We start from the raw sequence: 55,291 nt of genomic DNA on the forward strand, positions 1-55,291 counted from the left end.
GGCCGCCGCGGACACGAAGCACGCTTGGAACGCGAGGCTGCGCAGCACCAGGTCGCGGCCAAGGGCGAGCTGCGCGCGCATCACGCCGAAGTCCGGCCGCAGCGGCACGCGTTCGCGCACCAGCGCCACGAGGAACATCGACGCGGAGACGATCTGCGCCACCACGTTCGCGATCGCCGAGCCCTCCAGCCCGAGATCCGCGACATAGACCAGGAGTGGGCACAGCACGGCCGAGATCCCGTTGCCCGCCAGCACATAACGCAACGGCCGGGCCGCGTCCTGCACGCCGCGCATCCAGCCGTTGCCGGCCATGGTGACGAGGATCAGCGGCGCCCCGAACAACGCGATCCGCAGCCAGGACACGGCGGCCGCGGCGATCTCGTCACTGCCCGACAGCGCCCGGGCGATGGGCTCGGCGAGCAGCTGCCCGGCCACCAGCAAAACGAGCCCGACGAGGATCGCCAGCCAGGTCGCCTGCACCCCCTCGCTGACCGCCTCGGACCGCCGCCCGGCGCCGTGCAGCCGAGCGGTGCGCGAAGTGGTGCCGTACGACAGGAAGGTCAGCTGCGTGGAAATCTGCGACAGCACCACCCCGCCGAGCGCGAGCCCGGCCAGCGGCAACGCGCCGAGGTGCCCGACCACCGCGGTGTCGACCAGGACGTACAGCGGTTCGGCGGCCAGCACACCCAGCGCGGGCAGGGCGAGGCCGAGCACGCGCCGGGCCGGGATGCGGTCACCGGGGCTGGAGCCGGAGCCGGTCCTCGGCTCCGGGGCTTCTGACAACGGGGCTTTTTCGGGCACCTCCGGAGGGTAACCACCAGCACCGACAGTTTCGGGCTGGTCGCCGGGGATCACAGTTCCTGGTTGACCGGCGGCGGGGTTCGGGCCGCGCTTGGCCACGAGTTCCGGCTGTGTGCGGCCACGATTTCCGGCTGGGCGGCAGCAAGATCCGGACCATGGCCACGGGCCCTGGCGGCCCGCGGTCACGGGTTCGCGCCCGCCTGACAGCGCCGGTCTCAGCCGCCGGGGATCAGGCGCCGAGGAGGACTGGCAAGGTGGCCGTTCCCGCCGAGGCCGGCCTTGACGTCGGCGTAGCGCGTGACCAGCCAGATCGACGCGCCATCCGGCGAGTTCGCGCGGTGCACCGGGCCTGCCTCGCGCAGCCGTGCGTACGCGCGCACCGGGTCGTTCAGGAAGCCGCCATCGAACTGGACAGCGTCAGATCGGACAGCATCGGATCGGGCAGGGCCCGGACCAGCGTCAGGCACTCCGAGACCCCAGCAACGGCGCCCGCCCCAACGCCCCGCGGAGCCCCGCCAGCACCTCGTCCGAAGTGCCCTCCACCGTGCAACCCGCGGCCATCCGGTGCCCGCCCCCGCCGAACTCCGCGGCGGCCACCGACACGTCGACCGCGCCCGCCGAGCGCAGCGACACCGTCCACAGCCCGGGCCCGGCCTCCTTCAGCACCGCCGCCACCCCCGCCTCCCGCGTCGCACGCACGACGTCGATGACGGACTCGACCTCTTCACTGCGCACGGTCGCAGCGGCCTCCGCGCGGACCACCGCGTGCACGAAGCCGAAGCCCTGCGCGGCATCCGGCTCCAGCCGCGCCTCCGCCAGCACCGCGGACAGCATCGGCAGCCAGGCGAACGGGTGGTCGTCGACGATCCGCCGGGCCACCGCGCCCGGGTCGACGCCCGCTTCCAGCAGCCGCGCGGCGATCCGGTGCGTCTCGGGGCTGGCGCGCCGGAAGCCGCTGGTGTCGGTGACGATCCCGGCGTACAGGCAGCGCGCGATGGGCTCGTCGATCGGCGCGCCCATCGCCTCGATGATCCGCGTGACCAGCACCGCGGTCGCCTCCGCGCTCTCGTCCACCACGTGATGGGTACCGTAGAGGGCGTTGGTCGCGTGATGGTCCACGACCAGCACGTCACCGCCCGCCGCGCGGACGGCGTCGACCCGCGCCGCGAGACGGCCCAGGCGCTTGGGCGTCGGGGTGTCCAGCGCGACCAGCAGCCGCTCCGACGCCGGGAGCGCGTCGACCCGGGTCAGCAGGCCGCCCTCGTCGAGCCAGCGCAGCGTCTCCGGCGCCTCGTCCGGCTCGCCGAACGACACCCGCACGCTCGCCCCGCGTTGCTGCAACACCCGGCCGAGGGCCAGCGCGCTGCCCAGCGCGTCGGCGTCCGGGCGCACGTGCCCGAGCAAGGTCACGTCGGTGGCCCCGGCCAGCAGTGCGACCGCGGCCTCGATGTCCTGCGCCAAAGTAGCTGTCACAGTGCGTCACGCTACGCTCTGCGGGATGCCTGAGTACGTGATCCTCGTGCACCCGTCCGCCAATCGGGTCTACGCCGCCTCCTCCCCCGCGCTGTTGCGCGCCGAGCTGGCGGTGTTCGGCGCGGCCGGGCTGGCCGCCGGGCTCTCGTCGGTCGAGGAGGTGGAGCTGGGCGGCGTCGGGTACGTCAAGTTCACCAGCCCCGCCCCGCTGACCGGGGACGACCTGGCGCTGCTGTCCAACCTCTCCTCGCTGTACGCGCTGTTCGAGCTCGGCGACGGCGTCTTGCGCCCGGTCACCGTGAAGCCGCTGGCGAAGACGGACTCGGACCTGCTCACGATCCAGAAGTACCCGGGCAAGACCAACGAGCAGTTCACCAAGCTGCTGCTCAACATCACCCTGCTGGCCACCGACGCGCCGGCCGCGTGGCCGAGCCGCCCGCTGCGCCTGCTCGACCCGCTGTGCGGCCGCGGCACCACGCTCAACCAGGCCGTGATGTACGGCTTCGACGCCACCGGCCTCGACGTGGACGGCAAGGACTTCGAGGCCTACGAAGCGTTCCTCAAGACCTGGCTGCGCACCAAGCGCGTGAAGCACACCGCCGACTCAGGACCGTTGCGGCGCAACAAAGTCCGGCTCGGGCGGCGGCTCGACGTCGAGTACGCCTTCGACAAGGACGCCTACCGCTCCGGCGACACGCGCCACCTCACCTTCTTCAACGCCGACACCCTCACCTCCGACGAGCTGCTGCGCCCGAACTCCGTGGACCTCGTCGTCACGGACGCCCCGTACGGCGTCCAGCACGGCAGCCACCGCGAAGCCGGCCTCGCGCGCAGCCCGCGCGACCTGCTGGCCGCCGCCGTTCCCGTGTGGACGCGGGTGCTGCGCCCGGGCGGCGCGCTCGGGATCTCCTGGAACACCAACGTCTTGCCCCGCGAAGAACTCGTCACGGTGCTCAAGCGGGCCGGGCTGGAGGTCCGCGAGGGCGGGCCGTACGAGGAGTTCGCGCACCGCGTGGACCAGGCCATCGTGCGCGACCTCGTGGTGGCGGCCAAAAGCTCGTGAGTGTTCATGACGGTTCTAACCGTCATAAACACTCACGAGTCCTTCAGCAGAGCCGCTTGACCGCGTCGCCGATGGCTTCGTCGAGAATGGACAGACCGAGGGACAGCTCGTCCTCGGTGGCGGTCAGCGGCGGGGCGATCCGGAACACCCCGCCCATGCCCGGCAGCTGCACGATGTTCATGTGCAGCCCCAATTCCAGGCAGCGGCGGGTGACCAGCGCGCCGAGTTCGTCGGAGCCCTCCTTCGTCTCCCGGTCGACGACCAGCTCCAGCCCGGCGAGCAGGCCGCGGCCGCGGATGTCCCCGACCACGCCGTGGCGCTCGCCGATCCGCTCCAGGCCCGCGCGCAGGAACGCGCCGAGGGTCGCGGCGCGCTCGTCGAGGCGATCGCGGGTGAGCACGTCCAGCACCGTGTTGCCGACGGCGGCGACCAACGGGTCCGCGACGTGGGTGGTGAAGAACAGGAACCCGCGTTCGTGGGCCGTCTCCTCGATCTCGGCGCTGGTCAGCACGGCCGCGAGCGGCAGCCCGGCGCCGAGCGTCTTAGACAGCGTGAGGATGTCCGGCACCACGCCGTCGCGCTCGAACGCGTACCAGGAACCGGTGCGGCACAAGCCGGTCTGGGCCTCGTCGAGGATCAGCAGCATGCCGCGCTCACGGCACTTGTCCCGCAGCGCCGCGAAATACCCGGGCGGCGGCTCGATCACCCCGCCCGAGCTGAGGATCGGCTCGACGATGCAGGCGGCCAGGCTGCCGGTCGACTGCGCGTCGACGAGGTCGAAACCGAAGTCGAGCTGACGGCGCCAGTCGAGGCTCCCGTCCGGCGTGGTGAAGTCCGGCCGGTAGGCGTGCGGCGCGGGGATGGCGAGGTTGCCCGGCGCGGCGGGGCCGTAGCCCTTGCGGCTCGCACTGTAGGTCGCGCCGGCCGCGCCCTGCGTCATCCCGTGCCAGGAGCGGGCGAACGAGACGATCTCGTGCCCGCCGGTGACGAGCTTGGCCATCCGGATCGCGGCCTCGTTCGATTCGGCGCCGGTGGTCACCAGCAGCGCCTTCTCCAGCGGCGCAGGCAAAGTACCGGCCAGCCGCCGGGCGAGGTCGACGACCGGGCGGCTCAGCATGCCGCTGAACAGGTGGTCGAGCTCCCCGACCTGACGCCGGACGGTCTCGACGATCTCCGGGTGCGAGTGCCCGAGGATCGCGCTCATCTGGCCGGAGGTGAAGTCCAGGATCCGGCGGCCGTCCTCGGTGTGCAGGAAGCTTCCTTCGGCGCGGCTGATGATCTCGCGGGTGAAGTCGCCGGCGCCGGCGTAACGGACCAGGTGCCGGTCGGCGTCGGCCCAGAAACTCTCGGTGGACAACGGGGCGGAGGTGGGGGCAGCCATGGCTCCGACGGTAAGGCCGCCGCGAGCGTCACGTCCATCTCACGATTCCGGCTGTGCTGTTCGGCTTTACTGCACAACAATGACTGGATGCTGAACCCCTGGCGGCTGTCGCTGCTCAGCCGGCTCGACTCGCTCGGCACCATCCGGGCCGTCGCCTCGGCGTCGAACCTGAGCCCTTCGAGCGTGTCCCAGCAGCTCGCGGTGCTGGAGGCGGAAACCCACACCCAGCTGCTGGAACGCACCGGCCGGCGCGTCCGGCTGACCCCGGCCGGGCTGGTGCTGGCCCGGCGCGCGCGGGCGGTGCTCGACCACATGGAGACCGTCGAGGCGGAGCTGCGCAGCCTCGGTGACGAGCCGGTGGGACGGGTGCGGCTCGGCGCGTTCCAGAGCGCCGTGCACAGCCTGGCGGTGCCGGCCGTGACGCGGCTGGCGGACGCGCACCCGCACCTCCAAGTCGAACTGCTGGACCTGGAGCCGCACGAGAGCCTGCCCGCGCTCAGGGCCGGCGACGCGGACATCATCATCACCACCACCGACTTCGTCGAGCAGCCACTGGGCCCGGACGTCGACCTGGTGCCGCTGACCACCGACCCGGTCGTGCTGGTGCTGCCGCCCGGACGCGCCGGGCGGGGGCCGGCGGACCTCGCCGCCTACGCGGGCGAGGCCTGGGCGTTCGAGAAACCCCAGTCGTACATGGCGAATCTGGCCACCCGCCTGTGCCGCGAATCGGGGTTCGAGCCGCGCGTGGTCTGCCGGTTCAGCAACTACCTGCTGACGCTGCAGCACGTCGAGGCCGGGCTGTCGATCGCGCTGCTGCCCGGCCTGGCCGTGGACCCGCGTTACCGCGTCACGACTAGAGAACTGGCGGTCCCGGTGACCCGCACGATCACCGCCGCCGTCCGCCGCGGCTCACCCCAGCGCGCCGCGGTCAACGTGGTCCTCGACGCCCTGCGGCACCACCCGTAGTTTCTGGACTTGCTGGTCCAATTCCAAGTGGGCACGCTGGCGGTCACGAGCCGCGGAACCGGCGGCACCACAAGGAAAGCAGGTTGGTCATGGAACTCCGGCTGGCTGGGAAACGGGCCCTCGTCACGGGTTCGAGCAGCGGGCTCGGCGAGGAGATCGCCAAGGTGCTCGCGGCCGAAGGCGCCACCGTCGTCGTGCACGGGCGGGATCGGGCGCGAACCGAGGCGGTGGCGAAGGGCATCCGCGAGGCCGGTGGACAGGCGGACGTGGCGATCGGCGACCTCGGCACCGACGCCGGGGCCGACGCGGTCGCGGCCGTCGCCGGCTCGATCGACGTCCTGGTCAACAACATGGGCGTGTTCGACCCGTCGATCAGCTGGACCACCGTCACTCCCGAAGACTGGGCACACACCTACAACGTGAACGTGATCGCCGGCGTGCGGATGATCCAGCGGCTCGTGCCGGGCATGCGGGAACGCGGCTGGGGCCGGGTGATCCAGATCAGCAGCGTCACCGGTCACCTCCCCCAGGCGAGCCAGCCGCACTACGCCGCGTCGAACGCCGCCCGCGACAACCTCGCGGCGTCGCTCGCCCGCGAGCTGAAGCACAGCGGCGTCACGTCCAATTCGGTTGCCGCGGGCGGGATGCTCACGCCCGCGGCCCAGGACTACCTGACCGAAATCGGCCGGCAGCAGGGCTGGGGCGAGAGCTGGGCGGAGATCGAGCCGCGTGCCGTCGCCGAACTCGCCCCCAGCGACGTCGGCCGGGTCGGCATCCTCCGCGAGTACGCCGACGTCGTCGCCTTCCTCGCCGGCCCCTCCGCCGCGTACCTCACCGGCGCGACCCTGAACGTCGACGGCGGCTGGTACGACCCCGGCGTACGAAGCGCGTGACGCCGCCCCGCAGTACGCTCCGCGAGTGATCAAGACAATGGCTCTCGCGACCGCGATCCTCGCCCTTTCCGCCGGCCTCACCGCCTGCTCGAACCCGACCGGAAAGTCCTGGGCCATCAGCTATGAGCTGACCGCCGGGGGCTCCGCGACGGTGACGAAACTGGCGTACGCCGAGTCCGTCGACCGGTACCAGGACAACGTGTCCCAGCACGAGCTGACCGGACCGCTCGGGCTGCCGTGGAAGCTGGACGTGATCGTCAGCGCGGGCCAGGAGGCCAAGGTGACCGCCACCCCGTCCGGTGACGCGACGCTGACCTGCCGGATCCTGCTGGACAAAACGAAGGAGCTGGCCAAGGCGACGGCGGCGGCCGGGCAACCGGTCACCTGCGCCAAGAAGACCGGCAGCTGATCCGTCCACTGTGGATGGACGTTACAGGCGTTCGCCGACGAAGCGCAGGGCGTCGGGAAGCACGCCGCGCCAATAGGAATCGGTGTGGCCGCCCGGGGTGATGCTCGAGGTGACCGGGCCGGCGCGGTCGATCAGGCGGCGGTTGGCGGCCAGGAACGGGTCCGACTCGCCACACCAGACGCTCAGGGTGCCCGGCGGCAGCTCGTCCAGGTGCGCCAGCGGCTCGGCGGCCTGCCATTGGGCTTCGGAGGCGAACACGCCACGGGCCTTGGCCTCGGACCAGGTGCGGAAGAGCGCGGCGCTGCAGGTGGCGACGGCCGTCAGGTCACGGCGGCGGCGGGCCAGGTCCAGGGCGCCGAACCCGCCCATCGAGATGCCGAGCACGCCGGTCACCGGGCGCAGGTTGCTGGCCTGCAGCCAGCCCGGGACCTCGTCGGTCAGCAGCCGCTGCGGGTCGTCGCCGGCGCCGTTCTCGACCCAGTAGTGGTCGCCGTCCACGGCCGCGACGGCGAACGGTCGCGCACCCCCGCGGACCAGGTCCGTGAGCATCTGCGGCACGCCCAGATCCAGGAACGTGCGCGCGTTCGCCCCGCGGCCGTGCAGCGCCAGGCAGACCGGCAGGCCCGAGGCGGGCACGCCCTCGGGCGCGATCAGCACCAGGTCGACGTCCCGTCCGCGCGCGACCGAGTGCCGCCGCTGGACGGTGACCGGCTGGGTCAGGGCCGACGAGCCGGCGGGCGGGGTGAGCGGGGCCGGAGCACCCACCGGGGCGGAGCGCCCGGAGCAGGCGGCGACAAGCGCCGCGGTGCCGCCGAGCAGCACGCCGCGTCGCGAGACATCGGTCCCCCACCGCATCGCTTCAGCCCCGGGTCTCCTCTTCCGCGAAGTCCTCGTCGTCTTCGTCGACGCGCGGCGCCTTGTACGGGTCGCTCTCGCCGGCGTGCTGCGCGCCCGCGGACCGGCGGGCCACCTCGGCGTCGGCCTCGCGGGCCTTGGCCAGCAGCTCCTCGATCCGCCGGGCGTCGTCGGGGATGCTGTCCGCGACGAAGGCGAGGGTCGGGGTGTAGCGGACGCCGGTGCCCTGACCGACCTTGGTGCGCAGCACCCCGCGCGCGGACTCCAGCGCCGCCGCGGCACCGGTGAAGTCCGGCTCCGCGTCGAGGCTTTCGCCCAGCACCGTGTAATAAACCGTGGCGTCGTGCAGGTCCGCGGTGATCTTGGTGTCGGTGATCGTCACCGAGTTCAGCCGCGGGTCCTTCACCTCGTGTTCGATGGCGGAGGCCACGATCTGCGAGATCCGCTTGGCGAGCTTACGGGCCCGAGCCGGATCGGCCATGGAACTTCCCCTTCTGGCAGTGCTTGTCTAATCGTCCGGGCCCAGCAGCCGGCGGTGCGCCGAGAGCAGGACGAACTCCGGTCGCGAGGCCACGTACCGCTCGCACGAGTCGAGCACGTCCCGGACGTGTTCGCCACCCGCGGCGACCACGGCGACCCCGATCAGGGCGCGCCGGTGCAGGTCGAGATGACCTGCCTCGGACACTGACACGGCGAAGCGCTTGCGCACCTCCGCCACCACCGGCTTGATCACCGAACGCTTCTGCTTCAACGAATGGATGTCGTCGAGCAGGATGTCGAGCTCCAGGGCTCCGACGTACATAGGCGGTGAATGTTGTGCCGTGCCGGCCGGGCCCGGGGTGCGGCGCGAACCGCACCCCGGACCGGAGGCCATCACGCGCGGGGCTTCTCCCGCTGCTCGTAGGTCTCGATGGAGTCGCCGACCTTGATGTCGCCGTACGAGCCCAGCGTCAGACCGCACTCGTACCCTTCACGGACCTCGACCACGTCGTCCTTGAACCGCCGCAGCGAGCTGACCGGCAGGTTCTCCGCCACGACGGTGCCGTCGCGGAGCAGGCGGGCCCGGGCGTTGCGCCGGATCTCGCCGGACATGACCAGGCAACCGGCGATCGTGCCGATCTTGGAGGACTTGAAGACCTCGCGGACCTCCGCGCGGCCCAGCTCGACCTCTTCGTACTCCGGCTTGAGCATGCCCTTCAGAGCCTGCTCGATCTCCTCGATCGCCTGGTAGATGACCGTGTAGTACCGGACGTCGACGCCCTCGCGGGTGGCCCGCTCGGTCGCCTTGCCCTGGGCCCGGACGTTGAACCCGAGCACGATCGCGTCGGACGCGGTCGCCAGGTCGATGTCCGACTCGGTCACGCCACCGACACCGCGGTGCACCACGTTCAGCTCGACGTCTTCGCCGACGTCCAGCTGCAGCAGCGCCGCTTCCAGCGCCTCGACGGTACCCGAGTTGTCACCCTTGATGATCAGGTTGAGGCTGCTCGTCTCCTTCAAGGCGGAGTCGAGGTCCTCGAGGCTGACCCGCTTGCGGCGCGACGCGTTGAGCGCGTTGCGAGTGCGAGCGGAGCGGCGCTCGGCGATCTGCCGGGCGACGCGGTCCTCGTCGACCACCAGGAAGGTGTCGCCCGCGCCGGGCACCGAGGTGAACCCGATGACCTGGACCGGACGCGAGGGCAGCGCCTCGGTGACGTCCACGTTGTGCTCGTCCACCATGCGGCGGACTCGGCCGTACGCGTCGCCCGCGACGACGGAGTCGCCGACGCGCAGCGTGCCGCGCTGGACCAGCACCGTGGCCACCGGGCCGCGGCCGCGGTCGAGGTGCGCCTCGATCGCGACACCCTGGGCCTCCATGTCCGGGTTGGCCCGGAGGTCCAGAGCGGCGTCCGCGGTCAGCAGGATCGCCTCGAGCAGGCCGTCGATGTTGATGTTCTCCCGCGCGGAGATCTCGACGAACATGGTGTCGCCGCCGTACTCCTCGGCCACCAGGTTGTACTCGGTGAGCTGCTGCCGGATCTTGTCCGGGTTCGCGCCCTCCTTGTCGATCTTGTTGATCGCGACCACGATCGGGGCCTTGGCGGCCTGCGCGTGGTTGATCGCCTCGACCGTCTGCGGCATGACCCCGTCGTCCGCCGCGACCACGATCACCGCGATGTCCGTGGAGTTGGCGCCTCGGGCACGCATGGCGGTGAACGCCTCGTGGCCCGGGGTGTCGATGAAGGTGATCAGCCGCGGGGTGCCCTCGAGCTCGGTCTCGATCTGGTAGGCGCCGATGTGCTGGGTGATGCCACCGGCTTCACTCTCGCGCACCTTCGTCTTCCGGATCGTGTCCAGCAGGCGGGTCTTACCGTGGTCGACGTGACCCATGATGGTCACGACCGGCGGCCGGACCTGCAGGTCCTCCTCACCACCGGCGTCGTCGCCGTAGGTGATGTCGAACGTCTCCAGCAGCTCGCGGTCCTCCTCCTCGGGGGACACGACCTGGACGACGTAGTTCATCTCGCCGCCGAGCAGCTCGAGGATGTCGTCGGACACGGACTGCGTCGCGGTGACCATCTCGCCGAGGTGGAAGAGCACCTGCACCAGCGAAGCCGGGTTGGCGTCGATCTTCTCGGCGAAGTCGGTCAACGAGGCACCGCGCGGCAGCCGGATCGTCTCGCCCTGGCCCTTGGGCAGGCGGACGCCGCCGACGCTGGGCGCCTGCATGTTGTCCATGTACTCCTGGCGCTTCTGCCGCTTCGACTTGCGGCCCTTGCGCGAGGGGCCGCCGGGGCGCCCGAAGGCACCCGCCGTGCCGCCACGGCCACCGGGGCCGCCACGACCGCCGCCGCCGCGGAAACCGCCGCCGCCGGCCGGGGCACCGGTACCGCCGCCACCACCGGGACGGAAGCCACCGCCACCGGCACCGCCGCCGCCACCGGGACGGAAGCCGCCACCGCCGCCACCGCCACCGGGACCGCCGCGGAAGCCACCGCCGCCGCCACCGGGACCGCCGCGGGCACCGCCACCGGGGCCACCACGGGCGCCGCCGCCGGGACCGCCGCGGGCGCCGCCACCGGGACCGGCCGGACGCTGGGTCCGGCCCGGCATCATGCCGGGGTTCGGGCGCGGGGGCATGTTGCCCGGGGTCGGCCGGTTGCCGCCGGCGCCACCGCCGGGACGCGGCGCGGGCCGGTCACCGCCGCCACCGGCACCGCCGCCGGGACGCGGGGGCCGGTTGTCGCCGCCCTGGCCGGAGCCGGGGCGCTGCGGCGGACGCGGGGCCGGGGAGCCGGAACCGACGCCGAACGGGTTGTTGCCGACCCGCGGGGTGCGCGGGCCGGGCTTCGGGCCGCCGGGCTTGGGGCCCTGCGGCCGCGGCGGGACGACCGAGCCGGACGCGCCCGAAGACGCCGCGGCGGCGTCCTGCTTCGGGGCGGGCTTGGCGGCCTCGCTCGGCGCGGGCGCCGACGGCGCGGCGGGCTCGGCCTTGGCGGCCGGCACCTCTCGCACCTCCGGAGCCGGGGCGGGCGCGGGCGTGCGCGGGCCCGGCCGGGGGCCGGGACCCGGGCGTCCGCCGCCCGGCTGGGCCGCGGGGCGCGGCCCGGACGGCTGCTGCGCGGGAGCGGCCGGGGTCGCCTTCGCGGCAGGCGCCTGCTGCTGGTTCTGCTGCGGCGCGGGCGTGGCGGGCCGGGGGGCCTGCGGGGCGCTCGGGGCAGCGGTCGGACTCCCGTTGGCGGCGGGCGCCGCGGGGCGGGCCGGCGGTCCGGGAGTGGGCTTCTGCCCGCTCTTGGCTGGGTATGCGTCACGCAGACGGCGGGCGACGGGCGCCTCGACCGTGGACGACGCGGACTTCACGAACTCACCCTGCTCCTTGAGCTTGGTGAGAACTTCCTTGCTGGTGATGCCGAGCTCTTTCGCGAGCTCGTGAACACGGGCCTTGCCTGGCACAGCTCTCCTCATCTAGGGGAGGCCAGGCGGTGAAGACACCCGCTGACCTCGTCCTTATTGTCGCGCGTTCATGGCTTCAGCTTCACGGCTGACTCATGACGGGTCGACCTGCTTCCTTGATTCCTGTCGGTTCCGGGTACGTCCCGGTTCCGGTCTCCGTGGCGAGCGCTGCCAGCGCCGGGTGGTGGTGCAACCCCGCCGCGTCGAGTGCTCCCTGGGCTTTGAGAGCCCGGGGGAACGCCCGCCGCCGCTCGGCTTTGGCCAGGCAACCCGGCCCGGGGTGCAACCACGCTCCCCGGCCCGGCAGCCGCCGACGTTCGTCGACGACCAGCCGCCCGTCCACCGCGACCACTCGCAGCAGCTCACCGATCACGGCCCGCGTCTTGCACCCGACACACGTGCGTACCGGGGAACCCGGGTCACGCTGGGGGTCGGCTGCCCGCCGCAGGCCTTGAACCATTTCAGAGTCTAGCGCTTCGACCTTCACTCAGCCGAACCGGTTGTCGCGGCGGGCCGCGCCTGCCCGGCGTGGTCTTGATCACCCTCGCCCTCGGCGGGTGCCGAGTCGCTGCGGATGTCGATCCGCCAGCCGGTGAGGCGGGCGGCGAGGCGGGCGTTCTGGCCCTCCTTGCCGATCGCGAGCGAAAGCTGGAAATCGGGCACCACGACGCGCGCTGTCTTCGCCCGCTCGTCCACGACACGTACGGAAACAACCTTCGCGGGCGACAGCGCATTCCCGACGAAGCGGGCCGGGTCCTCGGAGTAGTCGATGATGTCGATCTTCTCGCCGGCCAGCTCGCTCATCACGTTGCGCACACGCGCGCCCATCGGGCCGATGCAGGCGCCCTTGGCGTTCACCCCGGCGATGGTGGAGCGGACCGCGATCTTGCTGCGGTGCCCCGGTTCCCGCGCCAGCGCGGCGATTTCGACGGCGCCGTCGGCGATTTCCGGGACCTCGAGCGCGAACAGCTTGCGCACCAGGTTCGGATGACTGCGCGAAAGCATGATCTGCGGCCCGCGGTTGCTGCGCGAAACGCCGACCACGTACGCCTTGATCCGGGTGCCGTGCTCGTAGGACTCCCCCGCGACCTGCTCGGCCGAGGGCAGCACGCCCTCGGTGTCGCCGACCTGGATCACGACCATGCCGCGGGCGTTGGCTCGCGCGTCTCGCTGCACCACGCCGGCGATGATCTCGCCCTCCTTGGCGGAGAACTCGCCGAAGGTCTTCTCGTGCTCGGCGTCGCGCAGCCGCTGCAGGATGACCTGGCGCGCGGTGGTGGCGGCGATCCGGCCGAAGCCCTCGGGGGTGTCGTCCCACTCCTCGTCGACCTCGCCCTCGGGGGTGAGGGTGTGCGCGAGGACGCGGACCAGGCCGGTCTTGCGGTCGATGTCGATCCGGGCGTGCGCCTGGTGGCCCTCGGTGTGCTTGTACGCGGTGAGCAGGGCCGTCTCGATGGCCTCGATCACCGTCTCGAAGGGGATGTCCTTGTCCCGTTCGATCGCGCGCAGCGCGGCGATGTCCACGTTCACTTCGACTCCTCCTTCGGCTCGTTCTGGCCGGCCGCGGTGCTCGGGCCGGACGCGTCTTCTTCCAGCAGTTTCAGGTCTTCCGCCGGTGGTTGCTTGAATTCGATCTCCACCACGGCCTTGGCCACGGACGCGTACGCCACGTCCTGCAGGCTGCCGCCGGCGAGCACGCGCGCGGCCTCCTGGCCGGCGTGCCCGACGCGGGCGACGTACTCGGCGCCCTCGGCCGGGGTGATCCGCACCAGGCGGAACTTGGCGCGCCGCCAGTGCCGCGGCTGGGTCAGCGGCCGGTCGAGGCCGGGCGAGGTGACCTCGAGGGTGTACGCGCTCGCGAGCACGTGCTCGTTCTCGTCGAGCACCGCGGACACCTTGCGGCTGACCTCGGCGACCTCGTCCAGCCCGATCCCGTCGTCCGAGTCGACGACGACCTTCACCAGCTGTCGCCGGCCGGCCTGCTGCACCTCGAGCGAATCGAGGTCGAAACCCGCGGTCGTGACGGCTTCGGCCACTAACGGCTCCAGCCGGCTGGCGAGTTCGTTGGGCACGTGGAGCACTCCTGTTCGGCGGTGGTGACGCGGGCTGGTCACGACGGGTGGTCGGTGGTGGACCAGCTTATCCTGCGACCCCGCCGGGACGCGCGAGCGGCGGTGCCGGTGCCGGGCCTGGCAGGATGGGCCGACGTGACCGCAAGACCGACCGACCTCAGCCGGCGCTCCGTCCTGCGCCTCGGCGCCGTCGCCGCCGTGGCCCTCCCGCTCGCCGCCTGCACGACGGGCAACGACGAAACCCCGGACCCGCTGGCCCCGCTGCTGGCCGCCGCCCAGGCGGACGCCGCGGCCGCGCGCAAGCTCGCCTCCGGCGCGGACGGCGACGTCGCGGGCCAGATCGCCGACGCCCGCACCGCGCACGCCGCCGCCCTGAAACCCGAGGTGGACCGGCTCAACCGGCCGCAGCCCAAGACGCCGCCGACGCCGGCGCCCGAGCCGACGGACCTGGCCGGGTTCAAGGACCGGCTCGCGGCCGTGCGCAAGCAGGCCGAGGACCTGGTGCCCACGCTGCCCGCCTACCGCGCGGGGCTGGTGGCGTCCGTCGCCGCCGGCTGCGCGGCGCTCCAGCGCGTCGCGCCGTCGATCGGCCGCGGCGACGACGCCAAGCCGATCGCCGCGCCGCCGGGCACCGTGCCTGCCGGCACCGTCGACCCGCTGCAGAAGGCGCTGGCCACCGAGCACGCCGCGCTCTGGGTGTACGGGCTGGTCACGGCGTTCCTGCCGGCCGACTTCGGCGACGCGCTCAAGAGCGGCCGCGCCGAGCACACCGCGCGCCGCGACGTGCTGATCCAGGTGATCACCGCCGCGGGCAGCACGCCGGTGGCGCCGGAGGCCGCGTACGTGCCGGCCAAGCCGGTCACCGACGCCGCTTCGGCCGCTTCAGTGGTCGCGACCGCCGAAGCCGACTCGGCCGCGGCGTGGCTCGGCGTGGTGAACCGCACCGACGACAAGGGCGTGCGCGGCATGGCGCTGCAAGCGCTCATCGCGGCGGCACGGCGCGGCACGCCGTGGCGTCAGCAGGCCGGCGAGAAGCCGACCGCGGTCGCGATGCCGGGTCAGAGCGCGTAGGCCGATGCAGCGGATGACGCTTTCCCTGCGCTGAGCGAGGGGAAAGCGTCATCCGCTGCATTCCGTGCGGGGGGTTAGCGCAGCGGGACAGCGCAGCGGGTCAGTGCAGCGGGTCGGTGCGGGGTGAGCGCAGCGGGTCGGTGCGGGGTGAGCGCAGCGGGTCGGTGCGGGGTGAGCGCAGCGGGTCAGTGCAAGTTGGCCGAGAGCTGGAGCGCGTCCTTGGCGATGCGCTTGAGCAGCACGGCGTCCTTGTGCTTGGCGTAGAAGTCGGTGAGCACGACGGTCACGTCGGAGCCGCTGACCTGGGATTCGTACGCGGCCTTGTCGGAGCTCACGCTGGGCGCGCCGGCGGCCTTGTAGGTGTGGTCGCGCACCAGGTCGGTGACGTTGCCGGTGCCGTCCTGGTCGGTCAGCGCCTTGAGCTGGGCCGCCTGGCTCGCCTGCGGCATGGACACCAGCGCCACCGAGACGAGCGCCTTCGCGTCGCCGTACTGCACGGTGTACAGCGCGCGAGACAGCGACGTGCAGGGCGTGTCCTTGAAGTAGTTCTGCGCCTGGCCGTAGGACTTCGCCGCGCAGTCGGTGGACTTGCTCGGCCCCTCGACGAGCTGGTAGTCGAACTCGCTCGTCTTCGCGGGCGGCTGCGCGACCGGCTCGGGCGTGCTCTGGTGCCGGATCAGGAACCAGATCAGGCCGGACACCACCGCGATCGCGACCAGGCCCGCACCGCGCAGCAGCAGGGTGCGGTTGTCCCGGGCCGGGCCACGGCCAGGCGCAGGCGGCCCCGGGTGTGCGGGGACCGCGCCGAGCGGTGCCGTGTCCGAGGGATCAGCGGAGAAATGGGGACCAGCCACGGGCACATACCGTAGTTCACCGTCTCCGGCGGCTTCACCCGAATGCGGTGAGAAGGCGTTCGACGTCGTCAGCGGTGTTGTAGACGTGGAATCCGACGCGCACCCGGCCGTCGCGCAACCCGGACACGACGCCCGCGGCGGCGACCCGCGCCGGATCGGCCTCCAGCGACACGATCGCGGACCCTCCTGACGGCCGTCCGAGGGCCTGGAGCAGGGCATCGGCGAGGCCGGTGTTGTGCTCGCGGACCGCGGCGAGGTCCAGCCCGGTGACGTAGTCCAGCGCTTCCGCCGCGCCGACGTGCGAGAGCCAGACCGGCGAGAGGTCGAACGCGCGGGCGTCGGGAGCCAGGCGCAGGGGCAGGCCGTAGACGGACGCCCACCGGTCGTCGCCCGCGTACCAGTTGGCGGCGACCGGCCGGGTGCGCTCGTGCGCCCGCGGGTGCACGGCGAGCCAGGCGCACCCGCGCGGGGAGAACAGCCACTTGTAGCCGGCGCACACGACCCAGTCGGCCCAGGCGACGTCGAGCGGCAGCCACCCGGCGGCCTGCGTGACGTCCAGCAGCACGGCGGCGCCCGCGCTGTCGGCCGCCGCCCGCAGCGCCGCGACGTCGAGCACCGACCCGTCCGACGACTGCACCAGGCTCACCGCGACGAGGTCGTGCCCCTCGACGTGGTCGGCGAGCTTGGCGAGTGGCGCCTCGGTGATCCGCGTGCCCGGCCGCGCGGCGAACGGGAAGGTGACGCTGGTGAAGTCCTTCTCGGCGACCAGCACGCGCGCGCCCTCGGCCAGCCCGCCCGCGACGTTCGCGATGAGCTGCGAGACGGACGCTCCGATGGCCACCCGCTCGGTCGGCACCCCGGCGAGCCGCGCGAACCCGCTGCGTGACCGCGCGACAGCCTCGTCGAATGCCGATGCCGAGTCGCCTCCGGTGCGCCACCGCTCGACGGCGGCGGCCACCGTCTCGCCGACCGCGACGGGCGGGATGCCGATGCTGGGCGTGTTGAGGTAGCCGGACGGGACGGTGAAGCGGGCCGTTCCCCAGGAGCGAAGACTCATGCCGGCCATCATGCCGATCCGGGCGGGGTCAGCTGACCAGTTGTTCTATCTCCGTGACGCGGCTGCTGAGCCGCGCCGAATTGATGGTGCCCGAGGCACCGCGCGCCTGCGCGATCACCGTTCGGGCCTGGTCGAACTCGCCGGCCCGGGCGTACGACTCGGCGAGCCAGGTTCGGTAGAGCGCGACCTCGCGCGCATGGTCCACGTCGTAGCTGTCGATGGCGTGCTGCAAGAGCGGCGCGGCGAGTGCCGGCCGGCCCACCTCGATCCAGCAGCGCCCCGCCATGACGTCGATCTCGTCACGGCTCATCCAATAGACCCAGTCCGGCTCACGAATTCCCGCCGAGCGTGCCTCGTAGGCATCATCCACCGCAACGAGCATCCGGCGGGTGAGGTCGGCATCCCGCGATCGCGCGGCCGCCCAGCCCACACGTTCCAAAAGCAACGTCTTGGCCACCGGCGAAGCCTCCCGTGCGCCCTTCACCGCGGTCTTCGCAAGAAGCAGAGCGTCGGACGGGTTCCCGACATTGGCCATCTGATAGGCGAGTGAGGAGAAAAGCTGGGCGGCAAGGATCGGGTCCGCGGCTTCGTCGGCGGCAGACGCACCGTCGACATAGGCCTGCTGCGCGGCCGCGTAGTGGCCAGCGTCGCTCTCGGCCCAACCGGCAAGCTGGGACAGCTCGCCCATGGCGACGAGCAGGCGCCGGCCGACGTCCGCCGAGTAGCTCGCGGAGTCCACGACGGTCCGGAGGTCTGCAAGCTCTCGATGGACGACAGGAGCAAGGTCCCCGCCGCCGACCGTGTCGTCCAGGCGCCGGAGGTCGATCACCCGCTGCTCCACCTCCGCCGCGAGACTCCTGCCGACCTGCCGGCCGGACACCTGGTGCCTGGTCGAGGGCGTATCAGCGACCAACCAGGCGTGCGCAACACGAAGTGGATCCCGAGGCTGGCCGTACAACAGGTCGACCGGGATGTTCAGGGCGCGAGAGTAGGCGAGGACGTGCTCCGGTTTGACCTTCCGCGTCCCGCCTTCGAGCTGGCTGAGATAGGGCTTGCTGTAGTGAGCCTTCGAGGCCATCGCGGCCAGACTGATCTCCGCGGCCTCCCGCGCCGCCCGCAACCGCGCCCCCAGCTCGCTCATGCGCTCCCACCGGCTTGCGAACCCTTGCAAACGGCTGATCCGTTCACATCACGCTTCGTAACGCCCAGACTACATGAACGAGTTGTTCCGGCCTTGACAGGAGAAAGAGTTTTCGGCCCGGGACAGTTCCTCCGGAAACGAAGGGTGACGGCTATATGGGCATGGACTTCCTTTTTCCAGGAGAATCCATAGAAGAGAGAGATGAGCTGATGACGACCGCAACGACTGAAAGGTTCATGGACGACCCGATCGCGTCCGACAGCACGCAGTTCCCGCTGTCCCGCGGGTCAGTGAGCAGTGCGCCGGAAGAGAGGCCTTCGCCGAACGGTATACGTCCCTGGGGTCTTCGGCGGATGGCTCCGATCGAATTCAACGGCGTACCCGGCCCAGTCGGCGACTATGATCCGATACGGCAGATTCGAGTCGACGCCAACGGCAGGCCGCTGATGGAAATGGGCCCGCCTACCGCGCCGACCACGGGCAGCACTGACGGGTCCGACGGAGACCCGTCCGAGGATTACCACAACGACTGACCCATGTCCGTACTCATCTTGGCGGAGGAACGCGACGCCAGCGCGGACTCGATGGTGCCGGCCCTGCAGGACCGCGGCGTCGAGGTGCACCGGGTGAACACAGCCTGGTTCCCGGCCCGGCTGCGCGTTGCCGCCCGGCTGTGCAGGGGCCGCTGGACCGGGCACCTCCGCACCGACCACCGCATCATCGACCTGGAAGACATCCACGCTGTCTGGTATCGGTCGCCGAAGGCGTACCAGTTCGGCGAGAGCCTGAATTCGGCTGAACTGGAGCATGCAAAGATCGAAGCAAAGTACGGGCTGGGTGGAGTTCTCACGTCGCTGCCGGCGTTGTGGGTGAACCACCCGTCCCGATTGGCGGACTCGGGCTACAAGCCGTACCAGCTCGCCACCGCGGCCCGATGCGGTCTGACCGTGGAAGAAACACTCATCACCAACGAGACCGATGCGGTCCGGATGTTCGTGGGCGGCGGCAAGACGGTCACGAAGATGCTGGGAGCCGTCTCGATCGTGGAGGGCGGAGTGCGAAAGTTCGCCCACACCGCGATCGTCGACGACGTTTCCGACCTCCGAGGCGTCGAACGCACCGCCCACCAGTTTCAGCGGTGGGCAGACAAGGCGTGGGAAGCACGGATGTTCGTCATCGGCCACGACATCACCACCACCGCAATCCACTCCCATAGCGCATCCGGCTACGTCGACTGGCGCACTGGCTACGACAGCAACACCTACGAGCTGGTGAACCCGCCCGCCGAGGTGCAGGCTGCGGTGCGACGCCTGATGGACGCGATGGGGCTCGTGTACGGTGCGCTCGATTTCGTCGTCAGCCCAGCGGGGACCTGGACCTTCCTGGAGATCAACGCTGGTGGGCAGTACGGCTGGATCGAGCACGAAACCGGTGCTCCGTTGACCGAACAGCTTGCCGGCATTCTCGCGAAGGGAACGGTGTGACAGAGACAGCCTCCACCGCATGGGACGGCCATGCCAGGGCGCTGGCGGAGCTGCTCGCCGAACGCGGCGACATCCGGTCGCCCGAGTGGCGGGCAGCAGTCGCCGAAGTGCCTCGCCACGTGTTCGTTCCCATCGCCTACACCCAGAACAGCCGTGGCGAGTGGGAGCCGTGGAGTACTGAAGGTGCGTGGGAGCGCGTATACGCACCGACGACTCTTGTGACCGCCCTCGCCGACCGCGACGGCTGGCGAGAACCGATCAGCTCCACCACCAATCCAGAACTGATGGTCCGGATGCTCGAAGCGCTGGACATTCGAGACGGGCATCGGGTCCTGGAGATCGGCACCGGAACCGGCTACAACGCCGGATTGCTCTCCCATCGGCTGGGAGACCACAATGTCGCATCGGTGGACATCGGCAGCGAGTTCGTCACCGCAGCGCGGGATCGCCTCGCCGGTATCGGCTACCACCCCACGTTGAAGACGGTCGACGGGGAGAGCGGCCTCCCCGGCCACGCACCCTACGACCGGATCATCGCCACCTGCTCGGTGCCGGCTGTGCCATGGGCGTGGGCGGAGCAGGTCACGCCGGACGGGTCGATCCTCGTGGATGTCCGGCCGTCGATCGCGGCGGGGAACCTTGTTCTCCTCCAACGCCGAGGTGACCGGCTGGTGGGGCGGTTCAGCGCGAGAAGAGGCTCGTTCATGGCGATGCGCCACGCCACTGACGCGGCCCCCGGGAACAGCCCTGCCGAGACGCTCGATCCAGGTGGGCACCGCCGTACAGACGCGCCCCTCACGCCTTGGGATTCCACACCGGTGGTGTGGTTCCTCGCTCAGTTCGCGGGGCTGCCCCGCGACGTCGTCTGTGGCTGGGAGCTGGACAGCGATACCAGGGCCCGGACTGCCTCCACACTGACAAGCCCGGATGGGTCATCGGTCCGGGTGGACCTCGCCGAGCACACCGTCTCCGGAACCCTCGCACTGTGGGCTCCGGTCGAGCAGGCGTATCGAGAGTGGATCGAAGCGGGTCAACCCGGCTGGGATCGTCTCGGCATGACAGTGACAGCCAGCCGGCAGCAGGTGTGGCTGGACTCCCCGGACAGCGCCTGGAGTTGGGAACTTCCCGTCTGATGGGCTGTTCCCTGCCGGAGATCGGCAGGGCATCTCGAGGCCCCTGACGCCCCGCGCCCCTACCGGGGCCGCGGCCGCGAGAACGCTTGCGGGCGCCGGACCGAGTAGAGCGGCATCGTCTGCGCCGACGCGTTGAGGTCCTCGGGCGCCGGGGGTTCGGCGGTCCGGCGCACGGGCAGGTCGAAGACCCACGCCGAGGGCAGGATCCGTTGCAGCAGCAGGCACAGCGCGACGATCGCGGCGACCAGCACGATGGGGTCGAGGACCGCGACAGCCAGCTGCGCCGCCGGGCCGAGCGAGGACAGCGGATCGTGCAGCAGCGCGTCCAGCACGGCGACCAGGGGTAGGTGGATGACGTAGATCGGCAGCGTGCGCCGGCCGATGCTCGCGATGGCGTTCGCCGGGCGCTTCCATCGGGTGACGAGCGCGGCCGCGGTCACGCCGAGCACGATCGCGACCAGGCTCAGCACCGGCCACAGGCCGAACGCCGTCTTCAGGCCGAAGTGGCCAACCGCGACGAGCACGCCCAGGTACGGCACGCCGACCAGGGCGAGCCGCAGCCAGCCGGCCTCCACGGCGACGCGTTTGACCAGCGAAGTGCCGTAGATGCCCACGAGGAAGAACACCAGGTTCTGGTACAGCCCGCCGCGGTCACCGGGGACGGCCAGCAGGCCGGCGGATGCCGTGGCGGACAAGGCGAACGCGGCTGCGAGCATGATCCAGAACGGCAGCCGCCGCGAGACCTTGGCGATCACGAAGTAAACGGCGAGCGCGAACAGGTACCAGAGGTTCGTCGGCGTGATCGTCAGCTGGGCTGCGAATTCGAGCACGCTCCCCGCGTGTTCGGTGGCGAACCCGGGGAAGAATGACAGCACCAGCGTGTGCACGGACAGCCACAGCACGTAGAGGTAGAAGAACTTGGCCACCCGCGACCGCGCGACGGTGCGCCACGGCCGCTTGACCGCGCGCGCCGCGAAGAACCCGGAAATCGCGAAGAACAAGGGCATGCGCAACGGCAGCAGCAGTTCGCCCACCTCGCCCCACGCGCCGGGCAGCGGTGTCGAGATCCGCCAGTCGATCTGCAGGTACTGCTTCATGATCACGTGCCACAGCACGACCAGCACGATGCAGGCGCCCTTGGCCACGTCGGGCCACAAGAGCCGTTCGGCAGGTGCCGGGTCACGGAGGTCGCCGACGAACCTGCCCGTTGTCTCGACTGCCACAACGGAACCTTTCGCACACGGGAGTCGCGGTGATTCCGACGCTGGCACGGGAATCCTTGCCGCGCCGTGAGTCCCGCCCCGGGCTGCCCCGGGGAACCGTCAACCGTGTCCGAAAGGCCCGTCTCGTTTGCGCGCAATGTCACGCAGCCGATGTGGACAGTCGCGCAGCGAACTCTCAGCCGTGGCCACCGGACCGGACGGCGCGCTGCCGCCGGACCAGCCGCCGCAGCGCGGGCACAGCCGGGCCCGCGCGCCCGGCCAACTCGTTCAGCCGGGCCGAGTTTGCCCGAAAGTCCCTGCGGGGCGCTCCGATGCCGGCCGCCGCGGCGAGTGCGGCCAGTGCCGCGTCGCCGGAGTCCACTTCGGACACGGGATCCCGCAACGCGGCCTCGACGCGGTCCTGCTCCCGGTGCGCCGCCGCGGGGTCGGTGAGTTCGAGCACCGAACGGCCGAGCAGCCGAGTCGTGTGCTCACGCAGCAGACCGGCCGCGACGAGCTGGAGTTCCAGCGACTTCAGGGTGTCCGCGCCGTCGCGGCGCACCAGTGAGCGCCACGGCCGCGGCCCGTCCTCCGCGAGGTTCGCCAGCACGTCGTCGAGCAGCAGGTCGCCGGTCGGGCCCCGGCCGGTCACCCCGGCCTTGCCGCTTTGGTCCGCCAGCCGGCCCCGTTGCAGCAGGTCGGTGGCCACGGCCGCGCGCACCAGCAGCGCGACGCGGCGGCGATCGGAGATCCGCCCCTTCGCTCCCCCGCAAGCGAGGAGGTAAGCCCGGGCGGGCAAGGAAAGTTTCATTGCGCTCTCACCTTCGGCCAGATCTGGTCCCAATTCTGCTTACGCCCGGTGTAGAGCCACATCAGCCCGGGCGCCACCTGCGTGACAGAGGAGAAGTATGGCCGCAGCAGGTCCGGGTCGAAGCCCACGAACAGCACGTCCCGCGCCGAGTCCGGCGGCCGGTCGAAGTACCAGTAGCCCCGGTGTCCACTGTAGACGTCGGTGATCCCGTACTGCGGCCCGTAATACTCGACGGCAGCGGCGAACGGGTAGATCTCCGAGTACACCGCCGTCTGCTTGCGCACCTCGGGCGGCAGCGCGGCGTAGGTTTTCCCGACGCCGTCGGCCACCTCCTTCTGCGCGGTCTCGCCCCCGGCGAACACGGTGCCGAGCGAAAACGGCCCGAACGTGGTCGCCTTCATCGAAGCCGGCCACACCGGCAGCCCCGCCACCGTCACCGCGGCCGAGAGGACAAAGGCCAGCCACACCGGCGTTTTCCACCACCGCACCAGCTTCCGCCGGGAGAACTCCGTCGCCGCGGCCGCGAACGGCAGCGAGTAGACGCTCATCAGGTAGTACGCGCGGCCGTGCGTGAGCAGCACCGCGAGAGTCACCAGCAGCAGCGCCACGGCGAGGTAGCGGTACGGCCGCAGGTCCGGCGACCGCAGCAGCCGCCACACGCCGTACAGGAGCGCGAGCACGCCGATGCCCATACCGGCCCCGAGCAGGCCGTCGCGCGCGAAGCTGAGGTATCCCGGGAATTCCGCCGAAACGACGTCGGCCATGTGCGCGTACGGCCAGCCGTGGGTGGCCTGCCAGACCAGGGCCGGGATCGTCGCGACGATCGCGATCAGCCCGCCCAGCCACAGTTTCGGCCGCGAGAGCAGCTCTCGCGGGCCCAGCACCAGCGCCGAAAGCAGCACCGCCGCCCACAGCGCCGGGATGAGGAACTTCGTCTCCAGCGACACCGCCGTCACCGCGCCCGCCCAGACGAGCAGGCCGTCGCGCCGGGTCCGGGTCCACCGCACCAGCAGGAAGACCACCACCGTCCACAGGAACGGGTCGAGCACGTAGGTGGCCACCCAGTGGCTGATGACGATCAGGCCGGACGTCGCGTACGCGCCCGCCGCCATCAGCTGGGCGCCGCGGCCGCCGCCCAGCTCCCGCGCGATCAGCGCGGTGACCACCACGCCCGCGGCCGCCGCCAGCGCCATCGGGGCGCGGAAGGCGATCAGCGAGCCGGGGAACAGCCGGTCCAGCGTGCCCGCGAGCAGCGGGACGAGCGGTGGCTGGTCGAAATACCCCCAGGCCGGATGATCTCGACCAGCCACCAGGAAATACAGCTCGTCGAAGCCGTGCGCGTACCGCGCGCTGGTCACCACCAGCACTGCGGCCACCAGCACGGCGACGGCGAACACCGGTCCCCGCGCGAAGGCCCCCACCTCCCGCGCCGCGGCGTGGACGGGCGAGCGTTCCGTCGTAAGCCCTTCACTCGTCATGGGTCCGAGTCCACCGCGCCGGGCCGGGTGCGGGTAAGGGTGTTCGGTAGCCGATCGGGCCGACGAAAGTTGCCGGCCGGGGCGCGACCCGCAACTTTCGTCGACGGCGGTCCCCCGGCCGGTGCGGATCCGGCGCGGGCGCGCGGGCGAGCGGATACCGTGACCGCGTGAAGGAATCCGGCAGCAGGCGCCCGCTCTGGCCCCGGCCGGCCGACGGGCTCTGGCTGCTGGGCTCGGCGATCGTGTTCGCGATAATCGACACCGGGCTGTTCGTGGCTTCGGGCCCGAGCCCCGGTGTCCTCGGGCCGTACGCGCCGCTGATGCTGCAGCTGGTGTGCGACTTCTCCGTGCTGCTGTTGCTGCGGTTCCCGGTCCAGGTGGCGAGCCTGCTCGTGGTGGTCGCGCTGGCCATGCTGGCCTCGGACCTGTTCTCCCCCGGCCTGCTGGTGCCGGCCGTCCAGCCGACGCTGATGACCGTCCCGACGATCACCCCGGTCGTGCTCAGCCAGGCCGCCCGGCTGCTGGACCGCCGGCGGCTGCTGTGGCTGGGCGGGATCCTCGCGCTGCTGGCGACGAGGCCGTGGAACCCGGCCTGGAACACCACCCCGTTCGGCCTGCTGGCCACCGCGCTGCCGGTGGCCGTTTCGCTGTACTTCGAGGCCCGGCGGCAGCTGCTGCGGTCCTTGCGCGACCGCGCCGAACGCGCCGAGCGCGAACAGCACCTGCTCGCCGAGCAGGCCCGCGCGGAGGAACGGCGGCGGCTCGCGGGCGAGATGCACGACGTCGTCACGCATCGGCTGAGCCTGATGGTGCTGCACGCGGGCGCCATGGGCGTCACGTCGGCGGACCCGGCCGTGCGCACCGCGGCCGAGGACATCCGCCGCGAAGGCGCGTACGCACTGGACGAACTGCGCGACCTCGTCGGCGTCCTGCGCAACGGCGAGCCGTTGGCCGGGTCTCCGGCGACGGCCGCGAATCCGCTCTGCGATCCGGCCGAGCTGGTGGCCGGCTCCATCGCGGTCGGGGTGGCGACGGAGCTTTCGGTGACCGGCGACCCGAGCGCGGTCTCGCCGACGGTCGCGCGCACCGCGTTCCGCGTGGTGCAGGAGGCGCTGACCAACGTGCGCAAGCACGCGCCCGGCTCGTCGGCCGAGGTCTCGCTGCGCTACCACCCGGGCGGGCTGGACGTCGCGGTCACCAACACCCGTGGCACCCGCCCGCCCGACCCGGCGCTGGCCGGCTCCGGCTCGGGCGCCGGGCTGAGCGGGCTGCGGCAGCGGGTGGAGCTGGTCGGCGGGCGGCTCGAGGCCGGGCCCGCACCCGGCGGCGGGTTCGCCGTCGGTGCGATACTGCCCGCCTACGTCCCGACGAAGGAAGGTCTCCCGCGGTGATCACGGTGGTCGTGGCCGACGACGAGCCGATGGTCTGCGCCCACCTGCGGACGATCCTCGGCTCGGCCGGCGACATCGAGGTGGTGGCCCAGGCCCAGGACGGCGCCGAGGCGGTGGAGGCGGTCGTGCGGCACCGGCCGCGGGTGGTGCTGATGGACCTGCGGATGCCCGGCGTCGACGGGCTGACCGCGATCGAGCGCATCTCCGCGCTGCCGGAGCCGCCCGCGGTGGTCGCGCTGACGACGTTCGACGCCGACACGTACGTGATCCGCGCGCTGCGCGCCGGCGCCGCGGGCTTCCTGGTCAAGTCGACGCCGCCGGAGGACCTGATCGGGCTGGTGCGCGTCGCCGCCGACGGGCACACGGTGCTCTCCCCCTCGGCCGCCCGCCGGCTTGTCGCGCTGTCCTCGGACGGGCGCGAACGCGGCGACGACGCCCGCCGCCGCACCGCGGGCCTGACCGAGCGCGAACGCGATGTGCTGGCCTGCCTCGGCGAAGGACTGTCCAATGCGGACATAGCCGCCCGGCTGCACCTGGCCGAGGCGACGGTGAAGAGCTACGTCTCGCGGATGCTGGTGAAGCTCGAATGCGCCAACCGCACGCAGGCGGGATTGCTCGCCCACGAAGCGGGGCTCGTCGCCCGCTGAGGGAAGTCCGGCAAGGCCTCCTTTGCCGCGTCCAGCGCCGGTAAGGAGTCCTTACCGGCCCCGGCAGCACTTCACGGCGCCGCGGCTGGGCTTTCCGGGGTGATCACTCTTCGGCGGGGCCTGGAGTTCGGGCTCCGGCTCCGCTGCCGCCGGCGCTGCTGAACACTGGGTCGCGGCTGGAGCGGCATCGTGCTCGCGTTTTCCTTGGCCTACGTCGCGGCGGCCGATCGGCACGCTGCGGATCCGGGGACGAGGAATCGTCCCCACTCAGAGCGCACTTGCCCGTAGCTCGCACGGGGGACGAGCGCTCAGGCCGAGGCGGGCGTGTGCTCCGCGTCGAACGCCTCGCGGGCCGCCGAGACCTGGTCCATGTGGCGGCGGGCCCAGCGGTCGAGCAGGTCCAGCGGCTCGGACAGGTTGCGGCCCAAGGTGGTCAGCTCGTAGTCCACCCGGGGCGGGATCACCGGGTACGCGGTGCGGGTGAGGATGCCGTCGCGGACCAGGCTGCGCAGGGTCTGCGTGAGCACCTTCTGCGAGATGCCCTCGACGCGCTTGCCGATCTGGGTGAAGCGCAGCGGGCCGTCGACCAATGCGCCGACGATCAGCACCGTCCACTGGTCGCCGATGCGGTCGAGCAGCTGCCGGGTCGGGCAATCGCGGTCGTACGGGTTCCCCTGCACGCGGGCCTCCTTACGCGCCGGTATTACTTCCCCGAAGAGAGTAACAGGCTCAGGGAGAGTCCAGTAGCGCCGTGAACAGCACCCGCAGGTGCCGCCGGGCGCGGGCCCAGCGGGCGTCGAGGTCGCCGGAGTCGCGGGTGGCCCAGCTGGCGATGAGGATGCCGCGGATCACGTCCATCGCCGTGTACACCGAGTGCAGGAACTCGGTGTGGCCGGCCTGCGCCGGCAGCACCGCCCGGCCGAACGCGACCAGGCTCTCGGTGGCGATCGGCTCGACGAGCGCCATCTGGCGGCGCAGGTCTTCGTCCGTGCGCGAAGCGACCCACAGCTCGACGGTCGCGGTGAAAACCGGGCCCTGGTGCATCTCCCAGAGCAGCTGCAGCGCGTCGCCGACCGGGTCGGCCGAAGCGCGCAGCCGGTCCAGCTCGGCCATCGCGACCTCGGTGCGCTTCTCCGCGAGGTGGCGGATCGCGGACGTGACGAGGTCGGCCTTCGTCGGGAAGTGGTGCACCTGCGCGCCGCGCGTGACGCCGGCGCGGACGGCGACGCGGGTGGTCGTGGTGCCCGCGTAGCCGTACTCGACGAGGCAGTCGACCGTGGCGTCGAGCAGCCGCACCCGCATCGCGGCGCTGCGCTCCTCCTGGGTGCGGCCGGTGGTCCCCCGTCGTGGCGCTGACATGCGCCTACTCTATTTGCCAGGCGTCACTCCGGCCGCATCGGTCGCCGCGACCAGCCCCCGCACCGTGCGCGTGATGAACCGGCCCAGCACCAGCCGGTAGAACCAGCCCGTGCCCGGCACCTTGCCGGTGAACGTCGAGTGCCAGTGGATCGCCGTGCCTTCGCCGTCGGGCGTCAGGTCGACGTACGCGCGGTAGTCGCGCAGCGGCAGGCCGCTGCGGAGCGCGTAGCCGAACCGTTTCCCGGGCTCCAGCGCGATGATCTCCTCGCACGAGCGGGTGCGGCCGGTGCGGAACACCCGCAGCGCGCCGAGTCCTTCGCGCTCACCGTTCCCGGGCCGCTCCAGCTCGAACGAGCCGAGCGGCGACCACCCCGGCCAGCTCGCTCCGTCGCGCAAGAGCGCGTACACCGTCGCCGGGTCCGCGGACGTGCGTCCCCGCACCGAGATGCGCTGCACCATGATCGGCCTCCTCGTCAGGCGTGTACCACGTGGTACACGTACCATCTGGTACATGCCGGAAGCAAGGGAGCGGCTGCTGACCGCGGCCGTCGAGCACATCGCCCACGGCGGCGCGGACCAGAGCCTGCGCGCGCTCGCCGACTCGATCGGCACCAGCCACCGGATGCTCATCTACCACTTCGGCTCTCGCGAGGGCCTGCTCACCGCGGTCGCCCGCGAGGTCGAACGGCGTCAGCGCGCCGCCCTCGACGACCTCGGCCCGGACCTGCCGCCCGCCGAAGCCGCCCGCGCGTTCTGGCGCCGTCTCACCGACGAAACCTTGCGGCACAACGAAAAGCTCTTCTTCCAGCTCTACGGCCAGGCCCTCGGCGGAACCCCGGGGACGGCCGAGTTCCTCGATCGCGTGATCGCCGACTGGCTGCCTCCGTTGGAGGCCCTGCTGACCCGCTTCGGCGTGCCCGAGCCGGACCGCGCGGCGCAGGCGAGGCTGGGGCTTGCGGTCGCCCGCGGACTACTGCTGGACCTCGTCACGACGGGCGACCGGGCGGCGGTGAACGCCGCGATGGAGCAGTTCCTGCTGGGTTACACGCCCGGCTGAGCCACCCCGGCACGGCCCCGTCCTTGAGGTAACACGCAGGTTTCATGCACTGGACCCTCTTGACTTGACGTTTTCCTGCATTCAGGATGCATCTTATGCAAGACGAGGTCAGGGTGAGCGAGCTGGACCGGCGGATCGTCTCCGCGTTGCAGCTCAACGGGCGGGCCTCGTGGGGCGCCATCGCGCGGCACGTCGGCACCAGCGAGTCCACTGTGCTGCGACGGGCCGGGCAGCTGACCGAAAGCGGGCAGCTGCGGGTGATCGGCGTGGTCGACGTGCTGCGGTGCGGCCTGGGCGTGCCGGTGCTGACGCGGCTGCGGTGCCGCCCCGGCACGGCCGCGACGGTCACCGAAGCGCTGGCCTCGCGGCCCGACGTCCGCTACGCCACCATGCTGGCCGGCAGCGCCGACTGCACCGCCGAGTTCGTGCTGCCGACCTACCAGGACGCGGCCCGCCTCCAGCTCGACGGCTTCCCGGCGGCCGAGCACCTGCGAGACGCCGAGACGTTCGCGGTGATGCGCACGTTCACCTCCAACCACGACTGGGACTCCGGCGAGCTGGCCCCCGAGGCCGCCGCCGAGCTGCGCGGCACCGAGGTCCGGCCGTTCGAGGAGCAGCACTGGGAACGGCCGCCGGAGCAGCTCGACGAGCTGGACCTGGCGATCTGCGCCGCGCTCGGCGAGGACGGGCGGCTGTCGTTCAAGGAGGTCTCGCGGCACGCCGGCACCAGTGAGTCCACTGTGGCCCGTCGCGTCGACTCGCTGGTGCGCCGCGGCTGCCTGCGCTTCCGCACACTCGCCGAGCCCGCGATGTTCGGCTACGCGCTGGAGTTCATGCTCTGGCTTTCGGTGCTGCCCAAGGACCTCGACCGCGCGGGCCAGCAGCTGGCCGCGCACCCGGGCACCAAGTACCTGTCCGCCACCACCGGCCGGTTCAACCTGGTCGGCCAGATCGTGCTGCGCCACTACGGCGAGCTGTACCGGCACACCACCGATGTCGTCGGCGCGCTGCCCGGGCTCCGGGAGGCCGACGTGACCTTGCAGGTCTCGACCCTGAAACGCGCCTGGGCGCCGACACCGGCGCCCCGGGCCACCTTGGAGGAAGCGTGACGGAACAACCGTGGCTGTGGGACGAGCCGACCTGGCGGGGGCACGTGGACCGTGTCCGTGCCGGGCGTTCGCTTCACCCCGCCTCGTGGCCCGGCGGGGCGAAGGTGGCGGTGGCGCTGTCCTTCGACTCAGACCACGAGACGCCGGCGCTGCGTGACGGCGAGGTGCTGCCAGGCAAGCTCGCGCAGGGCGAGTACGGCGCGCGCGTCGGCGTCCCGCGCATCCTCCGGCTGCTGGAGCGCTTCCACGCGCCGTCCTCGTTCTTCATGCCCGCCGTCTCGGCCCTGCTGCACGACGGCGAGGTCAAGTCCTATGTGGACGCCGGGCACGAGGTGGCGCTGCACGGCTGGATCCACGAGCGCAACACCGCGCTGACCGCCGTCGAGGAGCGCGACCTCGCCTTCCGCGCCGCAGACGTGCTGGAGCGGCTGGCCGGCACCCGCCCGGTCGGCATCCGCACCCCGTCGTGGGACTTCTCCGCGCACACCCTCGACATCACGCGCGAGCTGGGCCTGAAGTACGACTCCTCGCTGATGGCGGACGACGAGCCGTACGAACTGCTCGCCGACGGGAAGCCGACCGGGATCGTCGAGCTGCCGGTGGAGTGGATCCGCGACGACGCGCCGTACTTCATGATGGACCGGTTCGCCTCGCTGCGGCCGTACACGCCGCCGCGCGGAGTGCTGACCATCTGGCGCGACGAGTTCGACGCCGCGTACGCCGAGGGCGGGCTGTTCCAGCTCACCATGCACCCGCACATCATCGGGCACCGCTCACGCCTCGCCGTGCTCACCGAACTGCTCGAACACATCAGCGGCCACGAGGGCGTGTGGTTCGCCACGCACGCCCAGGTCGTCGACCACGTCCTCACCGCGGCCGGGGAGCAGCCATGACCACTGTGTCTTCCACATCAGATCCCACTGCGGCCACGCACCGGCTGAACCCGCAGCAGCGCAAGGCGATCTTCGCCGGGGCGATCGGCAACACCGTCGAATGGGTGGACTGGGCCGTCTACGCCACATTCGCCCCGGTTTTCGCCGGGCAGTTCTTCGCCGGTGGCAACGGAACCACGGCGCTGCTGTCCACTTTGGCGGTGTTCGCCGTCGGGTTCGTGATGCGCCCGGTCGGCGGCGCGGTCCTCGGCGCGTACGCCGACCGGCACGGCCGCAAGAAGGGCCTCACGCTCACCATCTCGCTGATGGCCGGGGCGTCGATCGTCATCGCGGTGTGCCCGACCTACACCCACATCGGCGTCGCGGCGCCGATCGTGCTGCTGCTCGCCCGGCTGGTGCAGGGCTTCTCCGCGGGCGGCGAATTCGGCTCCTCCTCGGCGTTCCTGATCGAGTCGGCCGCCGCCGGGCGACGGGCGTTCGCCGGTTCCTGGCAACAGGTTTCGGTGGGCGCGGGCTCGCTGATCGCGGCGCTGCTGGGCACGATCCTCAACTCCACGCTGTCGGACGCGGACCTGCACGGCTGGGGCTGGCGGCTGGCGTTCGGCCTCGCCGGACTGCTCGGGCTGGTCGGGCTGTGGCTGCGGCGCTCGGTGCACGAGACCGAGGCGTTCACCCGGATTCAGAAGGGACCGCGGCGCAACGCACTGGTCGCGATGGTCCGCGACCACCCGGGCGCCGCGCTGCGCGTGGCCGGGATAACCATCGCCGGCACGCTGATCTACTACGTGTGGGTCACCTACATGCCGACGTACGCGCACCTGTCCACCGGCATCCCGCTCAAGACCGCGCTGCTGGCCAACACCCTGGCCATCGTCGTGTTCATCATCCTGCTGCCGTTCGGCGGCCTGCTGTCCGACCGGATCGGCCGCAAGCCGACGATGACCGCCTTCGCCGCCGGGTTCCTGGTGTTCGCCTGGCCCGCGTTCCACTTCCTGTCCCACGGGTTCTGGAGCGTGTTCGTGATCGAGCTGATCGGCCTGGTGCTGATCGTCGGCTACTCGGCCAACTGCGCGGTGATCATGGCCGAGCAGTTCCCCGCGGAAGTCCGGACCACCGGCATCGGCCTGCCGTACGCGCTGGCCGTGGCGATCTTCGGCGGCACCGCGCCGTACGTCACGACCTGGCTCAACGCCAACCACCACGGCGATCTCGTGTGGGTGTACGTCGCGGTCGCCGCACTGATCGGCGTCGCGGTGTACCTCACCATGCCGGAAACCAAGGGTAAGGAACTCTAAGTGCGCAACGTGCTCGTCACCGGGGCCGGCGGCGGGATCGGGGCCGCGATCGCGGACCGGTTCGCCGCCGCGGGCGCCCGGCTCGCCCTGTCCGACCTCCGCCCGGCGGAACTGTCCACTGTGGCCGCACGGCTGCGGGAGCAGCATCGCGCCGAGGTCGTCGAACTGCCGGGCGACCTCGCGGACGCCGGGTACGCGGAAGGGCTCGTCGACCGTGCCGGCCCGCTGGACGTGCTGGTCAACGCCGCGGGCATCTACCCCGCCACCCCGCTGCTGGAGATGACCGCGGCGGTCTGGGACCGGGTGCAGGACGTCAACGTGCGCGCCGCGCTGCTCACCACTGTCGCGTTCGGACGGCAGCACGTGGCGAGCCGGATGCCGGGCGCCGTGGTCAACATCTCCTCGGGCGCGGCCACCCGCGCCCGGCCCGGCGCCGCGCACTACGCGACGTCGAAGGCCGCGTTGGAGATGGTGACCAAGGCGTGCGCGGTGGAACTCGGCGGCCACGGCATTCGCGTGAACGCCGTCAGCCCCGGATTTGTCACTGTGGACAGTGACGCCAACCCGGTCACCGAGGCCTACGCCGCGGCCGTGTCGGTGAACCCGCTCGGCCGCCGCGGCGAGCCGCGCGAGATCGCCGACGCCGTGTTCTGGCTGGCCGGCGACGAAGCCCGGTGGATCACCGGCGCGGTGTTGCGGGTGGACGGCGGCTCGACCGCGGGCACCACCGGGCTGCCGCTGCACTGGTCCGGGGAAACCGTTGTGCAGCAAGGCATCGAGGAGAACGAGGAGCAGCATGTCCGGGTCTGACGAGCGCCGCGCTTACACCGTCGTGGGCGGCGGCGCGATCGGCGGGACGCTCGCGTTCCACCTCGCGCGCGCCGGGCATCCGGTGGTGATCGTCGACGCCGATCCCGCGCACGTAAGCGCGATCCAGGAGCGAGGCCTGACGCTGCGGCGGCCGGACGGCGACGAGCGCGTGGAAGTGCCGGCGTTCGTGCCGGACGACGCGCCGCCGGAGCTGGGCCGGGTGCTGCTCGCGGTGAAAGCCCAGGCCACCGAGCCGGTGCTGCAGTGGCTGGAACCGCGGCTGGCCCGCGACGGGTTCGTGGTGTCCTTGCAGAACGGGCTCAACGAGGCGCTGATCGCGTCGTTCGTCGGCGCCGGCCGCACCGTGGGCGCGTTCGTGAACCTGTTCGCCGACGTGGCCGAGCCCGGGGTGGTGCGTGACGGCGGGCTGGGCGCGCTGGTGGTCGGCGAGCCGGACGGCCGGATCACCGGACGGGTCGAGGAGGTCGTCGCCGATCTTCAGGCCTGGGGTCCGGCGAAGGCGACCGCGAACGTCGAGGGTTACCTGTGGTCGAAGCTCGGCTTCGGCGCGATGCTCACCACCACCGCGCTCGCCGACGCGCCGATGGCCGACCTGATCGACAGGCACCGGCCGCTGATGTACGCGATCGCGGCGGAGGTCTTCGCCGTCGCGGGCGCGCGGACGCTGGAGCCGTTCGACCAGTTCGACCCGGCCGCGTACCAACCCGGCGCGACGGGCCGCGAGGCCGCGACCGACCGCCTGGTGGCATGGCTGCGCACCCAGCCGAAGGACCGCAGCGGCATCTGGCGTGACATCGCCGTCCGCCACCGCCCGGTCGAGGTGCACCACCACTACGGGCCGGTGCTGGAGGAGGCCGCGCACCTCGGCGTCGGGGTGCCGCTGCTCTCGGCGATGCTGAAGCGGCTGGCCGAGATCGAAGCCGGCACGCCCATGTCCGAGGACCACCTGACCGAACTGGAGCGGCACCTGTGACCGGGATCCGGGACCTGCACGAGTGGGTGCGCACGCACCGCGAAGACCTGCTCGCCGACCTCGCCGAGTACGTCGGCATCGAAACCCCCAGTGACGACAAGGAAAGCCTGCGCCGTGGACTGTCCTGGGTGGACGGCTGGCTGCGCGAGCGGCTGGGCGAGCCGGCGTCGGTGCGCGAGGTCGACGGCGGCCGCCACGGCGACATGAAGGTCTACGACTACCCCGGGTCCGGCGAGCAGCCCATCCTCCTGCTCTGCCATTACGACACGGTGTGGCCGCTGGGCACGCTCGCCGGGTGGCCGTTCACTGTGGACGGTGACCGGGCGAGCGGCCCGGGGGTATTCGACATGAAGTCCGGGCTGGTGCACGCGGTGTGGGCGCTGCGCGCGCTCGACGCCGCCGGCCTGCCCCGCCCGGCGGTGCGGCTGGTGCTCAACGGCGACGAGGAGATCGGCAGCCCCGCCTCTCGCCCGGTGATCGAGGCGGCGGCCGAGGGCACCCGCGCGACGCTGGTGTTCGAGGCGAGCGCGGACGGCGCGGTCAAGACGGCGCGCAAGGGCGTCGGCCTGTTCCAGGTGCACGCGATCGGCGTCGAATCGCACGCGGGCCTCGACCCGGCGAAGGGCGCGAGCGCCGTCGACGAGCTGGCGCGGGCGATCCTGGCGCTACACGCGCTGTCCGACCCGGCTGCGGGCACCACCGTGAACGTCGGCGTGATCTCCGGCGGCAGCCGCCAGAACGTGGTCGCGGGCTCGGCCAAGGGCGAGATCGACGTGCGCGTGACCAGCGCGGCGGAGGCCGCCCGGATCGACGCCGGCCTGGCCGCGCTGGCCGCGCACGACCCCCGCGCCACCGTCACCGTCGAGGGCGGCTGGAACCGGCCGGTGATGGAGCGCTCGGAAGCCATCGTGGGCCTGTACGAGATCGCCCGCGGCCTGGCCGCCGACCTCGGCGTCACCCTGCGCGAGTGCTCGGTCGGCGGCGCCAGCGACGGCAATTTCGTCGCCGCGCTGGGCCACCCGGTCCTCGACGGCTTCGGCGCGGTCGGCGACGGCGCGCACGCCCGGCACGAGCACATCAGCGTCGAGGGCATGCTGGAACGCACGGCGCTGGCCGCCGCGGTGCTGCACCACCTCGCCGCCGCTTGAAGCGCCCCAATGGGGTTGTTTCATCGTGGTTTGTGCTGGTCGGGGTGGGGTGGTCTGGTGTGGTAATGGTCAGGTTGTGGCGGGTTGGGCTGTGTCGCGGACGCTCTGCTCGTGCTGGGTGAGTACGAGCAGGGCCCGCAGCAACGTCGTGGCATGGCGGGGATTGAGCCGGAGTGTGGTCAGGATTCGCCAGGCTTTGAGGGCGGCGAAGCCGCCCTCCACCGCGCACCGCATCCCACTGAACGCCGCGTTCGCCTGCTTCTGCGCTTTGGTCAACGGCCGCTTGGCCTCAGCCTTGTAGGGAGTCAGCACCACCTGCGCACACGACCCGCCACACGACTCGCAGTCGCGGGTGTCGCGGACATCTTTGTGCCAGCCATGGAAACCCTTATCGGCGGCCGGAGTCAGACCATGCTCATGCAGCCGGTCCCGCAGACGTAACCGGCGGGCGGCGGTGATGTCAGCGGTCCGGCCCGCCAGCGCCGCCGACACCCACACCAACCGGCCGTCCTCATCGGTCAGGGCCAGCACGACCAGTCCATGGTGTTTGTGTTTCCCGTTGTAGTGGGCCCGGTTGGCTTTCCCGGTCCGGCGGCGAGTCTTGACCAGGGTCCCGTCCACCAGCACCACCACCGCACCCCGCCCGGCCAGCTTGCGCAAGACCCGCCCCAACCGCCGGGCACGGGCCGCGAGCAGACCGATGACCTCCAGCACCCAACGCCGCACCGTGGAGGCCGACACACCCTGACCACCACCGATATCAGCCAGCCGCTGATCGTGGCGCAGCACTGCCAGCACCACCAGTGCCTGCCCGGCCGGGGTGGCCTTGCGCCACCGCGACCGCAGCCGGCGCCGTCGGCCACGGATCAGGCCGGCGACCATGCCCAGGGTCTGCCGCGACAGGGGCAGCGTGACCTGGTAAGAAAGAGGCTCGAAGCCCTCGGCGGGTTGTTGACTCACATCATGATCTTGCCGAGGGCTTCACTCATACCCAAGAACGCCACACCGTCCCACCACCACTTCCTGCCACACCAACCACACCAACCCTGCACCACCCACCGTGACCAGCCACAACCACGATGAAACAACCCCAATGTGGCGTTGGGTGCGTGGAATCAAGGCTGGGCGTGGAGCGCCTCCGTTGAGGGTGGTGGTGGGGCAGGGCCGGAGCACCGAACGCCACATTGGGGCGCATTGGGGAGCCGCTGGCCCGGCGGGGAGGCGACCTTCCGCCTTTACCGAACCCGAACATTCGCCCGACACCGCCCGAACACCGGCGCGTGAGGCTCTCCCCGTACCCGGAAAGACTCCGGTCACGGGAAGGAGCACCATGCGGACAACCACCTGGACGCGGCGGCTGGCACTGGCGGGCGGCGGGGTAGCGGCCGGGCTGCTGGCGATCACGCCACTGGCTTCGGCGCAAAGCAGCCCACCGCCCTCGGCCCCGGCGGCCGTCGCGCCGATCACGCTGAGCCCCGAGGAATCGCAGCAGGTCTGCGGGGATTGGGTGCCGAAGCTGCAGAAGCGCACGCAGAACCTGACCGAGCGGATCAACGGCGGCGCCGAGGTGGCCGGGTCGGTGGCCAACCTCAAGGCCCGCTCGGCCGACCAGAAGGCCAAGGGCCACACCGCCGCGGCCGACCGGCTGCAGAAGCGCGCCGACCAGCGCCAGGCGCGGATCAGCCAGCTCACCGACGCCAAGCAGAAGCTCGACGCCTTCGCCTCGGCGCACTGCAAGCCCGCGGGGACGAAGTGAGGGCAGCGCGGTTCGCGGCCGCGGTCGGGGCAGCCGCGCTCGTGTTCCTCGGCGTCACCGCGTGCGACAACGGCGGGGGCTCGGCCGCGCCCGACGGCGGGGCGGCAGCGACCAGCGAGCTGAACGGCATCCAGTCGACGCTCGACGGCATCGGCTCCGACATGGCGGGCGACGGCTCGCCGTGACCCGCGTAGCGTCTCCCCCGACGTAGCCGGCCGAAGGAGACGGGAGCCCGCATGGGGTCAGCTGGCCGCGGCCTCGTCCTCGTCGTGGAGGACGAGGCCGCGATCGCCGAGCTCGCCGCGCTGTACCTGCGGCGCGACGGGTTCGGGGTGCACGTGGAGGCCGACGGCGCGGCCGCGCTCGCCACGATCAAGCGGCTGCGGCCGGTGGCCGTGGTGCTCGACATCGGACTGTCCGGAATGGACGGGATCGAGATCTGCCAGGCGCTGCGCGCGGCCGGCGACTGGACGCCGGTGCTGTTCGTCACCGCCCGCGACGACGAGCTGGACCGCCTGCTGGGCCTCGAGATCGGCGCCGACGACTACCTCACCAAACCGTTCAGCCCGCGTGAGCTGGCCGCGCGCGTGCGGACCGTGCTGCGCCGCGCGTCCGGCCCGGCCGGCGCGGGTGAGACGCACACCTGCGGCAGCGTCCGCGTGGACATCAGCGGGCGCCGGGTGTGGGCGGGCGAGCAGGAGACGACGCTGACGTCCACCGAGTTCGACCTGCTCGCATACCTGGTCCGCCACGCCGGCCAAGTGCTCTCGCGCGACCAGCTGCTGAGCGCGGTCTGGGGGTACGCCGCGGCGGCCGGCACCCGCACCGTCGACGTGCATGTGGCCCAGCTGCGCGCGAAACTCGGCGAGCACAGTCCGATCAGGACGGTCCGCAGCATCGGCTACGCGGCGGACGCCGGGTGAGCCGGCCCCGGACCACCCTCGCGCTGAGGATCACCGTGGTGTGCCTGGCCGTGGCCGGGGTCGCGGTGATCGTGGCCGGGCTGGTCGCGGCCCGGCTGGTCAGCACCACCGGCGACACCGTGCTCCAGCAGTCGCTGAAGGCCCAGGCCGATGTCGTGGCCAGCCAGCTCGACCCGACCGGCATCGGCAACCGGCTCGGCGTCGGCAAGGTGGCCGACGTGGTGCGCGGCCAGGGCATCGAGGTGGTCGTGCGGCGCCCGGGCGGGCAGGAGGTCGGTGCGGCGCTGCCGGTGCGCGTGGCCGGGCGTGCCGGGCTGGCGTCCGGGCAGGACCGTTCGGCGCGGGTGACCATCGATTCGGTGCAGTACCTGGTGGAGGTCCGGGACGTCGGCGGCGCCGGGGCGGCGTTCGCGCTGGTCCAGCCGACCCGCAGCGGCGAGGCCACGCAACGCGCGCTGGTGCGCAACATCGCGCTCGCGCTCGGCATCGGGCTGCTGGTGGCCGCGGTGGCGGGGTTCGTGAGCGGACGGCTGCTGGGCCGTCCGCTGCGCCGCGCGGCCGCCGTCGCCGGGATTCTCCGGACCGGACGGCGGGACGTGCGTGTGCCCGTGGAGGGTCCGGCCGAGGTCGCCGAAGTCGCGGGCTCGTTGAACGCGCTGGCCGACGCGCTCGCCCACAGCGAGGCCCGCCAGCGCGACTTCCTGCTGTCGGTTTCGCACGAGCTGCGCACTCCGCTCACCGCGGTCACCGGTTTCGCCGAGGCGATCGCGGACGGCGTCGCCGAGGGACCGGACGCGCGCCGCGCCGGGCAGACCATCCACCGCGAGGCCCAGCGCCTCGAACGGCTGGTCAGCGACCTGCTCGAACTCGCCCGCCTCGGCGCCGACGAATTCCGCCTCGACCTCGCGACGATCGACCTCACCGCGCTGGTCCGCGACTGCGCGGAGGTCTGGCAGCTGCGGTGCGAGCGGGAAAACGTGCCGCTGTCGGTGGTGCTGCCCACCGCCCCGGTGCCCGTGGTCGCGGACGCGCGCCGGCTGCACCAAGTCGTCGACGGGCTCGCCGAAAACGCCCTGCGCGTCACCCCCGCCGGCGCGCCGATGGTCTTCGCCCTCACCGCGGGCCCGGACGCGAGCCTGTCCGTCCGCGACGGCGGCCCCGGTCTCGCCCCGGAGGACTACGACGTGGCCTTCCAGCGCGGCGTGCTGAACGCCCGCTACCGCGACCGCCGCCCGGTCGGCTCCGGCATCGGGCTCGCGTTGGTGCACGGTCTCGTCACGCGCATGGGCGGCACGCTGACCGCGGGCCCGGCGCCCGAGGGCGGGGCCGCGTTCACGATCACCCTGCCGCTCGCGGCGGACCCGATGGCGACGGCACCGATCGTTACCGGGCCGATCGTTACCGGGCCGATCGAAGCTGAGCCGCCCGGTCCGTGACGTCCATCAGCGCCCAGTGCTCGACGATCCGGCCCGCACGCACCCGGATCATGTCCATACTGGTCACCGAATAACGGCGCCCGGTGGCGATCTCCGTACCGGAGCTGGTGTAGCGGTTCACGGAGAACTCGCCCTCGCTGACGTTCTGCTCGACGCGCACGGACAGCTCGCCCAATCCGGGCGTGAAATCGCCGCGGGACAAGGCTTCCCACTTCTCGCGCCAGGCGTCGAGGCCCACGTGGTCGCCGCCCGCGCCGCCGCGGTGGTCGACGACGTCCGGGGCGATGTAGCGCAGGCCTTCCTCGGTGAAGGCGTGCTCGACCACCAGGCGGTGCACCTCGGCCGGTTCCATGACCGCTCCTTCCGACGTTAACCGGGGAGCTCCCCGGTTGACCGCCCGTACACTAACCGGGGACCTCCCCGATTGACAAGGAGTCCTTGATGGCCAAGCAACTCCGGGCGGACGCGCGGGACAACCGCGCCCTGCTGCTCGCCGCCGCGCGGGAGGTCTTCGCCGCGGACGGGCCGGGTGCGCCGCTCGACCGGGTGGCCCGGCACGCCGGCGTCGGCAACGCGACGATGTACCGGCACTTCCCGAACCGCCGGGAACTGCTCGCCGCCGTTTACGCGGGTGAAGTCGAAACGTTGCGCACGGAAGGCGAAGCACTGCTGTCGTCGCCGGACCCGGACGAAGCGCTGTACCAGTGGCTGCGCCGGTTCGTCGAGCACGTCAAGGACAAGCGCGAGCTGGCACTGTCCATTTCGGACGAACCAGGCGACCGCGAGGCCCGGTTCGCCGAGTGGCACGGGACGATCAACGCCACCGCGGCCGCGCTCGCCGCCCGCGCCCGGCTCGCCGAGGACGTCGAGCCGCTGGACCTGCTCCTGCTGGCCACCGGGATCGCGCTCTCCGGCGCCCCCGCGGCCCGCACGGACCACCTGCTGACCCTGCTGCGCCGCGGCAGCGCACCGGCCTGATCCCCACAAGCCGCACAATTCCGGCGCTTCCCCCTCCCCCGACGGCTAGTCTCAACCCCTGCGACCGGCCTCGGCCGCGAGGACGGAGCCGGTCATGGACCTGGGACTGAAGGGCCGCACCGCGGTCGTCACCGGAGCGAGCCGGGGTATCGGTCTCGCCGTCACGCGGCGGCTGGTCGACGAGGGCGTGCTGGTGGTCGCGGGCGCGCGCCAGTCGACCCCCGAACTGGCTGAGCTGGGCGACGCCGTCCGCGTGGTGGAGGTCGACCTCGCCGAGCCCGGCGGGCCCGGCGAGCTGGTCGCCGCCGCGGGCGAGCGGGTGGACATCCTGGTCAACAACGTCGGCTCGGCGCCGGCCCGCACCGGCGGCTTCCTGTCGGTGACCGACGAGCTGTGGGCGCGGTCGCTGGAGCTGAACCTGATGGCCGCCGTCCGCGCGACGCGCGCCGTGCTGCCCGGGATGCTCGCCGCCGGGCGCGGCTCGATCATCACCATCAGCTCGGTCAACAGCACCCTCGCCGACCCCGCGGTGATCGACTACGGCGCGGCCAAAGCGGCGCTGGCGAACTTCTGCAAAGCGCTCGCGCGCGAGGTCGGCGGCGACGGCGTGCGCGTGAACACCATCAGCCCCGGCCCCGTCGCCACCGCGTTGTGGCTCGGCGAAGGCGGTGTGGCCGACACCGTCTCGCGCGCCACCGGCCAGAGCGCCGACGACGTGGTGCGCGGCGCGGCGAAGGACTCCGTGACCGGCCGGTTCACCCAGCCCGAGGAGGTCGCCGACGCGGTGCTCTACCTGGCGGGCGACCGGTCCGCGAACGTCACCGGAGCGGACCTGCGGATCGACGGCGGGCTGATCCCGACCTGGTGAACCCGGTCACGGCGGGGGTGGCGGAATCCCGGCCCGGCCGCCGCCGGCCGTTAGGCTGACCGGCGTGGAAATGCTGCACCTGCGTTATTTCGTGGCGGTCGCCGAGGAACTCAACTTCTCCGCCGCCGCCCGCAGGCTGCACATGGCCGCGTCGCCGCTCAGCCAGCGGGTCAAGGACCTCGAGCACGAGCTGGGCCAGCAGCTGTTCGACCGCAGCACCCACCACGTCACGCTCACCCCCGCGGGCACCGCGCTGCTGCCGCTGGCGCGCGACGTCCTGGAACAGGTGAACGCCATCCCGTGGCGTCTGCGCGAGGCGACGAAACCCCAGCGCAGCACCGTTTTCCTCGGCATGCCCGCCGGCGTGCACCCGGACCTGCGCGACCGCGTGAACGCACTGGCCGAGCGCGTGCGCGACCGGTTCGAGCTGAAGCGCTGGCCCGGCGCGAGCCCCGACCTGCTCGCCGCCGTCCAGGAGGGGAAGCTGGCCCTGGCACTGGCCCGGATGCCGGTCGCCGACCCGGCGCTCGACGCGCTGCCGGTGATGACCGAGCGGCTCGGCGCCGTCGTCCCGGCCGACCAGTTCGCCGGGCGCGAGGCCGTGAGCCTTTCCGAGCTGACCGGCTACGCCTACGTCGCCTCCCCCGAGGAATCCACCCCGGCGTATTTCGAGCAGCTCGACCACCAATTGACTTCACTCGGCATCAAAAAACGCATCAAACTGTCCAACACCGGCTACGGCGGCGTTTCCGAAATCATTTCCTCCGGGCTCGCGTTCTCCATTTCCATGCTGGACGAGGCCAGCCCCATGCAGCTGTACCGGCTGGAGAACATGGCCGTGCTGCCGTTCACGGATTTCCGGCCCGAGCTGGACACCAACCTGGTCTGGCGACGTGACCGGGGCGACTCCGGCGACCTTGCCGAACTCGTCGCCGCCGCCCGCGAGGTCTTCGCCGAGCCGCTGACCAGCTAAATCTGCTCTGTTTACCCAACCAAGAATGGTATGACCACGGCGATCATACCATTCCGAGCATTTCGATCATTCCCTTTCCCCGCGTTCGCCACTAACTTCGGTGGCAGAGCAAGAACCGCAGGCGTGAAAGGGAAGATGATGGACGACACGAAGACCGCCGGCCCGCTCGACGGGGTGCGGGTGATCGACCTCTCGACCGTGGTGATGGGCCCGTACGCGGCGCAGATCCTCGGTGACCTGGGCGCCGACGTGATCAAGATCGAGTCCCCCGCCGACACCGTGCGGGTCGGCCGGTACCGCACCACGCCGGGCATGACCCCGCTCAACCTGAACGTGAACCGCAACAAGCGCAGCGTCGCACTCAACCTGAAGGACGCCGGCGAGCGCGAGCAGGCCCTGAAGCTGATCGACACCGCCGACGTGCTGATCACCAACATGCGCCCCGGTGCGCTGGCCCGGCTCGGCATGGACTACGCGCAGGTCGCCGCCCGCAACCCGCGCCTAGTCTACGCCCACGCGCAGGGCTTCCGCAGCGATTCCGACCGCGCCGGCAACGCCGCCTACGACGAGACCGTGCAGGCCGCGTCCGGGCTGGTCGACATCGCGAACCGCGCGATCGGCAAGCCGGTGTACCTGCCGACGATCCTCGGCGACAAGGTCTCCTCGCTGACCATCGCGTACAGCGTGCTCGCCGCGCTGCTGCACCGCGACAAGACCGGCGAGGGCCAGCAGGTCGAGATCCCGATGACCGACACGCTGATCGCGTTCAACCTGGTCGAGCACCTCGCCGGGCACGTGTTCGAGCCGGCCGAAGGCCCCACTGGCTTCCCGCTGTCGATGTCGAAGGGCCACCGCGCCGCGCCCACCAAGGACGGCCTCGCCTGCGTGATCCCCTACAACCCGCAGAACTTCCGCGACTTCTTCGCCGCGGCGGGCCGGCCGGACCTGGCCGAGGACCCGCGGGTGAACGGCGAGGCGATCGACAACGCCGACGTCGACGCGCTCGCGGAGCTGATCGACGAGTGCGCCCCGGCGCTGACCACCGCCGAGTGGGCCGAGGTGTGCGCCAAGCACAGCATCCCGATGGCGCCGGTGCTCGAGCTGGACCAGGCGCACGAAGACGCGTACGTCCGCGAAGGCCACCTGCTCGACACCGTCGAGCACCCGACCGAGGGCACCATCCGCACGGTCGGCATCCCGGTGCGGTTCTCCGCCACCCCGGCCTCGATCCGGCGCCAGACGCCGGTCGCGGGCCAGGACACCGCCGAGGTACTGGCCGAGCTGGCCGGCCGCTGAAAAACCTTGTCACAGAAGAGAAGTGAAGTCATGAGCACCGAAGTGCGCACCGAGCGGATCGGCGGGACCCTGCTGATCACGATCGACCGCCCGAAAGCCCGCAACGCCGTGAACGCGGCGGTCGCGGCCGGGCTGGCGGAAGCACTGGACACCCTGGAGGCCGACCCCGGGCTGCGGGCCGGCGTCCTCACCGGCGCCGACGGCACGTTCAGCGCCGGCATGGACCTCAAGGCCGCGCTGAACGGCGAGTCCCCGGAGATCCCGGGCCGCGGGTTCGGCGGGCTGACCGAGGCCGCGCTGACCAAGCCGCTGATCGCCGCGGTCGAGGGCTGGGCCATGGGCGGCGGCTTCGAGCTGGCGCTGGGCTGCGACCTGATCGTCGCCGCCGAAGACGCGCGCTTCGGGCTGCCCGAGGTAAAGCGCGGTCTGGTCGCCGCGGGCGGCGGCGTGATCCGGCTGCCCAAGCGGATCCCGCACCACCTGGCCATGGAGCTGCTGCTGACCGGCGAGCCGGTGACCGGCCGCCGCGCGGGCGAGCTGGGCCTGGCCAACCGGGTGGTCCCGGCGGGCGACGCGGCCGGGGTCGCGCTGCAGCTGGCCGAAGGCCTCGCGGCGAACGCCCCGCTGGCGCTCGCCGCCGTGAAGAAGATCGTGCGCGCCGCCGACGGCGTGCCGGACGCCGACGCGTTCGCCGCGCAGCGCGAGGAAATGGGGCCGCTGATGGCCTCGGCCGACGTCCGCGAGGGCATGACCGCCTTCGCCGAGCGCCGCGCTCCCAAGTGGACGGGACGGTAGAAGTCATGAAGGAATCGGAAGTCCGGCAGCACGTCACCACCCCGCTGGTGAACCCCGCATTCGCGCCGGTGGTCCCGCGGTTCACCGACCGCGAGTACCTGAACATCGTCTACCGCACCGACGCCGACGCCCTGCGCGCCGTCGTCCCGGAGCCCCTGAAGTTCGAAGAGCCGTTGGTGCGCTTCGAGGTGATGAAGATGGGCGACGTCAGCGGATACGGCCCGTACACCGAGTCCGGCCAGGCCATCCCGGTGGTCCTCGACGGCGAGCACGGCGAGTACCTGCACGCGATGTACCTGGACAACTTCCCGGCGACCGCGTCCGGCCGCGAGGTCAGCGCCTACCCCAAGACCATCGGGGCGCCGAACCTCTATGTCGACAACGGCGCCCTGGTCGGCACGCTCGACTACGGCAGCCTCCGCGTGGCCACCGCGACCATGGGCTACAAGCACAACCGGCTCGACACCGCCGAGGCCACCGCCCAGATCACCGTGCCGACGTTCATGCTCAAGACGATCCCGGACTACGACGGCTCGCCGCGGGTGATGGAACTCGTCCGCACCGAGATCACCGACGTGGTGGTCAAGGAGGCCTGGACCGGCCCCGCGCGGCTGCAGCTGTTCGAGCACGTGCTCGCGCCGCTGGCCGACCTGCCGGTGCTCGAAGTCGTTTCCGCGAGCCACATCCTCACCGACCTGACCCTCGCCCCCGTCAAGCCGGTCCACGACTACCTGACGGGAGCCCGGCGATGAAGAACACCAGTTTCACGACAGCGGCAGTGATCGGCGCCGGCACCATCGGCCTGTCCTGGACGGCCTTGTTCGCCGGCCACGGCCTGACCGTCCGGGTCAGCGACCCGCGGCCGGACCTGGCCGAGGCCGTCGCCGCCGCGCTGGCCGAGTTCACCCCGCACCTGGCCGCGCAGGGCCTGGACGTCGAGGGCCTGGCCGGGCGGGTGCAGCTCGCCGGCAGCGTGGCCGAGGCGGTCCGGGGCGCCGATGTGGTGCAGGAGAACGGACCGGAGAGCGTCGAGTTCAAAAAGGACCTGTTCGCCACGCTGGTGGCCGAGGCCCCGTCACACGCCCTGCTGCTCAGCTCGTCGTCCGCGATCCCGTCGACGGCCTTCACGGGCGACCTGACCGACGCGTCGCGAGTCCTGATCGGACACCCGTTCAACCCGCCGCACCTGATCCCGCTGGTCGAGGTCGTCCCCGGCGAGCGCACCAGCGAGGACTCCGTGCAGGCGGCCGTGGACTTCTACACCTTCCTCGGCCGGGTCCCGGTCGTGGAGCGCAAGGAGATGCCCGGCTTCGTCGGCAACCGGCTGCAGAACGCGCTGAACCGCGAGGCGATCTACCTGGTCGAGCAAGGCGTGGTCACGCCGGAGGATCTCGACGCCGTGATGACCAACTCGCTCGGCATCCGCTGGGCCACGGTCGGGCCGTTCCTCGGCTCGCACCTGGGCGGCGGCCCCGGCGGCTACCGGCACATGGCCGAGCACATCGGCGTGTCGATGAAGCAGATGTGGGCCGGCCTGGGAAACCCGGCGCAGGGCCCGGAAGAGACCGAACGGCTCGTCGAAGCCGTGGAAAAGGCTTACGGCTCCTCCACGTACTCGGAACTCGCCGAGACGCGTGACCGCAAGCAGCTCGCTGTCCTGTCCGCTTTGGACAGTGCCCGCACGGAGGAGAACTGACATGACCACTCTCGAAGACCAGCTGGCCGCCGACTTCTACGACTACGAGACGCTGCTCCCGGACGAGGAGCGCAAGCTGCTGCTCAAGGCGCGCACCTTCATGCGCGACGAGGTCAAGCCGCTGGTGAACGAAAACTGGGCCGCGGGCACGTTCCCGAAGGAGCTGATCGGGAAGTTCCGCGAGAGCGGCCTGGCCGGAATGCCGTACGAGGGCTACGGCGAGCACCGCCCGGCGGTCAGCAACCTGCTCACCGGGATGCTGGCGATGGAGATGAGCCGCACCGACGCGTCGGTCGCCACCTTCTTCGGTGTCCACAACGGACTCGCGATGTACTCGATCTACTCGGGCGGCAGCCAGGAGCAGCGGGACCGCTGGCTCCCGGAGATGGCCGCGATGGACAAGATCGGCGCGTTCGCGATGACCGAGCCGCTCGGCGGGTCCGATGTGGCCGGTGGCATGCGCACCACCGCGCGACGGGACGGCGACAGCTGGATCCTCAACGGCGCCAAGCGCTGGATCGGCAACGCCACCTTCGCCGACTACGTGGTGGTCTGGGCCCGCGACGAAGAAGACAACAACGTCAAGGGTTTTGTGGTCGAGAAGGGCACCCCGGGGTTCTCGCCGGTGAAGATCGAGGGCAAGCTCGCGTTCCGCATCGTCGAGAACGCCGAGATCACCCTGACCGACGTCCGCGTGCCGGAGGAGAACCGGCTGCAGGGCATCAACTCCTTCCGCGACGTCGCGGAGATCCTGCGCGCCACCCGCGGCGGGGTCGCCTGGCAGGCGCTGGGCGTGATGATCGGCGCGTACGAGCTGGCGCTGGACTACGCCAAGGAGCGCAAGCAGTTCGGCCGCCCGATCGCCCGGTTCCAGCTGGTGCAGGACCTGCTGGTGAAGAGCCTCGGCAACATCACCGCCTCGTGGGGCATGCTGGTGCAGCTGGCCCGCCTGCAGGACGCCGGGATCTTCAAGGACGAGCACTCCTCGCTGGCCAAGGCGTTTGTCACCGCGCGCATGCGCGAGGTGGTCGCCTGGGGCCGCGAGATCTTCGGCGGCAACGGGATCGTGCTGGACTACGACATCGCCCGGTTCTTCGCCGACGCGGAGGCGATCTACTCCTTCGAAGGCACGCGCGAAATGAATACCCTCATCGTCGGCAAGGCGATCACGGGGCAGAGCGCTTTCGTGTGACCCGCGGCCGCCCCAGGGCTCGTGAGTGGCTATGACGGTTAGAACCGGCATAGCCACTCACGAGCAATGGGGGCTAGTTCACGCAGCCGGTGGCGTGCGACGCCACCGGCTGCTGCGGCGTTCCCTGCGTTCCCGAAGCCGGCGGGGTCGCGGACTCGGTCACCGCGATCGGCCGGACGCCGTCGCTGTGGCCGGCCGAGGGCGGGGTGCTGGCGGTGCCGGTGCCGGTGCCCGAACCGGAAGCGGAGTTGGTCGCGGACCCGATCTGCGCCTGCACGAAGGTCTTGACCTGCGCCGGGTCGACCTTCACCGCGTCGCCGTCGGACGGGGTGGCCAGCGAAAGGCTCTGCACCGGGATGGTGACGAAGCCGATCGAGCCCGAGCTGATGCCGTGCAGCTGCTGGGCGAAGCTCAGGATGTCCCAGCCCTGGTCCAGCACCACGGAGCCCTGCAGTGCGTCGACGAGCGCGCCGAGCTGCGCCGGGTTGGTGAGCGTGCCGGCGCTGAGCACGTTCTTGGCCATGCCGGCCAGGAACGCCTGCTGCCGCGCGATCCGGTCCAGGTCGCCGTTGGGCAGGCCGTGGCGCTGCCGGACGAACGCCAGCGCCTGCGCGCCTGAGAGCGTCTGCGGGCCGGACGGGAAGTTCGCGCCGGAGTAGGTGTCGTGGACCGGCGCGTTGAGGCACACCTGCACCCCGCCGACGGCCTGGCTGAGCGCGGCGAACCCGGCCAGGTTCACGGCCGCGTAGTGGTTGATGGTCAGCCCGGTGAGCTCCGAAACCGCGGCGATCGCGGACTTCGCGCCCTCGGCGTCCGCCGCGACCTCCAGCTGCGGGCCGCTCAGGCCCTGCGCCTGGAGATTCGAGCGCGAGGCCGCGCGGGCGCGGCTGTACGCGGAGTTGATCTTGTGCTTGCCGAACCCCGGAACGTCCACATAGGAGTCACGCGGGATGGAGATCGCCGTGGCCGCCGCGCCGCCGACCGGCACGTGCACGACGATCATGGTGTCGGTGGTGTCACCACCGTCGGCACTGCTTCCGGCGTGCAACGCGTCGAGCACGTTCTGTGGCAACGGGTTGCCGTTCGAGTCCGTGCGCGAGTCGAGGCCGACGAGCAGGATGTTCTGCGCGACCTGCAGCGGCTGGCCGGCCGGGGCGTCGGGCACCTGGGCGGCCGGCGGGATGATGTCGGCCGTGACGATGCCGGCGTCGAGCCGGTGCAGCTGCGCCCAGGCGTACCCGGTGGCGGCCACTACGAGCGTCGACACCACGCCCACCGCGACGCGGCGGCCCACACGGCTACCCCGAGACGTGACCGGCACGGCAGATTCCCCTTAGCTTCGGCAAAACTGTGGTCCCTCTCCTTCGAGGATCACCGCGTTAGCTGGGAATAAGCTGAGAATCCTGTCGTAAAGATGTGATGGCGCCCGTTCGGCGCAGCCTTTTGTGACCGGCGCGACAGCGGTCACAACACGGTGTGCCGCTTCGGGTACGGGGAGTTCCGCACTCGTGTTAACGGGGGATTTCGCGCTCCCTGCGCGGAATGTGGCTGCCGGGGCTGATGGGGCTGCCGCGGGTCAGCGCGGCATCCGCCGCCACACCGCGCGCGGGAGCAGGCGCAGCACGGCGAAGAACGGCCGCAGCACACCCGGCACCCAGACGACTCCGCGGCGTCGCCGGAGGGCGGCCACGGTGGCGTCCGCAACCTGGTCCGGTGTGCTGGAGAACGGCGCCGGCGTCATGCCCTCGGTCATCCGGCCGACGACAAAACCCGGCCGCACCACCAGGAGGTGCACGCCGGTGCCGTGGAGCGCGTCGGCGAGGCCGGACGCGAAGCCGTCGAGACCGGCCTTCGCCGAGCCGTAGACGTAGTTGGCGCGGCGGACGCGGACGCCGGCCACCGAGGAGAACACCACGAGACTGCCGGAACCCTGTGCGCGCAACAGTTCCGCCGCGTGCGTGAGCACGGCGACCTGCGCGACGTAGTCGGTGTGCACGATCGCGGCGGCGTGCACGGCGTCGGTTTCGGCGCGGGACTGGTCGCCGAGGATGCCGAAGGCCAGCACCACCACGTCCAGCGGGCCGTGCTCGGCGATCAGGCCGTCGAGGAACGGGCGGTGCGCGGCGAGGTCGTCGGCGTCGAAGTCCGCGGTCACCACGGTCTCGGCGCCCGCCGAGCGCAGCGCCGTCACCTGCGCCGACAGGTCCGCGCCGGGCCGCGCGGCCAGCACGAACCGCCGCGCCCCGCCCGCGGCCAGCCGCGACGCGACCGCCGTCCCGATCTCGCTCCGGCCACCGAGTACCAGCACTGTTCCGCTCACGCGCGGCAGTCTGCCAGCCCCCTACCGGCCCCTACCGGGTGGCCTGCTTCACAAACTGCAACTTTGCAGAATGTGAAAGTTTCCCGCTACGCTGGCCGCATGTCCCCCGCTGCCGGCCTGCGCGAGCGCAAGAAGCTGGAAACCCACCGGACGCTCGCCACCATCGCCGTGCGGCTGGTCGGCGAGCGCGGTCTGGACCAGGTGACGGTCGAGGACATCGCCGCCGAAGCGGGGGTCTCGGCGCGCACCTTCTTCAACTACTTCGCGTCCAAAGAGGACTCGGTGGTGATCGCCTACGCCGACTACGTCGAGCGCTCCCGCCGGCTCGTCGACCGGTTGACCGCGCAGCCGCGCGAACTCGGTGTCCGCGACGCGCTGGTCGCGGCGTTGCGTGACGACCTGGCCGAGATCGACGCCGAGCGCGACGAGTGGCTCACCCGGATCCGGATCATCAAAGAGAACCCGGGGCTGACGCTGCGGGCGATGTCGCTCAACTCCGAAGCCGTCCAGCCGACCGTCGCCGCCCTCGCGCGGCGCAGCGGCACCGACCCGGCGAAGGACGTCTACCCGTCGCTGGTGCTCAGCGCGGTCGGCGCCGCGGTCAACGCCGCCCTGATGCTCTGGCGCGACCTCGACGGGAAGCGCCCGCTGCTGGAGATCTTCGACGAGGCAGTGGCCGCGCTGGCCGGCGGTCTCGCCGACCCGCACTGAACCAACCCGCACTCACCTACCACTGAGGGGATCACTGTGTCCGTATCCGAAGCCGAGGCGCCCGGAGCGCCCGCGGTGATGAGCCGGCAGCAGGTGCTGCAGGCCATGTCCGGGTTGATGATGGGCATCTTCGTCGCCATCCTGGCCTCGACCGTGGTGGCGAACGCGCTGCCGCGGATCGTCTCCGAGCTGGGCGGCTCGCAGGCGTCCTACACCTGGGTGGTGACCACCGAGCTGCTCGCGATGACCGCGACGGTTCCGTTGTGGGGCAAGCTTTCCGACCTGTACAACAAGAAGCTGCTGATCCAGCTCTCGCTCGGGCTGTTCGTGGTCGGCTCGCTGGTGGCCGGGTTCGCGCCGAACATCGAGCTGCTGATCGCCAGCCGGGTCGCGCAGGGCATCGGCGGCGGCGGGCTGACCGCGCTGGCCCAGGTGATCATGGCGGCGATCGTCTCGCCGCGGCAGCTGGGCAAGTTCTCCGGCATCTTCGGCGCGGTGTTCGCGGTGGGCACCGTCGCGGGGCCGCTGATCGGCGGTGTCATGGTGGACACCTCGTGGCTCGGCTGGCGCTGGTGCTTCTTCCTCGGCGTCCCGTTCGCGATCGCCGCGATCATGTTGCTGCAGCGCACACTGAAGCTGCCGACGATCCGGCGGGACGCGAAGGTGGACTACCTCGGCGCGTTCCTGATCATGCTCGGGGTGTCCACGCTGCTGGTCTGGTCCTCGCTGGCCGGCGCCGAATTCGCGTGGGGCTCCTGGCAGACGGCGGTGCTCGTGCCGGCCGGTGTGGTCGTGCTCGCGCTGGCGGTGTTCGTGGAGACGAAGGTGCCGGAGCCGATCATCCCGTTGAAGCTGTTCCGCAACCGCACGGTCACGCTCACCACCGTCGCGAGCTTCCTGGTCGGCGTGGCGATGTTCGGCGGCACCGTGTTCCTGTCGCAGTACTTCCAGCTCTCGCTCGGCAAGTCGCCGACCGTGGCCGGGCTGATGAGCCTGCCGATGATCTTCGGCCTGCTGGTCTCCTCGACCGTGTCCGGCCAGCTGATCAGCCGCACCGGGCGGTGGAAGGGCCACCTGCTGCTCGGCTCGGTGCTGATGGCCGCGGGCCTGGGCCTGCTCGGGCTGATCGACGCGCACACCGGCATCGTGGTGCTGAGCCTGTTCATGCTGGTGCTGGGCATCGGCGTCGGCATGCTGATGCAGAACCTGGTGCTGGTGACGCAGAACGACGTGCCCGCGCACGACCTCGGCGCGGCGACGTCCACGCTGTCCTTCTTCCGCAGCCTCGGCGGCTCGATCGGCGTCAGCGCGCTCGGCGCGGTGCTGGCCAACCGGGTCGCCGCGCTGATCAGCCAGGGCCTCGGCCCGATCGCGAGCGCCGGCGGCGAGGGCGGGAAGGTGCCGAACCTGGCCGACCTGCCCGCGCCGGTCGCGACCGTGATCCGCGAGGCCTACGGCACCGCGACCAGCGACCTGTTCCTGATCAGCGCGCCGATCGCGCTGCTCGTGGTGGTGGCGGTGGCGTTCCTGAAGCACCTGCCGCTCAAGACCCAGAGCGGGCTGGAGCGGATGGCGGCGGAGGAGTCCGCGTAGTCCTACAGTGCTCTGGTGACTGTGGATGACGGTTTCGGTGACCTGCTGGAACGGCACCGCCGGGAGATCCGGGTGCACTGCTACCGGATGAGCGGCTCGTTCGAGGAGGCCGAAGACCTCACGCAGGAGGCGTTCCTGCGGGCGTGGAAGGGCCGGTCCTCGTTCGAGGGCCGGGCGAGCGTGCGGACGTGGCTGTACCGGATCGCCACCAACGTCTGCCTCGACGCGCTCGCCCGGCGCCCCCGCCGGGCCCTGCCCGACGAGCTGGCCCCCGCCGCCGACCCGTACGCCGGGGAGCTGGCCGCGCTGGACCGGCCGTGGCTCGGGCCGTTCCCCGACCGCCTGCTGGACGCCGCGGCGCCGGACGACACCGGCGCCGCGGTGGTCGAGCGGGAGACGATCGAGCTGGCGTTCCTCGCCGCGATCCAGCTCCTGCCGCCGCGGCAGCGGGCCGCGCTGGTGCTGCGGGACGTGCTCGACTGGTCGGCCAAGGACACCGCGGCGCTGCTGGAGACTTCGGTGGCCTCGGCCAACAGCGCGTTGCAGCGGGCGCGGGAGACCCTGCGCTCACGGCTGCCCGCCCGGCGCGCCGAGTGGTCTGCACCACCGGTCACCACGGCCGAGGAAACGGCTCTGCTGCGCCGGTTCGTCGCCGCGTACGAGTCCGCGGACCTGAGCGCCGTCGCCGATCTGCTGCGCGAGGACGCGCGCGCGGTGATGCCGCCGTACCCGCTGTGGTTCGACAGCCGGGCCCGGATCATCGGGGCGCTGTCCACGAGCTTCGACGCGGAGTCGCCGTACTTCACCGGCCGCTTCCGGATGGTGCCGATCCGGGCGAACCGCTCGCCGGCGGTGGCCACTTACGTGTGCCGCCGCGGCGAAAGCGAGTTCCGCCGTTTCGGTGTCACTGTGCTCACGGTCGAGCACGGTCTGGTGGCCGCGATGGCCGCGTTCGAGACGCCTTCTTTCGCGCCGTACGGCTTACCCGAGACACTCGAGGCGTGCTGAGGATTCGTTGCCAATCCGGCCACAGTCACGGCCGAATCGGCCGCACACGGGCCGTCACCTGTGCCCGCCTGCTTTTGGCCGGATTGACAACGGAGAGCCCGGTCCGGCGATTTCCAGGAAATCGCCGGACCGGGCCTGATGCCGGATCCCCAGTGGGGCGCTACTCAAATGACGCCGCCGGGAGAGGCGCTCTCGCCCTCGTCGCCGGGAGTGGTCACCGGCGCGCGGTCAGGCGGCGCGGTGCCGTTCTCCGGCGGAGACGGTTCGGGTGCGGACCAGTTTCCGGCGTTCCACCTCGGTGGTACCGCCGAAGACCCCGTTGTCCAGCCCGTTGTCGAGGGCATAGGAAAGACAGGCCTCGCGGACCGGGCAGCGCGCGCAGACAGCCTTCGCCTGGGCGACCTGCCGGGCGCCGGGGCCGACTTCGGAGATCGGGAAGAACAGTTCCGGGTCCTCGTCCTGGCAGGCTGCGCGAGACAGCCAGCCGGTGGTCGTGAGTTCCATTTTCGCGTTTCACCTCCTGTCATTCATTGTCATTTCTCGGTCAACCGAGTTCTCCCGGGCGCGCGGCAGTGATCATCACTCGCGGCACTCGGTGGGTTCTCGATCGCACTGCCCCATCCGGAAGGCGGGTGGGCAACCGAATATCCAACGTACCAGGGATCGGGAATCTTCCCAGCCCTTCCGCTCCAGGTCACACCACGACTTCGTGACGTCGTGCCGCCCTTTTGTCCGGTCCGGGTGCCTGTCCAGCGCGACACGCACGGGACCGGCCCGGTTTTTCCGTGCCCCGCAACACATTCCCGGCCACGTGCGGCGTGACGCGGCCGGTCCGGCGACGGCTCTCCTTGATGACCATTGGAGGGAGGTACCCCAGTACTCGCGGAGTTACTCGCGGTGCCGTGATCCGATCGTTACACCTGCGGAGCCGCTCACCGCACCTGAGTCATCGGGGGTGTTTCCGGGACGGAGGGGTGGTGGGCAGGCGTGGAGGACTTCTTCCGCTCCGAGTTCGTGCCGCTCGTGGCGTTCCTGTGCAAGTCGGGGCTGGTGCCCGCGCTGGCCCGCGACGTCGCCGCCGAGGCCCTGCTGCAGGCCGCCGAGACGTGGCCGCCGGCCGGGGACCCGCGGGTCTGGGTGCGGCTGGCGGCCGCGCGCGTCGCGGACGAGCAGGCCTGGCTCGACGACGGCCCGGCCGGCGAGGAGGACGACAAGCTGACCGCGCTCGTCGAGCAGAGCGCGCGGGTCATCGAGGTGCTGTCGACCCTGCCGGACACGCAGCGGACGGTGCTCGTCTGGTCGCTGGACGAGTTCACCCAGGCGGACATCGCCGCGGCGCTGCGGATGCCCGCGGCCACCGTGCGCTCCAACCTGCGCCACGCGCGGGACCGGCTCCGGCGCCGGGCCACCGCGCACAGCGAGGCACCCATGGATCAAGAGGAGGCCGTGATGGCCGTGGTACTCGAAGCGGACGCCGCCCTGCTCGACTCGCTCAGGCTCGGCCTCGACGTGGAAGCGACGCTGACGCGGGTGAAGGACCAGGCGCGAGAGAAGCCGTCACACGCCTTCCCGGCGCACTGGCTGCCCCTCGACGGCGCGGTCACCGCCGCGGTCGCCGGGGACCACCGCGCGGCGGCGCGCCTGCTGGAGATCATCCGGCCGCTGGTGGTCCGGTACTGCCGCGGCCGCGTCGGCGGGCTGGAGCGCGCGTACGCCTCGGCCGACGACCTGGCGCAGGAGGTGTGCCTGGCGGTCCTCACCGCGCTGCCCTCCTACCGCGACCAGGGCCGCCCGTTCCTCGCCTTCGTCTACGGCATCGCGCAGCACAAGGTCGCCGACGCCCACCGCGCCGCGGCCCGCAACCGCACCGACCCGGTCCCCGACCCACCGGAGCGGGCCGCGCCTGGGCACGGCCCGGAACAGCTGGCCCTGCAAGGAGAACTGAACGACCGGCTGTCGCAGCTGCTGGGCGTCCTGCCCGAGCGCCAGCGTGACATCGTGCTGCTGCGCGTGGTGGTCGGCCTCTCCGCGGAGGAAACGGCCGACGCCGTCGGGTCCACTCCGGGGGCGGTCCGCGTGTCGCAGCACCGCGCGTTGTTACGGCTGCGGCGAGCGCTTTCCAGGCACGAGCGACCCGAGCCCGGCGCCTGACCGGCTATACGGTGCCGACTGGGGTGATGACCGCCCGGCTGCCGGGCAGGTCCACACCGCCACCCCGTCGCGGACCGACACCCGCATCGGATGGTTCCCCGGATGCCGCGGGCAGGGCGGCCCGACGCCGAATCCGGATCGCCTGCCCCAAGAAGCTCGTGAGTGTTTATGACGGTTAGAACCGGCATGAACACTCACGAGTCAGTGCCCAGCTTCGCGCGCACGAAGTCCGCCAGTGCCTGAGCCGGCCCTTCCGCCCCGTCGCGGGACAGCAGCATGACCTCGACCTCACCCGGGTCCGGCAGGCCGAGGCCGTCCGGCAGCACGACGAGGTCCGCCGGCACCAAGCCCCGGGCATGGACCGTAATACCGAGGCCCGCGGCGGCCGCGGCGCGCAGGCCGGTGAGGCTCGAGGTGAGGCAGGCCGCGCGCCATTCGAGGCCCGCGCGCTCCAGCGCCTCGACCGCGAGCTGCCGCGTGACCGACGGCATCGGGTACTGCACCAGCGGCACCGGCTGCCCCGGCTCCAGCGCGGTGGCCTCGGAGCCGATCCACACCAGGGGCTCGCGCCGCAGCGGCGGGCCGTGGCCGGTGCCCGGACGGCGTTTGCCGAGCACCAGGTCGAGCCGGCCTTCGGCGAGGCGCTGGGCCAGCACGTCGGACAGCTCCACGTGCAGCTCGACGTCCACCAGCGGGTGACTGCGCCGCAGCCGCCGCAGGATTCCCGGCAGCACTCCGAGCGCGAAGTCCTCCGAGCAGCCGAACCGGACCCGCCCGCGGACCTCGACGCCACGGAAGTGCCGGGCCGCGCGCTC

The 55,291-nt window shown here is 71.6% G+C and carries 59 protein-coding genes and 1 pseudogene (2 of these 60 cut by a window edge); 34 read left to right on the forward strand and 26 right to left on the reverse strand.

What is annotated here, in order from left to right; translation table 11 throughout:
* The 3 genes from OG371_RS46390 to OG371_RS46400 all read right to left on the reverse strand — a co-directional run.
* Nucleotides 1–783 carry the 5' portion of an MATE family efflux transporter gene (locus tag OG371_RS46390; RefSeq protein WP_329073455.1) on the reverse strand. Its footprint begins 561 nt before the window's first position, so only the first 783 of its 1,344 coding nucleotides appear in the window; it begins with the start codon at nt 781–783; the stop codon falls past the left edge of the window.
* 233 nt (nt 784–1,016) lie between these two features.
* Nucleotides 1,017–1,181, reverse strand: coding sequence for a hypothetical protein (locus OG371_RS46395; RefSeq protein WP_329063967.1), 165 nt, complete (start codon nt 1,179–1,181; stop codon nt 1,017–1,019).
* Between the two features lie 79 nt (nt 1,182–1,260).
* Nucleotides 1,261–2,274 (reverse strand): DHH family phosphoesterase, encoded by a 1,014-nt coding sequence (locus OG371_RS46400; RefSeq protein WP_329063969.1) that lies wholly within the window; start codon nt 2,272–2,274, stop codon nt 1,261–1,263.
* A 25-nt stretch (nt 2,275–2,299) separates the two neighbouring features.
* Between OG371_RS46400 and OG371_RS46405 the strand changes: the two genes are divergently transcribed.
* Entirely contained in the window at nt 2,300–3,337 is a 1,038-nt protein-coding gene (locus OG371_RS46405; protein ID WP_329063971.1) for a TRM11 family SAM-dependent methyltransferase, read from the forward strand.
* Between the two features lie 43 nt (nt 3,338–3,380).
* On the opposite strand, the gene OG371_RS46410 is transcribed toward OG371_RS46405, so the two are convergent.
* A complete protein-coding gene (locus tag OG371_RS46410) occupies nt 3,381–4,718 on the reverse strand; it encodes an aspartate aminotransferase family protein (protein ID WP_329063973.1) in 1,338 nt (445 codons plus the stop codon).
* Between the two features lie 87 nt (nt 4,719–4,805).
* On the opposite strand from OG371_RS46410, the gene OG371_RS46415 reads away from it, so the two are divergent.
* The 3 genes from OG371_RS46415 (at nt 4,806) to OG371_RS46425 (ending at nt 6,986) form a co-directional block, all read left to right on the forward strand.
* On the forward strand, nt 4,806–5,684 hold the full coding sequence (locus tag OG371_RS46415) for a LysR family transcriptional regulator (protein ID WP_329063975.1): 879 nt from the start codon (nt 4,806–4,808) through the stop codon (nt 5,682–5,684).
* Between the two features lie 89 nt (nt 5,685–5,773).
* Nucleotides 5,774–6,577, forward strand: a complete 804-nt coding sequence (locus OG371_RS46420; protein WP_329063977.1) for an SDR family NAD(P)-dependent oxidoreductase — start codon at nt 5,774–5,776, stop codon at nt 6,575–6,577.
* Nucleotides 6,578–6,602: 25 nt separating this feature from the next.
* Entirely contained in the window at nt 6,603–6,986 is a 384-nt protein-coding gene (locus OG371_RS46425; protein WP_329063979.1) for a hypothetical protein, read from the forward strand.
* Nucleotides 6,987–7,007: 21 nt separating this feature from the next.
* Here OG371_RS46425 and OG371_RS46430 read toward each other — a convergent pair whose 3' ends face one another.
* From OG371_RS46430 to rimP, 7 genes are all read right to left on the reverse strand, one after another.
* Nucleotides 7,008–7,841 (reverse strand): alpha/beta hydrolase, encoded by an 834-nt coding sequence (locus OG371_RS46430; protein WP_329063981.1) that lies wholly within the window; start codon nt 7,839–7,841, stop codon nt 7,008–7,010.
* 4 nt (nt 7,842–7,845) lie between these two features.
* Nucleotides 7,846–8,322, reverse strand: a complete 477-nt coding sequence (rbfA, locus tag OG371_RS46435; protein ID WP_091616645.1) for a 30S ribosome-binding factor RbfA — start codon at nt 8,320–8,322, stop codon at nt 7,846–7,848.
* Between the two features lie 27 nt (nt 8,323–8,349).
* Entirely contained in the window at nt 8,350–8,643 is a 294-nt protein-coding gene (locus OG371_RS46440; protein ID WP_091616643.1) for a DUF503 domain-containing protein, read from the reverse strand.
* Nucleotides 8,644–8,714: 71 nt separating this feature from the next.
* A complete protein-coding gene (gene infB, locus OG371_RS46445; protein WP_329073456.1) occupies nt 8,715–11,774 on the reverse strand; it encodes a translation initiation factor IF-2 in 3,060 nt (1,019 codons plus the stop codon).
* 82 nt (nt 11,775–11,856) lie between these two features.
* Entirely contained in the window at nt 11,857–12,234 is a 378-nt protein-coding gene (locus OG371_RS46450; RefSeq protein ID WP_329063986.1) for a YlxR family protein, read from the reverse strand.
* Nucleotides 12,235–12,257: 23 nt separating this feature from the next.
* A complete protein-coding gene (nusA, locus tag OG371_RS46455) occupies nt 12,258–13,304 on the reverse strand; it encodes a transcription termination factor NusA (protein ID WP_329063988.1) in 1,047 nt (348 codons plus the stop codon).
* Nucleotides 13,301–13,846 carry a ribosome maturation factor RimP gene (gene rimP / locus OG371_RS46460; protein ID WP_329063990.1) on the reverse strand — a complete coding sequence of 182 codons (546 nt, stop codon included), beginning with the start codon at nt 13,844–13,846 and terminating at the stop codon, nt 13,301–13,303. The genes nusA and rimP overlap by 4 nt, the downstream gene beginning before the upstream one ends.
* A gap of 135 nt (nt 13,847–13,981) precedes the next feature.
* Between rimP and OG371_RS46465 the strand changes: the two genes are divergently transcribed.
* A complete protein-coding gene (locus OG371_RS46465; RefSeq protein ID WP_329063991.1) occupies nt 13,982–14,917 on the forward strand; it encodes a ferritin-like domain-containing protein in 936 nt (311 codons plus the stop codon).
* A 185-nt stretch (nt 14,918–15,102) separates the two neighbouring features.
* On the opposite strand, the gene OG371_RS46470 is transcribed toward OG371_RS46465, so the two are convergent.
* The 3 genes from OG371_RS46470 to OG371_RS46480 are packed head-to-tail and all read right to left on the reverse strand — an operon-like array spanning nt 15,103 to nt 17,969.
* Complete coding sequence (locus OG371_RS46470) at nt 15,103–15,771, reverse strand: hypothetical protein (RefSeq protein WP_329063992.1); 669 nt, start codon at nt 15,769–15,771, stop codon at nt 15,103–15,105.
* 34 nt (nt 15,772–15,805) lie between these two features.
* Complete coding sequence (locus tag OG371_RS46475; protein WP_329063994.1) at nt 15,806–16,828, reverse strand: aminotransferase class V-fold PLP-dependent enzyme; 1,023 nt, start codon at nt 16,826–16,828, stop codon at nt 15,806–15,808.
* A 28-nt stretch (nt 16,829–16,856) separates the two neighbouring features.
* Nucleotides 16,857–17,969 carry a helix-turn-helix domain-containing protein gene (locus OG371_RS46480; protein WP_329063996.1) on the reverse strand — a complete coding sequence of 371 codons (1,113 nt, stop codon included), beginning with the start codon at nt 17,967–17,969 and terminating at the stop codon, nt 16,857–16,859.
* A gap of 155 nt (nt 17,970–18,124) precedes the next feature.
* Between OG371_RS46480 and tgmA the strand changes: the two genes are divergently transcribed.
* Genes tgmA through OG371_RS46495 form a run of 3 tightly spaced genes read left to right on the forward strand, consistent with a single transcriptional unit; the run spans nt 18,125 to nt 20,586 of the window.
* Nucleotides 18,125–18,502 carry a putative ATP-grasp-modified RiPP gene (gene tgmA / locus OG371_RS46485; protein WP_329063998.1) on the forward strand — a complete coding sequence of 126 codons (378 nt, stop codon included), beginning with the start codon at nt 18,125–18,127 and terminating at the stop codon, nt 18,500–18,502.
* Nucleotides 18,503–18,505: 3 nt separating this feature from the next.
* Nucleotides 18,506–19,453: an ATP-grasp ribosomal peptide maturase gene (gene tgmB, locus OG371_RS46490; RefSeq protein ID WP_329064000.1), complete on the forward strand. Its 948-nt coding sequence runs from the start codon at nt 18,506–18,508 to the stop codon at nt 19,451–19,453.
* The gene (locus tag OG371_RS46495) at nt 19,450–20,586 is read left to right on the forward strand and encodes a methyltransferase domain-containing protein (RefSeq protein WP_329064002.1); all 1,137 of its coding nucleotides are present in this window, start codon (nt 19,450–19,452) and stop codon (nt 20,584–20,586) included. The genes tgmB and OG371_RS46495 overlap by 4 nt, the downstream gene beginning before the upstream one ends.
* A gap of 59 nt (nt 20,587–20,645) precedes the next feature.
* Here the strand turns inward: OG371_RS46495 and OG371_RS46500 are convergent, their stop codons facing one another.
* From OG371_RS46500 to OG371_RS46510, 3 genes are all read right to left on the reverse strand, one after another.
* A complete protein-coding gene (locus tag OG371_RS46500) occupies nt 20,646–21,809 on the reverse strand; it encodes an acyltransferase family protein (protein WP_329064003.1) in 1,164 nt (387 codons plus the stop codon).
* 175 nt (nt 21,810–21,984) lie between these two features.
* Nucleotides 21,985–22,599, reverse strand: a complete 615-nt coding sequence (locus tag OG371_RS46505) for a GOLPH3/VPS74 family protein (RefSeq protein WP_329064006.1) — start codon at nt 22,597–22,599, stop codon at nt 21,985–21,987.
* On the reverse strand, nt 22,596–24,077 hold the full coding sequence (locus tag OG371_RS46510) for an ArnT family glycosyltransferase (protein WP_329064008.1): 1,482 nt from the start codon (nt 24,075–24,077) through the stop codon (nt 22,596–22,598). The genes OG371_RS46505 and OG371_RS46510 overlap by 4 nt, the downstream gene beginning before the upstream one ends.
* A gap of 167 nt (nt 24,078–24,244) precedes the next feature.
* Here OG371_RS46510 and OG371_RS46515 point away from each other — a divergent pair, with 167 nt between their 5' ends.
* Entirely contained in the window at nt 24,245–25,468 is a 1,224-nt protein-coding gene (locus OG371_RS46515) for a sensor histidine kinase (protein ID WP_329064010.1), read from the forward strand.
* Entirely contained in the window at nt 25,465–26,115 is a 651-nt protein-coding gene (locus tag OG371_RS46520; RefSeq protein ID WP_329064012.1) for a response regulator transcription factor, read from the forward strand. Before OG371_RS46515 ends, OG371_RS46520 begins: the two co-directional genes overlap by 4 nt.
* A gap of 308 nt (nt 26,116–26,423) precedes the next feature.
* Here OG371_RS46520 and OG371_RS46525 read toward each other — a convergent pair whose 3' ends face one another.
* From OG371_RS46525 to OG371_RS46535, 3 genes are all read right to left on the reverse strand, one after another.
* Nucleotides 26,424–26,795: a winged helix-turn-helix transcriptional regulator gene (locus tag OG371_RS46525; RefSeq protein ID WP_329064014.1), complete on the reverse strand. Its 372-nt coding sequence runs from the start codon at nt 26,793–26,795 to the stop codon at nt 26,424–26,426.
* 49 nt (nt 26,796–26,844) lie between these two features.
* The gene (locus tag OG371_RS46530; RefSeq protein ID WP_329073457.1) at nt 26,845–27,417 is read right to left on the reverse strand and encodes a TetR/AcrR family transcriptional regulator; all 573 of its coding nucleotides are present in this window, start codon (nt 27,415–27,417) and stop codon (nt 26,845–26,847) included.
* Nucleotides 27,418–27,483: 66 nt separating this feature from the next.
* On the reverse strand, nt 27,484–27,933 hold the full coding sequence (locus OG371_RS46535) for an SRPBCC family protein (RefSeq protein WP_329064016.1): 450 nt from the start codon (nt 27,931–27,933) through the stop codon (nt 27,484–27,486).
* 52 nt (nt 27,934–27,985) lie between these two features.
* Here OG371_RS46535 and OG371_RS46540 point away from each other — a divergent pair, with 52 nt between their 5' ends.
* From OG371_RS46540 to OG371_RS46570, 7 genes are all read left to right on the forward strand, one after another.
* Nucleotides 27,986–28,531 carry a TetR/AcrR family transcriptional regulator gene (locus OG371_RS46540; RefSeq protein WP_329064018.1) on the forward strand — a complete coding sequence of 182 codons (546 nt, stop codon included), beginning with the start codon at nt 27,986–27,988 and terminating at the stop codon, nt 28,529–28,531.
* 113 nt (nt 28,532–28,644) lie between these two features.
* Entirely contained in the window at nt 28,645–29,640 is a 996-nt protein-coding gene (locus tag OG371_RS46545; protein WP_329064020.1) for an Lrp/AsnC family transcriptional regulator, read from the forward strand.
* Complete coding sequence (locus tag OG371_RS46550) at nt 29,637–30,533, forward strand: polysaccharide deacetylase family protein (protein WP_329064022.1); 897 nt, start codon at nt 29,637–29,639, stop codon at nt 30,531–30,533. Before OG371_RS46545 ends, OG371_RS46550 begins: the two co-directional genes overlap by 4 nt.
* Entirely contained in the window at nt 30,530–31,828 is a 1,299-nt protein-coding gene (locus tag OG371_RS46555; protein ID WP_329064024.1) for an MFS transporter, read from the forward strand. The genes OG371_RS46550 and OG371_RS46555 overlap by 4 nt, the downstream gene beginning before the upstream one ends.
* Complete coding sequence (locus OG371_RS46560) at nt 31,829–32,638, forward strand: SDR family NAD(P)-dependent oxidoreductase (protein WP_329064026.1); 810 nt, start codon at nt 31,829–31,831, stop codon at nt 32,636–32,638.
* Nucleotides 32,625–33,632, forward strand: a complete 1,008-nt coding sequence (locus OG371_RS46565; protein WP_329064028.1) for a ketopantoate reductase family protein — start codon at nt 32,625–32,627, stop codon at nt 33,630–33,632. The genes OG371_RS46560 and OG371_RS46565 overlap by 14 nt, the downstream gene beginning before the upstream one ends.
* Nucleotides 33,629–34,780 carry a M20 family metallopeptidase gene (locus OG371_RS46570; RefSeq protein WP_329064030.1) on the forward strand — a complete coding sequence of 384 codons (1,152 nt, stop codon included), beginning with the start codon at nt 33,629–33,631 and terminating at the stop codon, nt 34,778–34,780. Before OG371_RS46565 ends, OG371_RS46570 begins: the two co-directional genes overlap by 4 nt.
* A gap of 69 nt (nt 34,781–34,849) precedes the next feature.
* Here the strand turns inward: OG371_RS46570 and OG371_RS46575 are convergent, their stop codons facing one another.
* Nucleotides 34,850–35,740, reverse strand: coding sequence for a transposase family protein (locus tag OG371_RS46575; protein ID WP_329064032.1), 891 nt, complete (start codon nt 35,738–35,740; stop codon nt 34,850–34,852).
* A 370-nt stretch (nt 35,741–36,110) separates the two neighbouring features.
* Here OG371_RS46575 and OG371_RS46580 point away from each other — a divergent pair, with 370 nt between their 5' ends.
* The 4 genes from OG371_RS46580 to OG371_RS46595 are packed head-to-tail and all read left to right on the forward strand — an operon-like array spanning nt 36,111 to nt 38,895.
* Entirely contained in the window at nt 36,111–36,536 is a 426-nt protein-coding gene (locus tag OG371_RS46580) for a hypothetical protein (RefSeq protein WP_329064034.1), read from the forward strand.
* A complete protein-coding gene (locus OG371_RS46585; protein WP_329064036.1) occupies nt 36,533–36,721 on the forward strand; it encodes a hypothetical protein in 189 nt (62 codons plus the stop codon). Before OG371_RS46580 ends, OG371_RS46585 begins: the two co-directional genes overlap by 4 nt.
* A 51-nt stretch (nt 36,722–36,772) precedes the next feature.
* On the forward strand, nt 36,773–37,459 hold the full coding sequence (locus OG371_RS46590; protein ID WP_329064038.1) for a response regulator transcription factor: 687 nt from the start codon (nt 36,773–36,775) through the stop codon (nt 37,457–37,459).
* Nucleotides 37,456–38,895, forward strand: a complete 1,440-nt coding sequence (locus tag OG371_RS46595) for a sensor histidine kinase (protein ID WP_329064040.1) — start codon at nt 37,456–37,458, stop codon at nt 38,893–38,895. The genes OG371_RS46590 and OG371_RS46595 overlap by 4 nt, the downstream gene beginning before the upstream one ends.
* Here OG371_RS46595 and OG371_RS46600 read toward each other — a convergent pair.
* Entirely contained in the window at nt 38,858–39,247 is a 390-nt protein-coding gene (locus OG371_RS46600) for an ester cyclase (RefSeq protein WP_329064042.1), read from the reverse strand. The genes OG371_RS46595 and OG371_RS46600 overlap by 38 nt on opposite strands.
* Nucleotides 39,248–39,336: 89 nt before the next feature.
* On the opposite strand from OG371_RS46600, the gene OG371_RS46605 reads away from it, so the two are divergent.
* The 8 genes from OG371_RS46605 (at nt 39,337) to OG371_RS46640 (ending at nt 46,693) form a co-directional block, all read left to right on the forward strand.
* Nucleotides 39,337–39,873 (forward strand): TetR/AcrR family transcriptional regulator, encoded by a 537-nt coding sequence (locus OG371_RS46605; RefSeq protein ID WP_329064045.1) that lies wholly within the window; start codon nt 39,337–39,339, stop codon nt 39,871–39,873.
* A 94-nt stretch (nt 39,874–39,967) separates the two neighbouring features.
* A complete protein-coding gene (locus OG371_RS46610) occupies nt 39,968–40,741 on the forward strand; it encodes an SDR family NAD(P)-dependent oxidoreductase (protein ID WP_329064047.1) in 774 nt (257 codons plus the stop codon).
* A gap of 64 nt (nt 40,742–40,805) precedes the next feature.
* Entirely contained in the window at nt 40,806–41,714 is a 909-nt protein-coding gene (locus OG371_RS46615; RefSeq protein ID WP_329064049.1) for a LysR family transcriptional regulator, read from the forward strand.
* A gap of 138 nt (nt 41,715–41,852) precedes the next feature.
* The gene (locus OG371_RS46620) at nt 41,853–43,010 is read left to right on the forward strand and encodes a CaiB/BaiF CoA transferase family protein (protein WP_329073458.1); all 1,158 of its coding nucleotides are present in this window, start codon (nt 41,853–41,855) and stop codon (nt 43,008–43,010) included.
* Nucleotides 43,011–43,040: 30 nt separating this feature from the next.
* Nucleotides 43,041–43,805, forward strand: a complete 765-nt coding sequence (locus tag OG371_RS46625) for a crotonase/enoyl-CoA hydratase family protein (RefSeq protein WP_329064051.1) — start codon at nt 43,041–43,043, stop codon at nt 43,803–43,805.
* Between the two features lie 5 nt (nt 43,806–43,810).
* The gene (locus tag OG371_RS46630) at nt 43,811–44,557 is read left to right on the forward strand and encodes an acetoacetate decarboxylase (RefSeq protein ID WP_091616576.1); all 747 of its coding nucleotides are present in this window, start codon (nt 43,811–43,813) and stop codon (nt 44,555–44,557) included.
* Nucleotides 44,554–45,501: a 3-hydroxyacyl-CoA dehydrogenase NAD-binding domain-containing protein gene (locus OG371_RS46635; protein WP_329064054.1), complete on the forward strand. Its 948-nt coding sequence runs from the start codon at nt 44,554–44,556 to the stop codon at nt 45,499–45,501. The genes OG371_RS46630 and OG371_RS46635 overlap by 4 nt, the downstream gene beginning before the upstream one ends.
* A 1-nt stretch (nt 45,502) precedes the next feature.
* Entirely contained in the window at nt 45,503–46,693 is a 1,191-nt protein-coding gene (locus tag OG371_RS46640; RefSeq protein WP_329064056.1) for an acyl-CoA dehydrogenase family protein, read from the forward strand.
* 73 nt (nt 46,694–46,766) lie between these two features.
* On the opposite strand, the gene OG371_RS46645 is transcribed toward OG371_RS46640, so the two are convergent.
* Both OG371_RS46645 and OG371_RS46650 read right to left on the reverse strand, forming a co-directional pair.
* Nucleotides 46,767–48,014: an LCP family protein gene (locus OG371_RS46645; RefSeq protein ID WP_329064058.1), complete on the reverse strand. Its 1,248-nt coding sequence runs from the start codon at nt 48,012–48,014 to the stop codon at nt 46,767–46,769.
* A 255-nt stretch (nt 48,015–48,269) separates the two neighbouring features.
* On the reverse strand, nt 48,270–49,013 hold the full coding sequence (locus tag OG371_RS46650) for an SDR family NAD(P)-dependent oxidoreductase (protein WP_329064060.1): 744 nt from the start codon (nt 49,011–49,013) through the stop codon (nt 48,270–48,272).
* A gap of 99 nt (nt 49,014–49,112) precedes the next feature.
* Between OG371_RS46650 and OG371_RS46655 the strand changes: the two genes are divergently transcribed.
* The 3 genes from OG371_RS46655 (at nt 49,113) to OG371_RS46665 (ending at nt 52,325) form a co-directional block, all read left to right on the forward strand.
* Nucleotides 49,113–49,724 (forward strand): TetR/AcrR family transcriptional regulator, encoded by a 612-nt coding sequence (locus OG371_RS46655; protein ID WP_329064062.1) that lies wholly within the window; start codon nt 49,113–49,115, stop codon nt 49,722–49,724.
* A gap of 78 nt (nt 49,725–49,802) precedes the next feature.
* Complete coding sequence (locus tag OG371_RS46660; RefSeq protein WP_329073459.1) at nt 49,803–51,317, forward strand: MDR family MFS transporter; 1,515 nt, start codon at nt 49,803–49,805, stop codon at nt 51,315–51,317.
* Nucleotides 51,318–51,332: 15 nt separating this feature from the next.
* A complete protein-coding gene (locus OG371_RS46665; protein WP_329064063.1) occupies nt 51,333–52,325 on the forward strand; it encodes an RNA polymerase subunit sigma-70 in 993 nt (330 codons plus the stop codon).
* A 228-nt stretch (nt 52,326–52,553) separates the two neighbouring features.
* Here the strand turns inward: OG371_RS46665 and OG371_RS46670 are convergent, their stop codons facing one another.
* The gene (locus OG371_RS46670; protein ID WP_091616564.1) at nt 52,554–52,829 is read right to left on the reverse strand and encodes a WhiB family transcriptional regulator; all 276 of its coding nucleotides are present in this window, start codon (nt 52,827–52,829) and stop codon (nt 52,554–52,556) included.
* Between the two features lie 750 nt (nt 52,830–53,579).
* On the opposite strand from OG371_RS46670, the pseudogene OG371_RS46675 reads away from it, so the two are divergent.
* Together OG371_RS46675 and OG371_RS46680 are read left to right on the forward strand one after the other, a co-directional pair.
* A pseudogene (locus OG371_RS46675) lies at nt 53,580–53,711 on the forward strand (sigma factor-like helix-turn-helix DNA-binding protein); the annotation flags it as partial.
* Nucleotides 53,712–53,753: 42 nt separating this feature from the next.
* On the forward strand, nt 53,754–54,476 hold the full coding sequence (locus OG371_RS46680; protein WP_329073460.1) for a sigma-70 family RNA polymerase sigma factor: 723 nt from the start codon (nt 53,754–53,756) through the stop codon (nt 54,474–54,476).
* Between the two features lie 194 nt (nt 54,477–54,670).
* Here the strand turns inward: OG371_RS46680 and OG371_RS46685 are convergent, their stop codons facing one another.
* Nucleotides 54,671–55,291, reverse strand: partial view of a LysR family transcriptional regulator gene (locus OG371_RS46685; RefSeq protein WP_329064066.1) — the 3' portion only. The gene runs 228 nt beyond the window's last position; the window shows 621 of its 849 coding nt (coding positions 229–849); its start codon lies off the right edge, out of view; the stop codon is at nt 54,671–54,673.

This window comes from Amycolatopsis sp. NBC_01480 (genome assembly GCF_036227205.1).
Taxonomy (GTDB): Bacteria; Actinomycetota; Actinomycetes; order Mycobacteriales; family Pseudonocardiaceae; genus Amycolatopsis.

Bases quoted from the DNA above. Each gene is read 5' to 3' on its own strand.
- OG371_RS46620 (WP_329073458.1), top strand. From the start codon at position 41,853: ATGGACGACACGAAGACCGCCGGCCCGCTCGACGGGGTGCGGGTGATC.
- tgmB (WP_329064000.1), top strand. From the start codon at position 18,506: ATGTCCGTACTCATCTTGGCGGAGGAACGCGACGCCAGCGCGGACTCG.
- OG371_RS46450 (WP_329063986.1), bottom strand. From the start codon at position 12,234: ATGGTTCAAGGCCTGCGGCGGGCAGCCGACCCCCAGCGTGACCCGGGT.
- OG371_RS46610 (WP_329064047.1), top strand. From the start codon at position 39,968: ATGGACCTGGGACTGAAGGGCCGCACCGCGGTCGTCACCGGAGCGAGC.
- OG371_RS46605 (WP_329064045.1), top strand. From the start codon at position 39,337: ATGGCCAAGCAACTCCGGGCGGACGCGCGGGACAACCGCGCCCTGCTG.
- tgmA (WP_329063998.1), top strand. From the start codon at position 18,125: ATGGGCATGGACTTCCTTTTTCCAGGAGAATCCATAGAAGAGAGAGAT.
- OG371_RS46655 (WP_329064062.1), top strand. From the start codon at position 49,113: ATGTCCCCCGCTGCCGGCCTGCGCGAGCGCAAGAAGCTGGAAACCCAC.
- OG371_RS46635 (WP_329064054.1), top strand. From the start codon at position 44,554: ATGAAGAACACCAGTTTCACGACAGCGGCAGTGATCGGCGCCGGCACC.
- OG371_RS46625 (WP_329064051.1), top strand. From the start codon at position 43,041: ATGAGCACCGAAGTGCGCACCGAGCGGATCGGCGGGACCCTGCTGATC.
- OG371_RS46555 (WP_329064024.1), top strand. From the start codon at position 30,530: ATGACCACTGTGTCTTCCACATCAGATCCCACTGCGGCCACGCACCGG.
- OG371_RS46475 (WP_329063994.1), bottom strand. From the start codon at position 16,828: ATGAGTCTTCGCTCCTGGGGAACGGCCCGCTTCACCGTCCCGTCCGGC.
- OG371_RS46670 (WP_091616564.1), bottom strand. From the start codon at position 52,829: ATGGAACTCACGACCACCGGCTGGCTGTCTCGCGCAGCCTGCCAGGAC.
- OG371_RS46660 (WP_329073459.1), top strand. From the start codon at position 49,803: ATGAGCCGGCAGCAGGTGCTGCAGGCCATGTCCGGGTTGATGATGGGC.
- OG371_RS46540 (WP_329064018.1), top strand. From the start codon at position 27,986: ATGCCGGAAGCAAGGGAGCGGCTGCTGACCGCGGCCGTCGAGCACATC.
- OG371_RS46405 (WP_329063971.1), top strand. From the start codon at position 2,300: ATGCCTGAGTACGTGATCCTCGTGCACCCGTCCGCCAATCGGGTCTAC.
- OG371_RS46415 (WP_329063975.1), top strand. From the start codon at position 4,806: ATGCTGAACCCCTGGCGGCTGTCGCTGCTCAGCCGGCTCGACTCGCTC.
- OG371_RS46510 (WP_329064008.1), bottom strand. From the start codon at position 24,077: ATGACGAGTGAAGGGCTTACGACGGAACGCTCGCCCGTCCACGCCGCG.
- OG371_RS46680 (WP_329073460.1), top strand. From the start codon at position 53,754: ATGGATCAAGAGGAGGCCGTGATGGCCGTGGTACTCGAAGCGGACGCC.
- OG371_RS46590 (WP_329064038.1), top strand. From the start codon at position 36,773: ATGGGGTCAGCTGGCCGCGGCCTCGTCCTCGTCGTGGAGGACGAGGCC.
- rbfA (WP_091616645.1), bottom strand. From the start codon at position 8,322: ATGGCCGATCCGGCTCGGGCCCGTAAGCTCGCCAAGCGGATCTCGCAG.
- OG371_RS46535 (WP_329064016.1), bottom strand. From the start codon at position 27,933: ATGGTGCAGCGCATCTCGGTGCGGGGACGCACGTCCGCGGACCCGGCG.
- OG371_RS46580 (WP_329064034.1), top strand. From the start codon at position 36,111: ATGCGGACAACCACCTGGACGCGGCGGCTGGCACTGGCGGGCGGCGGG.
- OG371_RS46410 (WP_329063973.1), bottom strand. From the start codon at position 4,718: ATGGCTGCCCCCACCTCCGCCCCGTTGTCCACCGAGAGTTTCTGGGCC.
- OG371_RS46440 (WP_091616643.1), bottom strand. From the start codon at position 8,643: ATGTACGTCGGAGCCCTGGAGCTCGACATCCTGCTCGACGACATCCAT.
- OG371_RS46630 (WP_091616576.1), top strand. From the start codon at position 43,811: ATGAAGGAATCGGAAGTCCGGCAGCACGTCACCACCCCGCTGGTGAAC.
- OG371_RS46480 (WP_329063996.1), bottom strand. From the start codon at position 17,969: ATGAGCGAGCTGGGGGCGCGGTTGCGGGCGGCGCGGGAGGCCGCGGAG.
- OG371_RS46600 (WP_329064042.1), bottom strand. From the start codon at position 39,247: ATGGAACCGGCCGAGGTGCACCGCCTGGTGGTCGAGCACGCCTTCACC.
- OG371_RS46420 (WP_329063977.1), top strand. From the start codon at position 5,774: ATGGAACTCCGGCTGGCTGGGAAACGGGCCCTCGTCACGGGTTCGAGC.
- OG371_RS46565 (WP_329064028.1), top strand. From the start codon at position 32,625: ATGTCCGGGTCTGACGAGCGCCGCGCTTACACCGTCGTGGGCGGCGGC.
- OG371_RS46530 (WP_329073457.1), bottom strand. From the start codon at position 27,417: ATGCGGGTGCGGCTGCTCGACGCCACGGTCGACTGCCTCGTCGAGTAC.
- OG371_RS46430 (WP_329063981.1), bottom strand. From the start codon at position 7,841: ATGCGGTGGGGGACCGATGTCTCGCGACGCGGCGTGCTGCTCGGCGGC.
- OG371_RS46505 (WP_329064006.1), bottom strand. From the start codon at position 22,599: ATGAAACTTTCCTTGCCCGCCCGGGCTTACCTCCTCGCTTGCGGGGGA.
- OG371_RS46640 (WP_329064056.1), top strand. From the start codon at position 45,503: ATGACCACTCTCGAAGACCAGCTGGCCGCCGACTTCTACGACTACGAG.